The 57,671-nt window shown below is 38.3% G+C and carries 56 protein-coding genes (1 of these 56 running past the window's edge); 22 read left to right on the top strand and 34 right to left on the bottom strand.

Going from position 1 to position 57,671, the window contains the following annotated elements; genetic code table 11:
• The 3 genes from EXE09_RS14670 to EXE09_RS14660 all read left to right on the top strand — a co-directional run.
• A protein-coding gene (locus EXE09_RS14670; RefSeq protein WP_130117768.1) for an RrF2 family transcriptional regulator crosses the window boundary here: on the top strand, nt 1–382 show its 3' portion. It extends 62 nt beyond the left edge of the window; only the last 382 of its 444 coding nucleotides appear in the window; its start codon lies off the left edge, out of view; the stop codon is at nt 380–382.
• A gap of 98 nt (nt 383–480) precedes the next feature.
• Nucleotides 481–1,335 carry a ribosome biogenesis GTP-binding protein YihA/YsxC gene (gene yihA / locus EXE09_RS14665; RefSeq protein WP_130117767.1) on the top strand — a complete coding sequence of 285 codons (855 nt, stop codon included), beginning with the start codon at nt 481–483 and terminating at the stop codon, nt 1,333–1,335.
• Between the two features lie 137 nt (nt 1,336–1,472).
• Nucleotides 1,473–2,420, top strand: a complete 948-nt coding sequence (locus tag EXE09_RS14660; protein ID WP_130117766.1) for a metal-dependent hydrolase — start codon at nt 1,473–1,475, stop codon at nt 2,418–2,420.
• A 138-nt stretch (nt 2,421–2,558) separates the two neighbouring features.
• Here EXE09_RS14660 and EXE09_RS14655 read toward each other — a convergent pair whose 3' ends face one another.
• Both EXE09_RS14655 and EXE09_RS14650 read right to left on the bottom strand, forming a co-directional pair.
• Complete coding sequence (locus EXE09_RS14655) at nt 2,559–3,797, bottom strand: dicarboxylate/amino acid:cation symporter (protein WP_068973636.1); 1,239 nt, start codon at nt 3,795–3,797, stop codon at nt 2,559–2,561.
• A 380-nt stretch (nt 3,798–4,177) separates the two neighbouring features.
• Complete coding sequence (locus EXE09_RS14650; RefSeq protein WP_068973635.1) at nt 4,178–5,053, bottom strand: acyl-CoA thioesterase; 876 nt, start codon at nt 5,051–5,053, stop codon at nt 4,178–4,180.
• Between the two features lie 288 nt (nt 5,054–5,341).
• Here EXE09_RS14650 and plsB point away from each other — a divergent pair, with 288 nt between their 5' ends.
• Complete coding sequence (plsB, locus tag EXE09_RS14645; protein ID WP_130117765.1) at nt 5,342–7,924, top strand: glycerol-3-phosphate 1-O-acyltransferase PlsB; 2,583 nt, start codon at nt 5,342–5,344, stop codon at nt 7,922–7,924.
• 32 nt (nt 7,925–7,956) lie between these two features.
• Here plsB and EXE09_RS14640 read toward each other — a convergent pair whose 3' ends face one another.
• Both EXE09_RS14640 and EXE09_RS14635 read right to left on the bottom strand, forming a co-directional pair.
• Entirely contained in the window at nt 7,957–8,955 is a 999-nt protein-coding gene (locus EXE09_RS14640) for a DUF4238 domain-containing protein (RefSeq protein WP_130117764.1), read from the bottom strand.
• A 117-nt stretch (nt 8,956–9,072) separates the two neighbouring features.
• Nucleotides 9,073–9,825: an NAD(P)H-binding protein gene (locus EXE09_RS14635; RefSeq protein ID WP_130117763.1), complete on the bottom strand. Its 753-nt coding sequence runs from the start codon at nt 9,823–9,825 to the stop codon at nt 9,073–9,075.
• 357 nt (nt 9,826–10,182) lie between these two features.
• Here EXE09_RS14635 and recG point away from each other — a divergent pair, with 357 nt between their 5' ends.
• Complete coding sequence (gene recG / locus EXE09_RS14630; RefSeq protein ID WP_130117762.1) at nt 10,183–12,228, top strand: ATP-dependent DNA helicase RecG; 2,046 nt, start codon at nt 10,183–10,185, stop codon at nt 12,226–12,228.
• Between the two features lie 299 nt (nt 12,229–12,527).
• Nucleotides 12,528–13,211 (top strand): ComF family protein, encoded by a 684-nt coding sequence (locus EXE09_RS14625; protein WP_130117761.1) that lies wholly within the window; start codon nt 12,528–12,530, stop codon nt 13,209–13,211.
• Here EXE09_RS14625 and EXE09_RS14620 read toward each other — a convergent pair.
• Both EXE09_RS14620 and EXE09_RS14615 read right to left on the bottom strand, forming a co-directional pair.
• Entirely contained in the window at nt 13,208–13,600 is a 393-nt protein-coding gene (locus EXE09_RS14620) for an NUDIX hydrolase (RefSeq protein ID WP_130117760.1), read from the bottom strand. The two genes, EXE09_RS14625 and EXE09_RS14620, sit on opposite strands and share 4 nt — an antisense overlap.
• Nucleotides 13,601–13,692: 92 nt before the next feature.
• Nucleotides 13,693–14,289 carry a TIGR00730 family Rossman fold protein gene (locus tag EXE09_RS14615; protein ID WP_130117759.1) on the bottom strand — a complete coding sequence of 199 codons (597 nt, stop codon included), beginning with the start codon at nt 14,287–14,289 and terminating at the stop codon, nt 13,693–13,695.
• A 158-nt stretch (nt 14,290–14,447) separates the two neighbouring features.
• On the opposite strand from EXE09_RS14615, the gene EXE09_RS14610 reads away from it, so the two are divergent.
• Nucleotides 14,448–15,461: a magnesium and cobalt transport protein CorA gene (locus EXE09_RS14610; RefSeq protein ID WP_068975216.1), complete on the top strand. Its 1,014-nt coding sequence runs from the start codon at nt 14,448–14,450 to the stop codon at nt 15,459–15,461.
• Between the two features lie 99 nt (nt 15,462–15,560).
• Here EXE09_RS14610 and EXE09_RS14605 read toward each other — a convergent pair whose 3' ends face one another.
• The 9 genes from EXE09_RS14605 to dxs all read right to left on the bottom strand — a co-directional run bounded on the left by EXE09_RS14605 (nt 15,561) and on the right by dxs (nt 25,162).
• Entirely contained in the window at nt 15,561–15,848 is a 288-nt protein-coding gene (locus EXE09_RS14605) for a toluene tolerance protein (protein WP_130114061.1), read from the bottom strand.
• 27 nt (nt 15,849–15,875) lie between these two features.
• Nucleotides 15,876–16,499, bottom strand: a complete 624-nt coding sequence (locus tag EXE09_RS14600) for an MlaC/ttg2D family ABC transporter substrate-binding protein (protein ID WP_087553101.1) — start codon at nt 16,497–16,499, stop codon at nt 15,876–15,878.
• A gap of 21 nt (nt 16,500–16,520) precedes the next feature.
• Nucleotides 16,521–17,201: an outer membrane lipid asymmetry maintenance protein MlaD gene (locus tag EXE09_RS14595; protein ID WP_068975213.1), complete on the bottom strand. Its 681-nt coding sequence runs from the start codon at nt 17,199–17,201 to the stop codon at nt 16,521–16,523.
• Entirely contained in the window at nt 17,201–17,980 is a 780-nt protein-coding gene (gene mlaE / locus EXE09_RS14590) for a lipid asymmetry maintenance ABC transporter permease subunit MlaE (protein WP_068975212.1), read from the bottom strand. Before mlaE ends, EXE09_RS14595 begins: the two co-directional genes overlap by 1 nt.
• Nucleotides 17,977–18,795, bottom strand: a complete 819-nt coding sequence (locus EXE09_RS14585; RefSeq protein ID WP_068975211.1) for an ABC transporter ATP-binding protein — start codon at nt 18,793–18,795, stop codon at nt 17,977–17,979. Before EXE09_RS14585 ends, mlaE begins: the two co-directional genes overlap by 4 nt.
• Before the next feature lie 422 nt (nt 18,796–19,217).
• Nucleotides 19,218–21,050: a DEAD/DEAH box helicase gene (locus EXE09_RS14580; RefSeq protein ID WP_130117758.1), complete on the bottom strand. Its 1,833-nt coding sequence runs from the start codon at nt 21,048–21,050 to the stop codon at nt 19,218–19,220.
• A gap of 336 nt (nt 21,051–21,386) precedes the next feature.
• A complete protein-coding gene (locus tag EXE09_RS19185; RefSeq protein WP_323052798.1) occupies nt 21,387–22,025 on the bottom strand; it encodes a hypothetical protein in 639 nt (212 codons plus the stop codon).
• 247 nt (nt 22,026–22,272) lie between these two features.
• On the bottom strand, nt 22,273–23,103 hold the full coding sequence (locus EXE09_RS14570; RefSeq protein WP_065994065.1) for an inositol monophosphatase family protein: 831 nt from the start codon (nt 23,101–23,103) through the stop codon (nt 22,273–22,275).
• Nucleotides 23,104–23,257: 154 nt separating this feature from the next.
• Entirely contained in the window at nt 23,258–25,162 is a 1,905-nt protein-coding gene (gene dxs, locus EXE09_RS14565; protein ID WP_130117757.1) for a 1-deoxy-D-xylulose-5-phosphate synthase, read from the bottom strand.
• Between the two features lie 317 nt (nt 25,163–25,479).
• Here dxs and ribA point away from each other — a divergent pair, with 317 nt between their 5' ends.
• Nucleotides 25,480–26,082 (top strand): GTP cyclohydrolase II, encoded by a 603-nt coding sequence (gene ribA / locus EXE09_RS14560; protein ID WP_087553156.1) that lies wholly within the window; start codon nt 25,480–25,482, stop codon nt 26,080–26,082.
• Nucleotides 26,083–26,366: 284 nt separating this feature from the next.
• On the opposite strand, the gene hemN is transcribed toward ribA, so the two are convergent.
• Complete coding sequence (hemN, locus tag EXE09_RS14555; RefSeq protein ID WP_130117756.1) at nt 26,367–27,731, bottom strand: oxygen-independent coproporphyrinogen III oxidase; 1,365 nt, start codon at nt 27,729–27,731, stop codon at nt 26,367–26,369.
• Nucleotides 27,732–27,912: 181 nt separating this feature from the next.
• Here hemN and hemF point away from each other — a divergent pair, with 181 nt between their 5' ends.
• The 3 genes from hemF to aroE all read left to right on the top strand — a co-directional run bounded on the left by hemF (nt 27,913) and on the right by aroE (nt 30,254).
• On the top strand, nt 27,913–28,851 hold the full coding sequence (gene hemF, locus EXE09_RS14550; RefSeq protein WP_130117755.1) for an oxygen-dependent coproporphyrinogen oxidase: 939 nt from the start codon (nt 27,913–27,915) through the stop codon (nt 28,849–28,851).
• 274 nt (nt 28,852–29,125) lie between these two features.
• On the top strand, nt 29,126–29,332 hold the full coding sequence (locus EXE09_RS14545; protein WP_068975205.1) for a hypothetical protein: 207 nt from the start codon (nt 29,126–29,128) through the stop codon (nt 29,330–29,332).
• A 133-nt stretch (nt 29,333–29,465) separates the two neighbouring features.
• Entirely contained in the window at nt 29,466–30,254 is a 789-nt protein-coding gene (aroE, locus tag EXE09_RS14540; RefSeq protein ID WP_130117754.1) for a shikimate dehydrogenase, read from the top strand.
• Nucleotides 30,255–30,323: 69 nt separating this feature from the next.
• On the opposite strand, the gene EXE09_RS14535 is transcribed toward aroE, so the two are convergent.
• Complete coding sequence (locus tag EXE09_RS14535; protein WP_130117753.1) at nt 30,324–32,624, bottom strand: hypothetical protein; 2,301 nt, start codon at nt 32,622–32,624, stop codon at nt 30,324–30,326.
• A 235-nt stretch (nt 32,625–32,859) separates the two neighbouring features.
• Between EXE09_RS14535 and EXE09_RS14530 the strand changes: the two genes are divergently transcribed.
• Both EXE09_RS14530 and EXE09_RS14525 read left to right on the top strand, forming a co-directional pair.
• A complete protein-coding gene (locus EXE09_RS14530) occupies nt 32,860–34,683 on the top strand; it encodes an acyl-CoA dehydrogenase C-terminal domain-containing protein (protein ID WP_130117752.1) in 1,824 nt (607 codons plus the stop codon).
• A 229-nt stretch (nt 34,684–34,912) separates the two neighbouring features.
• The gene (locus EXE09_RS14525; RefSeq protein WP_130117751.1) at nt 34,913–35,341 is read left to right on the top strand and encodes a hypothetical protein; all 429 of its coding nucleotides are present in this window, start codon (nt 34,913–34,915) and stop codon (nt 35,339–35,341) included.
• A 213-nt stretch (nt 35,342–35,554) separates the two neighbouring features.
• On the opposite strand, the gene EXE09_RS14520 is transcribed toward EXE09_RS14525, so the two are convergent.
• Entirely contained in the window at nt 35,555–36,040 is a 486-nt protein-coding gene (locus EXE09_RS14520) for a hypothetical protein (RefSeq protein WP_130117750.1), read from the bottom strand.
• Between the two features lie 64 nt (nt 36,041–36,104).
• On the bottom strand, nt 36,105–37,259 hold the full coding sequence (hemW, locus tag EXE09_RS14515; RefSeq protein ID WP_130117749.1) for a radical SAM family heme chaperone HemW: 1,155 nt from the start codon (nt 37,257–37,259) through the stop codon (nt 36,105–36,107).
• Between the two features lie 120 nt (nt 37,260–37,379).
• On the opposite strand from hemW, the gene EXE09_RS14510 reads away from it, so the two are divergent.
• On the top strand, nt 37,380–37,841 hold the full coding sequence (locus EXE09_RS14510; protein ID WP_130117748.1) for a DMT family transporter: 462 nt from the start codon (nt 37,380–37,382) through the stop codon (nt 37,839–37,841).
• Nucleotides 37,842–37,880: 39 nt separating this feature from the next.
• The gene (locus EXE09_RS14505) at nt 37,881–39,239 is read left to right on the top strand and encodes an MATE family efflux transporter (protein ID WP_130117747.1); all 1,359 of its coding nucleotides are present in this window, start codon (nt 37,881–37,883) and stop codon (nt 39,237–39,239) included.
• 81 nt (nt 39,240–39,320) lie between these two features.
• Here the strand turns inward: EXE09_RS14505 and EXE09_RS14500 are convergent, their stop codons facing one another.
• The gene (locus EXE09_RS14500; protein WP_130117746.1) at nt 39,321–39,530 is read right to left on the bottom strand and encodes a DUF1737 domain-containing protein; all 210 of its coding nucleotides are present in this window, start codon (nt 39,528–39,530) and stop codon (nt 39,321–39,323) included.
• 207 nt (nt 39,531–39,737) lie between these two features.
• On the opposite strand from EXE09_RS14500, the gene EXE09_RS14495 reads away from it, so the two are divergent.
• Nucleotides 39,738–41,036 (top strand): ABC1 kinase family protein, encoded by a 1,299-nt coding sequence (locus EXE09_RS14495; protein ID WP_130117745.1) that lies wholly within the window; start codon nt 39,738–39,740, stop codon nt 41,034–41,036.
• A gap of 550 nt (nt 41,037–41,586) precedes the next feature.
• A complete protein-coding gene (locus tag EXE09_RS14490; RefSeq protein WP_130117744.1) occupies nt 41,587–41,835 on the top strand; it encodes a type B 50S ribosomal protein L31 in 249 nt (82 codons plus the stop codon).
• A gap of 68 nt (nt 41,836–41,903) precedes the next feature.
• On the opposite strand, the gene crcB is transcribed toward EXE09_RS14490, so the two are convergent.
• Together crcB and EXE09_RS14480 are read right to left on the bottom strand one after the other, a co-directional pair.
• On the bottom strand, nt 41,904–42,284 hold the full coding sequence (gene crcB, locus EXE09_RS14485) for a fluoride efflux transporter CrcB (RefSeq protein ID WP_068975283.1): 381 nt from the start codon (nt 42,282–42,284) through the stop codon (nt 41,904–41,906).
• Nucleotides 42,285–42,392: 108 nt separating this feature from the next.
• Nucleotides 42,393–43,241, bottom strand: a complete 849-nt coding sequence (locus tag EXE09_RS14480) for a DUF2071 domain-containing protein (protein WP_130117743.1) — start codon at nt 43,239–43,241, stop codon at nt 42,393–42,395.
• A gap of 152 nt (nt 43,242–43,393) precedes the next feature.
• Here EXE09_RS14480 and EXE09_RS14475 point away from each other — a divergent pair, with 152 nt between their 5' ends.
• Entirely contained in the window at nt 43,394–43,726 is a 333-nt protein-coding gene (locus tag EXE09_RS14475; protein ID WP_130117742.1) for a HopJ type III effector protein, read from the top strand.
• 77 nt (nt 43,727–43,803) lie between these two features.
• On the opposite strand, the gene EXE09_RS14470 is transcribed toward EXE09_RS14475, so the two are convergent.
• From EXE09_RS14470 to EXE09_RS14455, 4 genes are all read right to left on the bottom strand, one after another.
• Nucleotides 43,804–44,406, bottom strand: a complete 603-nt coding sequence (locus tag EXE09_RS14470) for a flavin reductase family protein (RefSeq protein ID WP_130117741.1) — start codon at nt 44,404–44,406, stop codon at nt 43,804–43,806.
• Nucleotides 44,407–44,425: 19 nt separating this feature from the next.
• A complete protein-coding gene (locus EXE09_RS14465; RefSeq protein WP_130117740.1) occupies nt 44,426–44,836 on the bottom strand; it encodes a GFA family protein in 411 nt (136 codons plus the stop codon).
• Nucleotides 44,837–44,924: 88 nt separating this feature from the next.
• Nucleotides 44,925–46,127 carry a TIGR03862 family flavoprotein gene (locus EXE09_RS14460; protein ID WP_130117739.1) on the bottom strand — a complete coding sequence of 401 codons (1,203 nt, stop codon included), beginning with the start codon at nt 46,125–46,127 and terminating at the stop codon, nt 44,925–44,927.
• Nucleotides 46,117–46,776: an SAM-dependent methyltransferase gene (locus tag EXE09_RS14455; protein WP_171478636.1), complete on the bottom strand. Its 660-nt coding sequence runs from the start codon at nt 46,774–46,776 to the stop codon at nt 46,117–46,119. The genes EXE09_RS14460 and EXE09_RS14455 overlap by 11 nt, the downstream gene beginning before the upstream one ends.
• Nucleotides 46,777–46,861: 85 nt before the next feature.
• Here EXE09_RS14455 and EXE09_RS14450 point away from each other — a divergent pair, with 85 nt between their 5' ends.
• The 3 genes from EXE09_RS14450 (at nt 46,862) to EXE09_RS14440 (ending at nt 47,723) form a co-directional block, all read left to right on the top strand.
• On the top strand, nt 46,862–47,029 hold the full coding sequence (locus tag EXE09_RS14450) for a DNA gyrase inhibitor YacG (RefSeq protein WP_068975276.1): 168 nt from the start codon (nt 46,862–46,864) through the stop codon (nt 47,027–47,029).
• A gap of 220 nt (nt 47,030–47,249) precedes the next feature.
• Nucleotides 47,250–47,432, top strand: coding sequence for a hypothetical protein (locus EXE09_RS14445; RefSeq protein ID WP_068975489.1), 183 nt, complete (start codon nt 47,250–47,252; stop codon nt 47,430–47,432).
• 108 nt (nt 47,433–47,540) lie between these two features.
• Nucleotides 47,541–47,723, top strand: coding sequence for a hypothetical protein (locus EXE09_RS14440; protein WP_068975490.1), 183 nt, complete (start codon nt 47,541–47,543; stop codon nt 47,721–47,723).
• Nucleotides 47,724–47,825: 102 nt separating this feature from the next.
• Here the strand turns inward: EXE09_RS14440 and EXE09_RS14435 are convergent, their stop codons facing one another.
• The 5 genes from EXE09_RS14435 to EXE09_RS14415 all read right to left on the bottom strand — a co-directional run bounded on the left by EXE09_RS14435 (nt 47,826) and on the right by EXE09_RS14415 (nt 52,282).
• Nucleotides 47,826–48,470: an MBL fold metallo-hydrolase gene (locus EXE09_RS14435; protein ID WP_068975491.1), complete on the bottom strand. Its 645-nt coding sequence runs from the start codon at nt 48,468–48,470 to the stop codon at nt 47,826–47,828.
• 40 nt (nt 48,471–48,510) lie between these two features.
• Complete coding sequence (hemH, locus tag EXE09_RS14430; protein WP_130117737.1) at nt 48,511–49,521, bottom strand: ferrochelatase; 1,011 nt, start codon at nt 49,519–49,521, stop codon at nt 48,511–48,513.
• A 97-nt stretch (nt 49,522–49,618) separates the two neighbouring features.
• Nucleotides 49,619–50,635 carry a DUF4062 domain-containing protein gene (locus EXE09_RS14425; protein ID WP_130117736.1) on the bottom strand — a complete coding sequence of 339 codons (1,017 nt, stop codon included), beginning with the start codon at nt 50,633–50,635 and terminating at the stop codon, nt 49,619–49,621.
• Nucleotides 50,636–50,743: 108 nt separating this feature from the next.
• Nucleotides 50,744–51,622 (bottom strand): glutamate racemase, encoded by an 879-nt coding sequence (gene murI, locus EXE09_RS14420; RefSeq protein ID WP_130117735.1) that lies wholly within the window; start codon nt 51,620–51,622, stop codon nt 50,744–50,746.
• A 48-nt stretch (nt 51,623–51,670) separates the two neighbouring features.
• Complete coding sequence (locus tag EXE09_RS14415; RefSeq protein ID WP_130117734.1) at nt 51,671–52,282, bottom strand: DUF1285 domain-containing protein; 612 nt, start codon at nt 52,280–52,282, stop codon at nt 51,671–51,673.
• Between the two features lie 215 nt (nt 52,283–52,497).
• Between EXE09_RS14415 and EXE09_RS14410 the strand changes: the two genes are divergently transcribed.
• Nucleotides 52,498–54,210: an electron transfer flavoprotein-ubiquinone oxidoreductase gene (locus EXE09_RS14410; protein WP_130117733.1), complete on the top strand. Its 1,713-nt coding sequence runs from the start codon at nt 52,498–52,500 to the stop codon at nt 54,208–54,210.
• Between the two features lie 136 nt (nt 54,211–54,346).
• Here EXE09_RS14410 and EXE09_RS14405 read toward each other — a convergent pair whose 3' ends face one another.
• From EXE09_RS14405 to EXE09_RS14395, 3 genes are read right to left on the bottom strand one after another with little or no spacing between them, the layout of a single operon-like run.
• On the bottom strand, nt 54,347–55,243 hold the full coding sequence (locus EXE09_RS14405; RefSeq protein ID WP_130117732.1) for a hypothetical protein: 897 nt from the start codon (nt 55,241–55,243) through the stop codon (nt 54,347–54,349).
• 13 nt (nt 55,244–55,256) lie between these two features.
• Complete coding sequence (locus EXE09_RS14400; RefSeq protein ID WP_130117731.1) at nt 55,257–56,456, bottom strand: DUF2515 family protein; 1,200 nt, start codon at nt 56,454–56,456, stop codon at nt 55,257–55,259.
• Nucleotides 56,453–57,658: a DUF2345 domain-containing protein gene (locus tag EXE09_RS14395; RefSeq protein WP_228257219.1), complete on the bottom strand. Its 1,206-nt coding sequence runs from the start codon at nt 57,656–57,658 to the stop codon at nt 56,453–56,455. The genes EXE09_RS14400 and EXE09_RS14395 overlap by 4 nt, the downstream gene beginning before the upstream one ends.
• Between the last annotated feature and the right edge of the window lie 13 nt (nt 57,659–57,671).

Below are 57,671 nucleotides of genomic sequence, written 5' to 3'. Positions count from 1 at the left end.
AGATATACCTTATACCATTGCTGAAATTGCAGAGGATTTAAAAGTTTCACAAAACCATTTAGTGAAAATTGTGCATTTCATGGGTAAACAAGGTTGGCTGATCACCACACGCGGTAAAGGTGGTGGATTAAAATTAAATCCTGAAATTTTAGAATTTCGCTTAGGCTATGTTGTGCGTATTTTACAAGGCGATCAACACATCGTTGAATGCAATACACCACCATGTGTGTTACGTCCGCGTTGTGGTCTGAAAGGCATTCTGGATCATGCTGTTGAAGATTTTTATAAAAGCTTAGATAAATACACAATTACTGAAGTTTTAGCGACTCCACCGCGACAGCAAAAACAAGTCAGCTCGCCGATTCCAAATTTAAACTTATAAATTTCCGAAGTTTCCTCAATAAAACATTGCAAAATTCGCTTGAATCTTCGACTTCCTTTATAATGCACTTTGTTCATCCGTTTAATTGAAGTTGAAGTATGCATCGCAGCAGTGGAAAGTCTAAAAACAGTAAGACCTCAAATGCCCCTAAACAAAAGATCAGCTATGAAAAAAAGGCTGATCCTGCGATTTCAGAATACTCAACTTCATCTTTGAACTGGTTGCGTAAAGCTGAATTCCTTATGAGTGCGCCAAAGCTCAACCTTTGTGTAGAAGACACAGGTTATGAGATTGCTTTTGCAGGTCGTTCAAATGCAGGGAAATCAAGCGCGATTAATGCCCTGACCAATCAAAAGCAATTGGCTCGTGCATCAAAGCGTCCTGGTCGTACCCAAATGATTAACTTTTTCAGTTTGGGCAATCCCGATCAACGCCTAGTCGACTTACCTGGTTATGGCTACGCTGCCGTACCTGAAGCCATGAAAATCGTGTGGCAAAAAGAACTTGAGAATTACTTAATTCATCGTAAGAGCTTACAAGGTTTGGTATTGCTCATGGATATCCGCCATCCATTACAACACTTCGATGTGATGATGTTGGAATGGGCGCATTCTCGTCATTTATTTGTTCATGTCCTTTTAACCAAAGCTGATAAACTCAATCGTGGTCCCGCTTCTGCTGCATTACAAGAAGTGAAAGCCGCATTGAAGAAAATGAAATTGAGCTTCTCAATTCAATTGTTCTCATCACTCAATAAGCAAGGTTTAGAAGAACTGGCTTCTGTGATGGCAGGTCGTTTGAACTATACCTTAGACAAAACCATCGGTTTTGATCTTGATTCTATTCCAGAAGCCAGTGCAGATGATGTTGAAGAAGACGCTTTTGAGCAAGACTATGTGCTTGATGAAGCATCACACTCAGAACAAATCGTGGATGAAAATGCAAACAAATAAATAAAATGTGCATTGTCTAACAAAATTCATCACATATTGATACTCGAATGTCCTAAATTGCTAATAACTATTTAGGACATTTTTTTATACTTAAAACATAGAGTGTGAAATCAAGATAGAAAAATTAGGACACTGTGATGAAATTATTATCGAAATTAAAAAACAGTAAGATTGGATCGTCTATTCAATATCATATCAAACCACGTAAAGTGAAGTTTGAATGGCAAGATACCCCAATTGATTGGATTCCAAATCAGCCATTTACCAGTTATTTCATTAATGAAATTAACAACATTCTACCTGCGGGTGAGTTTTGGTTCTGCCGTTTATACAACCGTGTATTGCCTAAAGTGACTGATGAAAAATTGGCTGAGGATGTTCGTGCATTCATTCGCCAAGAAGCGATGCATGCTCAAGCCCATGTTTCTGCAAATAAAGAATACCTCACTGTACGTAACATCGATATTCAACGTAACTTAGATGTGATGGATTTCCTTTTTGGTAAATTACTTGCAGATAAGCCATTTGGTCTTAATGTTCCAAAAGTTCTTGATCATCAATGGGATTTATTCCGTGTCGGTATTGTGGCAACCGTAGAACATATGACCTGTGTACTCGGCAAATATGCTCTTTATAATACCGAATGGGAAAAGTTAGGTGCAGATCCGAATATGCTTGATTTGATCAAATGGCATGGTGCAGAAGAAATTGAACACCGCACAGTTGCATTTGATTTATATCGTCACTTAGGTGGTGGTTATATTTCGCGTTATTATCAAAGTGTCATCGCAATCATTGCTATTTTGGGCTTATGGGTTGATGGTGCTGCACATATCATGGGGCAAGACCCTCGTTTTACGGACAAGAAACCTGCCTTTTATAAGCCGTGGATTTGGCGTGAATGGGCTGCAATCGCGCAGAAAGACAATCGCATCATGCCACACCCACTTTGGTTGGTATCACAGCAATTGGGTTATTTAATGCCGTGGTATGATCCTGTTCATGAAGCGAAGACAGAAGATGCAATTGCATATTTAGATCAGTCTCCTGCTGCTAAGCGTGCCTTACCAAAAGTTGCAGCATAAAACTCAAATACTTAGTAAATGCCTTAACTAAAAAAATTTAAGACAAATCAAAAAAGCAGGATTCAATCTTGCTTTTTTTATGGCGATTCTGCCATTCTTCCTATCCAATAAAAATTAACAACTTAGTTTCTGAACCATTTAAGACGGCTCTCCCATATCTCGCGTATTCCGATCTACTACTACACTGATCATCATATCGCCTTGGACATTCACCACGGTTCGTACAGTATCTAAAATACGGTCAATCGGTAAGAGAATCGCAATCGCTTCAGCAGGCAAACCGACAGACTGTAGCACCATGATCATGGTCACCATCCCTGCACTTGGAATCCCAGGTGCACCTAACGATGCTATCATTGCGGTTAAACAGACAATAATTTGTTGGGTAATGGATAATTCAAGCCCCATTAAATTGGCAATAAATAGAGCAGCCGCCGCTTCATAGAGTGCCGTGCCATCCATATTCAACTGTGAACCAAAAGGAATCACAAAACCTGCGATTTGCGGACGTACACCTAAATTTTCTTGGGTACATTTCAAACTTAAAGGCATGGTTGCCGAACTTGAACTGGTCGCAAATGCGGTAATCAACGCAGCACGTGTGCCTTTAAAAAAGGTGATCGGATTCATTTTGCCAAAAATCCACAGCAATAATGGCAATACCACCACGCCATGAAAAATCGTCGTACCTGTCACCACAACGGCAAATTCAGCCAAACGACTGAGAATCGAAATATCTTCAGTGGCGATTAATTTTGCCATTAATGCAAAAATACCAATCGGGGCAACTTTCATTACCCAACCGACGAGCATCATCATGATGTCGAAAAATTGACGTGCTAACTGTTTAATACCATTGAAGCGCTCACCACCCTGCACCAAAGCCAAACCAAGCAACAATGCAAATAAAACCACCGCAAGGACATTCCCCTCACTAAATGCTTTAAATGGATTGATCAATGTATTTTGAATAAAGTTAGTTAAAAAGGAACTCGGTGTCAGTGTATCTGGGCTTTTATGGTTATTCATTGCTTCTTGGAATAATGCAATATCAACACCTTGTCCAACGTTGAATAGATGTGTCGATGCTAAACCTAGAATCAATGCCAAAGTGGTTGTGGTCACACAACACGCCAAAGTAATTTTCCAAACTCGGCTCAGTTGATGCCCTGCTTCCAAGTTAGAAACACCAACTAGGATTGAACTGAAAATCAGTGGTACTAACAGCATTTTCAATAAGCCAATGAAAATACTACTGGCAATGCTTAAACCATAAATACTATTCTCTAAAAATTGTGTATTTGGAAATTGATTAAGTAAAAATCCAAAGGCAACACCAAGAATGGCGGCAACGAAAATTTGGGTGTTTAGGCTAATCTTCACGGACAATAACTATATTTATTTTCAGTTTTTAAACTATGCCATTGAAGTTATTTAGAATCGAGCATTTTTTTGTCACAAGCTCTGCTTTAAAATAGAAAAGCCATCTCGAAAGGTTAATGCCAGTCAATTAAGGCTTTTTTAAATCCTCCCCTTGCGGAACATGTTCCTCACCTTTTTCAAAGGAGGGATGAGTAGCTCAGCTACGCAAGATTACTAAAAATCATTTTAGTTCCAAGAAGTTCCCCCTCTTTTTCAAAGATGAGTAGCTAGGCTACGCAAGAGGGGAGATTTTAGGAATTTTTCAAATAATTTTGCTTAACTGATCAGCATTAATCTCGAAAGATGGCTTAGTGCTAGTGAAATAGAATCACAACTTATCTTGGTTCAATTTCACGGGTACGCATCAAGCCTTCTTGAACTGTACTACACACCAACTCACCACCTTGCCACATACGACCATGGCTCAAACCACGAGAACTTGCTGTCACCGTGGCTTCCATGTCGTACAACATCCATTCATCGGCTTTAACAGGTTTATGGAAATAAATTGCGTGGTCAATACTGGCGATTTGTAAACTTGGGGTTAAATAGCTCACGCCATGCGGACGCAAAGCGGTGGTCATAAATGAATAATCTGAATAGAACGCAATGATCGCTTGATTCAATGCCACATCATTCGCCAACTCTGGAGGAAGCTTGTCATAAGCTTTCATATAATAAGCATTGGACGGCGCTTCAGGCTGTGGCTGAAAAGGATTGCCAATATTGATTGGGCGAATATCGACTTGGCGTGGACGCATAAATGCAGTACGCACATTTTCAGGAATAAAACTAATTAAATTCTCTTTCAGCTCTTGCTCAGATTTTAATTCTTCTGGTGCAGGATATTCAGGTTCAGCAATTTGATAATCCAAACCTTCTTCTGGTGTTGCAAATGACACCATTGCTGAAAAAATAGTACGACCGTGTTGAATGGCACGCACTTGACGACTTAAAAAGCTTTTACCATCACGTAAACGATCCACTTCATAAATGATCGGTGCATTGATATCACCGCCATATAAGAAATAAGCATGCAAAGAATGCACTGGACGGTCAGCGGTATAAGATGCCGCACGTAATGCTTGACCTAAAACTTGCCCACCAAAAACGCGCTTACCGACAAGGTTACGACTTTGTCCACGGAAGATATGTTCTTCAAGTTTTTCAAGGGTTAACAGTTCTACAAGCTCTTGGGTTAAAGCATTCATAAATGACCTTTCAGTATGCTGACGATGTTCAAGCGAGTCGAACAAGGTTTTCATATTCTAGAGAATGACTCTATTTTGCCATAAATTCTGAGCAATACACTAAAGTTTCATAGACGCTCATGTCACTTCTCATGCACAGTCAGATTGTTTAAAATAAGTTTTTAAAAGATAAAATCTACCCAGAGATAGTCAATTTGTCTGAAAATGACATGCTGTTCTGTGGTTAAATTATAGAAAATATCACCTTATGCGCTTTATCGCGTTATTCACCATTGGCTAGGAGTATTTATGTCCAAGAGTGGCTTTGGTCAAATGTATCGTCGACTTTCGAGTAAAATACTTGACCTCGTGGTAACACCACATGTTCTTGGAGAGGTTCCTACAGAAACTCAACCTCTAGACAACGCATCTGAAAATACTGAAGCGACTACAAGTAAGCAAAAAATTGTTTGCTATGTACTACAAAATCATTCTCGTAGTAATGCTTTGGTGGTCGATGGTGAAACACGTCGTTTAAAACTACCGCCTGCGTTAGATTCTTTTATGATTGGCAACAATCGTGAAAAGGCAGCGGTGATTTTCCTACAGCATCAAGATGAAAATAATTATTTCAACCCACCGACACATAGTTTTCCACCACGCTTATTGCGCTTAGTTGAAGCATTAGATCAAAACCCAGATTTAGACATCGAATTGGTTCCTGTAACGATGTTGTGGGGACGTTCGCCAGATAAAGAGGATTCTCTATTTAAGCTTTTATTTACCGATACGTGGGCAACACCAAGCAAAGTTAAGCAGTTGGTGAATATAGGCGTTCATGGTCGTCAATCTTTTATTGAATTTCATGAGGCAAAATCACTCCGTGAGTTGGTTGGTGATGCGCAAGAAAAGCATCCAAATGTTTCACCTGTCACTTGTATTGTCAATCAACTAAATGATTTTCTTGATCGTCAACGTGAAGTGATTCTAGGTCCTGATTTGTCTGACCGTCGCAATGTCATGCAGTCTTTGATCAAAGCACCTGATGTACAAGACGCGATTCGTAAGGAAAGCGTCCGTTCAAAAATCAGCATGATTGATGCAGAGCGTAAAGCGATTGGCTTTGTCAATGAAATTGCTTCTGATTATTCTGCATCGACTGTCCGTTTTGCTGAACGTGCGCTGACACGTTTATGGACGCAACTCTATGACGGTGTAGAAGTACATAACTTCAATACAGTTCGTGAGTTGGTTAAAGACTATGAAGTGATTTACACGCCATGTCACCGTAGCCATATCGACTATTTATTATTGTCTTATGTGATTTATAAACGTGGCTTGATGGTGCCGTATATCGCTGCGGGTGATAACTTAAATATGCCATTTGTAGGGCAAATTTTACGTGGTGGTGGCGCATTCTTTATTCGTCGTTCATTCCGTGGCAATGCGCTTTATACTTCGGTATTTAAAGAATATTTATTTAATATTTTGTCACGTAACACACCTCTTGAATATTTCATCGAAGGTGGCCGTTCCCGTACAGGTCGTTTGCTTCCACCGAAGACAGGTATGCTTGCCATGACCGTACATGGTCATCTACGTGAAAAAGCCAAGCCGATTGTGTTTATTCCAACCTACGTGGGTTATGAGCGTTTGATGGAAGGTGCAACCTATGTCGGTGAGATGAATGGTAAAGCCAAAGAATCTGAATCGATTTGGGGTATTGTTCAGACTTTGAAAAAGATTGAGCGTATCTTTGGTCGTGTTCATGTCAATTTCGGTGAACCTGTTTTCTTAGATGACTTGCTCAAACAACACGGCGCAGATCAAATCAAAATTGAACATAATGATGATCCGATTCCGCAAGAAATTTCGGATGCAGTCAATAGTTCTGCCAATGCGATCTTGGAAAATATCAACCGTGCGGTAGTCATCAATCCTGTTTCATTATTGTCTTTGATTTTATTGGCAACACCGAAGCATACGCTTGATGAAGATATTTGCGTGAAACAGCTGGATACTTATCGTAATTTATTGACTGCGATTCCATATGATGGTCGTACGCAAGTCACACCACTTTCAGGTAAAGAAATCATTGCCTATGGTTTAAAACTTAAATTGATCAAGCGTGTGCAACACGTATTGGGCGACATTATTGCGATTGAAGATAATCAAGCGGTATTGCTGACTTATTTCCGCAATAACATTTTGCATGCCTTTGTTTTACCATCGCTCATTGCTGCTTTGGTTGAACATAACGGTAAGATCAGCAAGGCTGATTTGTTGAATGTAATTCGTACTTTATATCCATTTTTAAAAGCTGAATTGTTCTTAAAATGGAAAGACAGTGAAATCAATGCTCAAGTTTCTGAATATATTGATGCTTTGGCGCAAGCAAATTTAATTTTTGTCGATGATGAAGATTTGATTTTCTGCCCTGCACCAAATTCGGAAGATCATAATCAGTTGAAAGTATTGGCTGCACCTGTGCGTCAAAGTCTTGAGCGTTATTACATGACTTTGGCGTTAATCACGCAACGTGGTTCAGGCAATATTTCTATTCGCCAAGTTGAAGAATTGAGTCATTTGGTCGGTCAGCGTTTGTCTGTGTTGTATGAGTTCAACTCGCCTGAATTCTTTGATAAAGCCTTATTCCAAAGCTTTGTGAAGGTGTTAACTGAGCAAGGTTATATCAAGACCAATGAAGATCATGCGATTGTGTTTGATGCCCAGTTCCGCAATGTGGCGCAGTATGCCAATTTGGTGTTGGATGATGTGACTTTGCAAATGTTGCAACATATCACCTCGTTTACTGATGATGAGTTAAAAGAAGCTTTGGATGCTTTAGCTGCGCAACAAGCGAAGAAACGTTTGAAACGGAAGAAGAAGTAGGTTTAGGTATCCCCTCTCCTTTTAGGAGAGGGCTAGGTAGAGGTGTTTTTTAAATTTTTTATGATATTTAGTCTTTTACCAACAAATTTTTTATAATTTTGCAATTGAGCTTCATTAGTACCAATAATATATTGATCAGCATAGATAGCTAATTTTTTATTAATTTCTTGAACAAAATCTATACTTATATAATTTATGCCATTTTTAAAACGGTCAGACTTATTAATCATATATCCCAATCTTGGAGAAATTGCATAAAAAAAGTCTGCTTCATCACTATTTGGAACAGCTAAATCATTTTCATTTATTGCTTCATGGACGTTAATAATCGGATGATCTGAAGTTATAAAATCCTCATCTGTTTCATTAATTAATAAACAATGTTTATCAATATTTCGCGTTTCGAAAAAGCTTTTTCCTATATTCGTACCAAAAATATAACCAATAAACCACCAAGATTCTTTATATAATTTCTGTAATTCTTGATCTGTTTGAGCTGCTATAATTTTATCCCGAAATGGTTTCGTTCTAGCAATTTGATGCCCCCAATAGCACATAAAGTTACACATATTTTGGGTGCTGTCTAAAATTGTTAGATCAAATCTTTGTAAGCTTTTTAGGATAAGATCAACATTTTTCTCATGTGCCGTATGAAGATTTTCTATTGTATTGCTTTTAAACGCCTCAATATAAGCAAATAGCTTCTCATCTCTTATTCCTGACTGTCTACACAGAGATTCTACGGTTTGTAATTGTAAGTATGGGTCTAAGTAAGATTTATGCAGTGCTTGTAATTCTTCTGGTGATAGTTTTGATAAAGATAAAATTAAATCTAAATGCTTCCTTGAAATATAATGATATTTGTAAAAATCTTTCTCTTTGGCAATTGCTTTAACGCTATCACAGGCTATTTTTAGTTTTTTTGTCGTATACCATACATCTGAATTGTTTAAAGACCAATTTTTTAAATAATTAGCCCACACATAGTGATTTTCTCTTTTTAGCTCTAAATCTTTAGGTTTAAATTCCATTTAATTTTCACTTCCATTTGCGAGTTATTTAAAAAATATAATAATATTTAATAATTTAATATACTTACAGTGATTTAGAACCCATCTTATTCAATAATTTATTTATTTTTCAATTCCTTACTCAATCCTCCCCATAAAAATCCTCTTCCCACTTTCCCTCTCACTCTCCAAAAACAGTTCAGGCAAACCCAACTCACGTTGAATTTTTAAAATCATTTCATGCAAAGGCTGAGGATTGTTATTGGTACAAATATAAGACTTTTCAGGATGTTCCACGTGAAGTAAATGCGCTAAGAAACTCGCAAGATCATCAATATGAATCCGATTTGACCAATGAATATTGGGATAACTTTTTGTAGTTTCAGCAAGCTTCACCATTCTCGCTGTAGACGTACCATAAATCCCTGTCGGACGTACAATCACACATTGCTCAGGATAAGCCTGTTGCCACAATTGTTCCATTTTCAAAAGCAATTTCCCCTGCCCATCACTCGGAACTATTGGCGAATCATCATTAATCATTTCACCATGATTCTCACCATAAATACGAGTCGATGACACCACAATGATTCGCTTTACAGGATGATTTTTTAAAGCACGGACAATGGGCTGAACTGAATCAACATAGGTCTGTTGATAGGCTTCTACAGAACTTAAAGTGCTATTTCGAGATGGGGCAAGAAGTACATAAACGGCATCGACAGGTTTGATCAGTGATAGATCAAGTTGCTGAATATCCTGAATCAAATGCTCAGCAAAATCATTCTCTTTCGGACTACGACTCACTGTGGTAATTTGGTGATCCTGTTGAAATAATTGTTCAGCAACACGCTGCGATGTTTTACCATAACCGATAAATAGAATATGCATCAAACGACCTATTTAAATCTATACATTTAAGCTGTTAGTTAATTTTATACAAAATACCTATAGCATACTTGGCTCATAGATCAAATGTGGATACGCGATAACGTCATCCGCAACTGTTTGAGGCAGGACTTCTTTTAATAGATAATGTTTTTGCGAATTACTTGTTTTAGTGATGGTAGTTAACGAGTTTTGCGGATGACAATGGTTTTGGGTACTTTTGCCAAAACAAAAGTACCTCGAGCCGAAGGCTAATCCCTTAATCAAAACCTTAGTTGTAAGACTCCATCGAAAAGAATTGATTAGCACATAAATGATTATTCAATATTAATATTCGTTACGAACCTAAGTTGAGGGGACATGGCTGCCGTCCATCAATTGCAAGGGGTTGGCAATGCCGCCGCTGCTTTACTTGAAAAACTGAATATATTCACCACAGACGACCTATTGTTTCATCTGCCCCGTGACTATGAAGATCGTAGCACGATCATTGCCATGAACCAATTACAGGTTGGTCGAAGCTATCTCATGGAAGGCGTGGTCAAATCCATTGACATGCCACCTGGAAAACGCAAGTCGATGGCGATTCTATTGCAAGATGATTACGGCAAAGTCACCTTACGTTTTTATCATATTTATAAAGCATTGATGGATCGTGCCAAAGCAGGCAACCGTTTAAGAATCTTTGGTGAAGTCCGTGTCGGCGCACGTGGTTTAGAGCTATATCACCCTGAAATACAGCTCATTACCGAACATACGCCTTTACCGCAAACTGAATTGACCGCGATTTACCCTGCAACCGATGGTTTAACTCAGCCAAAACTACGTGAATACGTCAAACAGGCACTGAATCATCATGCTGATGACCTGCCTGAATTTTTACCTGAAAAATTCACCAATGGTTATGTACTCAAACAGGCACTTGAATATATTCATCATCCGCCAGTGGATGCCAATATGTTGCAACTATCGCAAGGTTCGCATCCTGCACAGCAACGCTTAATTTTTGAAGAATTGGTGGCGCACCAGATCAGTTTATTGACTCGTCGAGCTTATATTCAGCAAATCGCAGCACCGTCATTTTCCTACAGTAAAAGCTTTGCCAAACAACTTCTGGCAAGTCTACCTTTTGAAATGACAAATGCACAAAAACGTGTATCAAATGAAATTGCCAAAGACTTAAAACAGAACAAACCCATGTTACGCCTTGTACAAGGTGATGTGGGTGCAGGGAAAACTTTGGTTGCAGGTGTTGCTGCCTGTCATGCTTTGGAAGAAGGTTGGCAAGTCGCACTGATGGCACCAACTGAGATTTTAGCGGAACAGCATTATCTGAACTTTAAAAAATGGTTTGAACCTTTGGGTTTAAATGTGTCTTGGCTTTCAGGTAAGCAAAAAGGTAAAGCTCGAACCGCAGCAGAACAAACAATTAAAGATGGCACTGCGAATGTCATCGTGGGAACCCATGCGCTTTTTCAGGACAATGTCGAATTTGCCAAACTCGGTTTAGTGATCATTGATGAGCAACATCGTTTTGGGGTAGATCAGCGTTTAGCATTGCGTAATAAAGGTGTGGACAATACCACTCCACATCAACTGGTCATGACAGCAACACCCATTCCACGTACTTTAGCCATGTCTGCTTATGGTGACCTAGATACTTCGGTGATTGATGAACTACCGCCTGGACGTACACCGATTCAAACCGTGACCATTCCCTTAGATCGCCGTGAAGAAGTTTTACAGCGCATTGCCAAAAACTGTGCTGAGGGTAAACAAGCCTATTGGGTCTGCACCCTCGTTGAGCAATCAGAAACATTAGATGCACAAGCAGCCGAAGCCACTTATGCAGAAATTAAAGATCGCTTTCCTGAACTGAATATTGGACTTGTGCATGGCAAAATGAAAGCTGATGAAAAACAGTCGGTCATGCAACAGTTTAAAGACAATGAATTACAACTATTGATTGCAACCACCGTGATTGAGGTTGGTGTCGATGTACCGAATGCCTCTATTATGGTGATTGAAAATGCGGAGCGTTTAGGACTTTCACAACTGCATCAATTACGTGGACGTGTTGGACGTGGTGCAACAGCAAGTTTCTGCGCCCTACTTTATAAAAATCCGCTATCGCAAAATGGTCAGGAACGTTTACGCATCATGCGTGAAACCAACGATGGTTTTATCATTGCCGAAAAAGATCTGGAAATACGTGGTCCTGGTGAATTGCTCGGAACGAAGCAAACGGGAGATATGGGTTTTCGTGTCGCGAAACTGGAACGGGATGATCACCTACTCAACCAAGCACACCATGTCGCACAGCAAGTTTTAAAAGACTATCCTGAAAATGCTGAAGCACTACTGAAACGATGGTTACCTGAAGCACCGAGATATGCGTATGTGTGATTTAACAAACAGAACTTAATATTAGAAACCTCGAGTAATTTTGCTATCACGTAAGGCGACATGGATGTCGCCGTTGAGCAAGGGTGACAGGAGTCCCCTTTGCTCAACAAAGGATTTTTGTAACTTTTGATCCTTCAAAAGTTAGGCATCGCCTACACAAATACATTGCAACTTTTATCTAAAATATGTGGCTGTGCTAATTCATTATGAATCAACACACCTCCAATTCAAAAATAGATTTATAAGTCAAGTATGGTTATTATTAGAATGATCAAATCATAAAAAAATCAGAATAAAAAATGCTCTCATTCATCAATCAACTACTCCACAAAAGCGTACAGAGCATCTCCCCTTGCCTACTCTGTGGCATCGACCGCCAACAACAACATTTCCTTTGCAATGACTGTTGGGAACAACTCCCTTGGTACAAACAACACATCGCACGCCATGAACACAGCATACTTTGCGCACATCACTACGATTTTCCGATTGATCGAATTATCCAAACCTACAAATACGAACAACAACTACAATACCAAAACCTACTCGCACACAGCTTACTCAATTTAAGAACTCCCAAAGTTCACGCCATTGTCCCCATGCCCATTTCCACAGAGCGACTCAAAGAACGTGGCTATAACCAAATGCTGATCATTGCCAACCTCATAGCAAGAGAACTGAAAATCCCTGTATGGCAACCCGTGATTCGAGCAGCACAGCATTCACAAAAAGGCTTAAGCCGAATCGAGCGACTGGAAAATATCGAAGATCAATTTCAGATCATAACTACAGAAAAGCGTAAGTATAAAAAAATACTGATCATTGATGATGTAGTCACAACAGGAAGTTCGATTCATGCGCTGAGCCAAGCTTTAGAGAAACTCGGCTGTCAGCAGATTTATAGTGCATGCATTGCAGCAGGAGGAATTAAACAATCATCTCAACTTGAAGAATCAGAAATCGATGCACAAGAAAATAATTAAGCTAGATTTGCCTTACACCATGGAATCACAACTTCTTTGGTTAATGGTGCAAGTAAAGTCTGCTGATCATCCAAATCAATCCATTTCATCTCAGCAATTTCTGCATCAATTTTGGGTGCTTGATCGAGATTGACCTGATAAACATAGCTAATCAACTGATGCCCTGCTTCATTGGCAGCCCTTGTTTCAAAACGTCCAACAAATTGCTCAATTTCAGCCTGTGCACTAATCTCTTCCGCAATTTCACGAATCATGGTCTGCTCAGGTGCTTCATTTGGCTCAAGCTTTCCACCGACTTGCATAAAGAACTGCGTATTCTTCTTACGTACGAGTAGTAATTGATTGTGTTGATTGAGAATAATGGCAGCAGCAACAGTAATGACATTCATAAGATGTATAAAAAATTAAAACACAATATATTGTGATATTAATTCAAAAAATATTCAATATATTGTGTTTAAGCATTATTTATATTTTTTCATTAAGCCAATTTATCCAGAATTTCACGCTCTTGTGCACCCCATTTAGGCTCAGGCGCTACAAAACGTTCTAACTGTTCTAAAATAACCTCGATTGAATCAGATTGAATTAAAGTATTGGTAAAGCGACTTTTGGTGAATCCTTTATCTGTACTTAGCTGGATAAATTTAAATAGGTCATCATAAAAACCCTCTACATTTAAAAATGCGCAAGGCTTTAAGTGAATGCCCAATTGCGCCCAAGTCCATTGTTCAAAAATCTCTTCCCAAGTTCCAGGACCACCAGGCAAAGCGATAAAACCATCTGCCAGCTCAGACATTTTGGTTTTACGTTCATGCATATCTTTCACTGTATACAGCTCAGTGAGGTGAGGATGGGCCAATTCAGCATCCACCAAGTTTTGTGGAATAATACCGATGACCTTACCACCTTTTGCCAACGCACTGTCAGCAACCAGTCCCATTAGCCCAGAACGACCACCACCATAAACCAATGTTTTCCCTTGCTTGGCGATAGTTTCACCAGTCAGTTTCGCTATATCAGCAAAGATCTGATCAGTACCTAATGATGAACCACAAAAAATAGCAATAGAATTCATAAATTTAACCTAAGTTTAATTTAACCATGTTACAAATAAAGACAAGCGATCAAGATTTTTTTTACAAAAGAGCGATGTAATCAGTGTTTTTCCTAAAATCCTTGTCTAAAATACACACATCAAATTGACACTACACTGCGCAAGGGAGAAAAGACACTATGCTTGAAGCCTTTTACGCCACTGAGCGCGGTAGCTTAGAAGATGCAACCATTAACGGAGGATTTGATCTACACCCTGAATTGGTGTGGGTTGACCTTATTGCGCCTTCATCAGAAGAACAAGAATGGGTTTTAGAAGCCTATGAGCAAAACTTACCGACGCTAAAATCCTTAGAAGACATTTCTTCATCAGCTCGATTCTACCGTGATGATGACGGTATTCTACACATCAGTACCTATTTTTTAACAAAAAATAAAAATTACCAAGTTGAAGGTGATCCTGAAGACACCTCAAATATGCTTGCCAATGTGCAAACAGTAGCGTTCATTCTTCATAAAGATCGGTTATTTACCCTACGTGGGGAAAAGCTCGTTGCATTTCGTGCGTTCCGTGCACGCGCACGTCGCAATGATTATGAAATCGATTATAAAGACCCTACGTGGATCCTTTTGGGCTTACTTGAAGCAAAGTTAGATGAGCTTGCGGATATCTTGGAAGATATCCACAGAGACTTAGAGTCTTACTCAACTGAAGTCCTCAACGTACGTCATCGTGAACAAATCTTAGATTTGGATGACATGATTACCCGTTTAGCACAGAAAGAAGACATGCTCGGTAAAGCACAACTGTGTTTGATCGATTTACGCCGTGTACTGACCTTTTTATCACGTCCACGTGCTTTAGGTAGTCACATCTATGACGCGGATATCCGAGAGCTCAGTGAAGACGTACGATCACTGGTAGAACATGATGCATTCTTATTCCAAAAAGTGCGATTCTTACTCGATACCACTTCTGGATTCATTAACACTGAACAGAACGATACGATTCGTCGATTCTCCATACTTCCAAGTATGCTTGCGCCACCGATGCTCATTGCCAGTATTTATGGGATGAACACGGAGGTTTTACCTTTTGCACATGGCACGACCAGTTTTTATGTCGTCATTACAATTCTAGTTGCATTCTTCGTTGGACCACTGATTTACTTCAGATGGAAAAAATGGATTTGAGCAAGCTTTGAAGCACAGCGCAAGAAACGCACCTTATTTATTAAACATCAATTTAAATCCAATAAAAAAGCACCTTTCGGTGCTTTTTTATTTTTACAGTCAGATTAAATTTAAATCATCTTGTAAATGACAGGCTTGAATGATCTTCATCATTTTTTCAGGCACTGCTTTAAACTGTAAGCCTTGCAAATTAGGAGTCTGTCTCAACCATTGGACAAATACCGACAATGCCAAAGTGCTTCCATGTTCAAGCTGAGATAAGTTTACTGTAAGCGGAAAATTCTTTTCACTTTGAATTATCTTCAAACCACTCAAATAATAGTTCTCAGCATTTTCGTAAGCAATTTTACCACTGACATATAGTTCTTGATTTTTAAACTCAATCACTCGCGTATACCTATCTCAATTATGGGCTTATTTTTTTACAGCTGCATCTGCATCTGGCTCAAACGTTGCAATCGCTTTATCAAGGTTACCGCCATTACGTTTTACGTTCGCAGCAAACTGATTACGGAATTGTAAACCAAGATCAATACCAGACACATTCAAATTACGAACTTTCCACTGGCTACCCGCATCAGACAATTGGAATGACACAGGGATTTTTTCACCTTTGTTATTAAAATCAATTGTCACGACAGGAAATTTGCTCGTAGTCGCTTTATAAGGGCGCATGGTATAGCTTTGGTTTGAATACTTCGCAAATGCACTACCATAATTTTCAATTAAAGTATTACGGAAGTTTTGTTCAAACTGAGCACGTTGCGCAGGTGTACTACTGTTTGCATAAGTACCCATCACAATACGCGTGAATGCTTGACCATCAACATAAGGATCAAGGTTTTGACGTACAATGGATTTCACTAATGCTGGATTGCTTTGTAATTTTGTATGATCTGCTTTCAAACGCGTAATTAAGCCATCAGCAACACGTTTAACAAAAGCTGGCGGAGCTTCAGCAGGTGCAGCTTGAGCAGCAGTTGCAACCATAGTAGCCAAAATACTAGCTGTAAAAGTTTGTTTTAAAAGCATATTCATTTCAAATAACTCCTCTAATGCTTATTCAACGAATGACGTTTGCGCATCAGTTGTTTCAGTAGATGCAGAATGATCTTGTTCAGATGTATCTGCTTTATCCGATGATTTCCCTGCACCACCCGTGATAAATTTGCTAATCAGATCTTCCAGATCCATAGTACCCTGCGTATTGGCAACACTTTCACCACGTTTGATGTAAGTCAATCCACCACCTGGTACAACTTTGAGGTATTTCTCACCCAACAAACCATTTGTCGCAACCATAATATAAGCATCTTCATCAATATTGGTGATGGAGCTCATGTTACTTAACAGTTGCTTTTCCATTTCTTTTTGTTTCTCAGGTGTTGCCGCTTGATAGTCTGCGCTATAACGCAAATCGCCAATAAGATTTTCTTTCACTTTCTCAAGCTGTTTCGCATTAAAAGAAGTCAACGAGCCATCCAATGAGAAATTCACAGTCGCTTGACGTGTTACTGGGTCAAGTGTGATCGAGTCAACCTGTCCTATCTTCACACCGCTCATGGTCACTTTTGCACGAGGCTTCAAACCATTGACATTGTCAAATGTTGCGGACATTTCATAACTGTCTTTTAAATTTGTACCAACTAAACCACTGACTTTCATAGCCAAGAAAAATAGCGCAATACCGAAGATGATGACAAAAACACCTACGGCCAACTCACTTGTACGTGATTTCATTAAACACCTCCGAACATGACCGCAGTCAACACGAAATCAAAACCTAAAACACATAAAGACGAATACACAACAGTACGTGTCGTAGATGTTGCAATACCCTCAGACGTTGGCTCACAGGCATAGCCTTGATACACCGCAATCCAAGTACAAATTAAAGCGAATACCAAACTTTTGATGATGGTACCGTTGAATACATCTTTCATAAATTGGGTACTACTGAGAATACCACTCCAGTAAGACCCTTCATCTGCACCGAGAAAATCGACACCGACCATTTTACCGCCCATGATACCAATCGCAGCAAAGATCACAGACAACATCGGTAAGCTTACAATGCCTGCCCATAAACGTGGCGAAATCACACGTTTTAAAGGATCCACACCGATCATTTCCATACTAGACAATTGCTCAGTGGCTTTCATTAAGCCAATTTCTGCAGTTAATGCAGAACCTGCACGACCTGCAAACAGTAAGCCCGCAACAACTGGAGCAAGCTCACGTAATAAGGTTAACGATACCGCCGCACCCAACATTGCCTCGCTGCCTAAAGTGACGAGAATGTTATACATCTGCAAGCCGAGTACCGCACCAATGAACAAGCCCGATACGGCAATGATCAAGAACGACAGTACGCCGACTCGATACATTTGATAAATAAAAAGTTTTACACCTAACCATGTGGGCATTGAAAATAAAATGCGCAACAACATCAGTGTTGCAACACCAATACCCTCTACACGTTCTAGAACGCGTCGACCTAATAAGGCAATTGCATTCATGAACCGACCTCATTACTTAAATAGGCTTGATGACTAAATTGATAATCCACAGGCCCTTCAATTGAACCCGTTAAAAACTGTTGTACAAACGGAGAAGCATGTTGTTTTAATTCTTCTGGTGTGCCCTCACCTTGTACTTTGCCTTCTGCAACGACATAAATATAATCAGCAATTGATAATGTTTCATCAACATCATGCGACACAATAATCGTCGTTAAATCTAGGGCTTCACGTAATGAGCGAATCAACCGCGTTAAAACCCCCATCACAATCGGGTCTTGCCCTGCAAAAGGTTCGTCATACATGATCAAATCTGGATCAAGTGCAATCGCACGGGCCAAAGCCACGCGACGATTCATCCCACCTGAAAGTTCAGCAGGCATCAGTTTTTCAGCACCACGTAAACCTACTGATTCCAACTTCAGCGCCACTAATTCTGCAATTAAATTTTCTGGCAGTTTAGTATGTGCTCGAATTGGGAAAGCCACATTTTCATAGACTGTCATGTCTGTAAATAATGCACCACTTTGAAATAACATACCCATACGCGCACGCGCGGCAAAAAGCTCACCACGTGACATTGACGCAATATTCTTTCCATCAAGGAGCACTTCACCCGAATCTGGCGTCAATTGACCGCCAATCAAGCGCAGTAAAGTGGTTTTACCTGTACCCGATGGCCCCATGATTGCGGTAATTTGTCCACGACGAATCTGTAAACTGACATTATCGTAGATAACGCGTTCACCTCGGTTAAAGCTCAGATTTTTGACTTCTATTAAAGCTTCAGCTTCGGCATAACTTTGCTTATTCATAGCCGAACATTTTCCTGCATTTATCAGCACACATACTATACTCTGAAATGGCTATTATTTTGTAATTAAAAGATAATGGGAGGGATCAAATCTACTTATTCTGATCTATTTTTAGGTCATTTAGCGTGTTTTTCTTTTTATTTAGATTATAAAAAATAAGTTAGATAGGAAATCAAAAAATCTCTCAAGCTAAAATAAGGCTATAAATAAGATAGCAAAGATTCGATACCAATAAAGTAGAAAAAATATATAGCATCACGATTCCAAAAATATTGTTAGTGCTTGCCAAATTCAACATGCTATAAACCACATTTAACGATTATTTAAAAAAAATTGAACTAATTCACAATTATTCTAGCAAATATTTTCTATGTTGCAATAAAAAACCAGCCCTAAGGCTGGTTTTTTTAAACTTTATCCGATTAGTCGTTAAATTTACGACGTGGACGATCTGAACCAAACTCACGTTTTGGACGATCATCACCAAAAGTACGTTTTGGACGATCTTCGCTAAATTCACGACGTGGACGATCGTTGTTGAATTCGCGACGTGGACGGTCTGAATTAAACTCGCGACGTGGACGATCTTCACCACCGAATGAACGTTTCGGACGATCGTTGAAGTTACCTTCGCGACGTGGTTTATAGTCTACGCTGTTACCACGGTTGTCATCATTTGAGTTAAAACGCGGCTTATCATTAAAACCACCTTCACGACGTGGGCGATCAGAGTTGAACTCACGACGTGGACGATCTTCGAAACCACCTTCACGGCGTGGGCGATCATTGTTGAACTCACGGCGTGGACGATCTTCAAAACCACCTTCACGACGTGGACGGTCATTATTAAATTCGCGACGTGGACGATCTTCACCAAACGTACGTTTTGGACGATCATCGCCATAAGATGGGCGATCACCACGTGGTTTATCATCGAAGCTACGACGTGGACGATCATCACCGCCTTCACGACGTTTGAAGTTTGATTCACCTTCAAAACGACGACCACCACCGAAACCGCCACGACCCCCATCACGACGACCACCACCGTTACGACCACGACCATCACGGCTACCGCGTGCAGGAGGTGGAGATGGCTCTAAACCTTCGATTTCAGAAACACTTAAGCGCGCTTCTAAGTAATCTTCTAAAGCACGGATTTTACCGCGTTCACGGTAAGTTGCTAAAGTGATTGCTTTACCAGTACGACCCGCACGACCTGTACGACCAATACGGTGTACATAATCTTCATTCTTCATTGGAAGACCGAAGTTGATCACGTGAGAAATTGTTGGTACGTCAAGACCACGAGCCGCTACATCTGTAGCAACTAGGATTTTTGCACGACCTTCACGAATACTGCGTAAACGACGGTTACGTACAGTTTGTGGCATTGCACCGTGAAGTGCTACAACTGAAAGACCTGCTTCAGAAAGTTCTTCTGCAAGCATATCTGTGTCTTCTTGAGTTGAAGCGAAAACAACTGCTTGATCAACATCTTCTTCATTTAACCAATGGGTAAGCAATTTTTTCTTATGCTCAAAGCCATCAGTCCAATGTAAAGTTTGGGTGATGTCAGTATTGGTAGAGTGACCTGTTTCAATTGCAATACGTTCTGGATCATTCATCATGCGTTCAGCAAGGTTAATGATACGTGGTGCAAATGTTGCAGAGAACATCAATGTTTGTTTACGGTTTAACGCTAAATCGCTGATAGCTTCTAAGTCTTCAGAGAAACCTAGATCAAGCATACGGTCAGCTTCATCAACAATTAAAGCATCAACTTTATCAAGTTTGATTTGACGACGGTTTACAAGATCAAGTAAACGACCTGGAGTCGCAACAACGACTTGCGCGCCTTTTAATTGTTGGATTTGTTTACCGAAAGGCATACCACCCATAATTGCAGCAACACGTACACCTTTCATGTGACGTACAAATGCAATCGCGTCTTGACACACTTGTTGTGCAAGTTCACGAGTAGGTGAAATTACCAAGATATTTGGTTGTGTAACTGCTTTCATACGTTCTTTAAACGGTACAAAAGTTTCTTGACCAGCTAAAGCGTTTAACGTAGGAAGTAAGAATGCAGCAGTTTTCCCTGAACCAGTTTGGCTTGATACTAAAAGGTCTTTACCTTCTAAAGCCGCAGGGATAGATTGTTCTTGAACAGGAGTAGGCGTAGTAAAGCCAAGAGATTCAAGTGCTTTCTGTAAAGACTCGTCTAAAGAAAAATCAGCAAAAGTTTTGCTCATAGAGATATTCACCCGAATGTGGGTGCTCCATTAAATATATATGGTCTGATGGACATCGGCAAAAAGCGGCACAGCAATAATCGCTGAAAATATAGAATCAGCGGCGATCCGAGAACGACGATGCGTATAACGCACATTTGATTACAGCCGCAACCTGAAGGAATCGCTTTAGCGATTGGGTGGGGCGCGATATAATGTCCTCTCTTGGGACCGGACGCGCATACACAATATAGAAGGAATGTTCAGGTAATGAACGAAATTTAGTGCGTGCGCGGAGTATAGCAGAATTTAAAATAATGTCACGAAGTTTTATTGTTTTTTCCTGTGAGTGAGAGTTTAGTCATCATTAAGGATTAAATGAAAAATAGAATCAAGTAAACTTTCTTTAATAATATCCTCTACAGCTAAAGCCAAGCTCTCAACAGTAAAGTCTTTCAAAATAATTGCATTGGTTTGCCAATGATATGAGCCAAACGCACTTTCTCCAGTCTGCTTATCCTTTTCCATTAAATATTGAATATTTTCAGTAGTTGTCGCACTTCCCAAATATGTCTTTCCATCAGTTTTAATCCAAAAATCTATGTTTTGATGGGTAATATCTTCATTGGGTATTTGATGATGTGTTACTAGGCTAAATTTTTCGTTTTTATAAATTGCTTTCAATACATTTCCTTCTACTAATATTTTGATCTCAACTAAGTTCCACCATTGATACGATAAACTCTGTATTTTGCTTGTTCTGCCAATATATCTATTTCTGAATGAGTAAGTTCTTGTATCAATTGGATAGCTTCTGAAGTTCCTATAGCCTGTAAAGCCCAAAGGCATTTTTTTATAATAACCGCCATAATCATCATAGGATAAATATTCCAATTGTGGCTTGAGTTCAATTGCGCTTTTCAAATAAGGAATTGTAAAAGGATCAGCCCTTTCCTGCAGAGTTCTAATTATATCTTCATGCTCAATATGATCCAACTGTAATAACTTCTCACAACTCTTGAGTAGATACAACTTTTTCAACTTTCTCAGGATAATGACCTCGATAATTTTTCAAATTAGTCATTGAAATCTCATGCTGTGTAGGCAAATGAAATGCTTCCCTTATTCGTTTCAACCAATTCATTAAAATCTGCCTTTTCTTTTTATGATTACCAATATCGCATAAAAAAGCCCTCATAACATGAAGGCTTTTCAAAACTCAATCTACACAAATAATTAAAAATTATTTCGCAGCTTCACCCCAAGCAGGAACAACTTGTTGCATCAATGGTTTTAACATTTTCATAGAACATGCGATCACTTGACCATTTTCCATAGAATCTGAACCACCACGTGCATCAACGACAGTACCGCCCGCTTCTTTCACGATCAACTCGCCTGCTGCGATATCCCAAGGTTTCAAACCAAGTTCAAAATAACCATCTAAACGACCTGCAGCAACATAAGCCAAATCCAATGCAGCAGAACCTGCACGGCGATATTGCGCACCCGCTTCAGTAACATTCAATAATGAATCAAAATGGTTTTTCGCATAAGAAACCACTTCACCATTACGGATTTTACGGAATGCATGACCAACACCCATGAAAGTATTTTCAAGGCTGTCTTTAACATTTACACGGATACGGCGTTGGTTCAACATTGCACCACGACCACGGCTCGCAGAGAACAACTCATCTTTCACAGGGTCATAAATAACACCGTGTTGAGTAATGCCTTTGTGTTGAACAGCGATAGATACGCAGAAATGAGGGAAACCGTTAATGAAGTTTAAAGTACCATCTAAAGGATCAATCACCCAACACCAATCAGCGTCGTGACCTTTACCTTCTTGCAGACCAAACTCTTCACCAAGGAAGCTGTGATTTTTATAACTTTTACGAAGCGTATCAATAGTTAACTGCTCAATGTAGCGATCTACACGTGTTACAGGACCATCAATACCTTTTTCTTCGACTTGTAGATCGAGTTTATGACGATTTTGATGCGCTTTTAAAAGCTCTTGACCAACTAATTGAGCCGCACGCGCAGCCATCACCACCATAGGTTCCATTGAACACCCACTACAAATTTGAAGATACTGATAAAGAATAATGCATAAAAGCCCCGACATTTTAGCAAATATCGAGGCTTTTAGGGGAAATTTGTTGCTAAATTTTAGTGCGACTCATTTTTAATGAATATTTACATCAATTTAGCACATAGATTTAAATATGCTGAACCAACTTTGTCCAAGCTTGTTCAATTGAATTTTGAATGCCTTTTACATCCAAACCACAATCTTGCAACATTTCAGTATGACTGGCTTGTGGTAAGAATTCATCAGGCAAACCAAGATTTAACATTGGCTTGAGAATTTGCGCTTGTGCCATAAATTCATTCACAGCACTGCCCGCACCCGCCATCACTGCATGTTCTTCTACTGTCACGAATAAACTGGTTTTGTCTGCCAAATCGCGAATGATTTGCTCATCCAATGGCTTCACAAAACGCATATTGACCACACGTACAGCAAGATCAAGTTTACTCGCAAGTTGTTTTGCCGCTTCAACAGCAACGCTGACACGACTACCAAATGCAAGAATGCTAATACATTCATCATGCTCAAGATTAAACTCAGCAACGATTTCAGCTTTACCCATTTCAAGAGTGGTCAACTGTTGTTGAATTTCTACGCCTAAACCATTACCACGTGGATAACGCACCGCCGTTGGACCTTGATGCAAATAAGCAGTGTGCAACATTTGACGACATTCACTTTCGTCTTTTGGTGCCATGATCACCATATTCGGTACAGTACGCATAAATGCATAATCGTATGCACCTGCATGGGTTGGACCATCTTCACCAACCAAACCCGCACGATCAATTGCAAAGGTCACATCAAGGTTTTGCAAAGCAACATCATGAATTAGTTGATCATAGCCACGTTGTAAGAAAGTCGAATAGATCGCAACGACAGGTTTTAAACCTTCACATGCCATGCCTGCGGCAAGTGTTACTGCGTGCTGTTCTGCAATCGCTACATCGAAGTAACGTTCAGGGAATTGTTGTGCAAACTTAACCATTCCCGAGCCTTCACACATCGCTGGGGTAATGGCGAGTAATTTATCATCTTGCGCAGCTTCATCACATAACCATTGCCCAAACACGTCAGAATACTTTGGTGCTGGATTTTTTGAAGATGTTGCGTTTAATTTGCTGATCGCATGATATTTAATTTGATCTGCTTCCGCAGGCGCAAAACCTTTACCTTTCACCGTATAAATGTGAATCAGGCGTGGACCTTTACGTTTTTTTAAGGCATTGAATACTTGTGCCAATTGCTCGACATCATGCCCATCAAATGGACCGAAATAATCAAAACCAATCGCTTTAAATAGATTATCGGCAGCATCAGTTGCAGATTCATGCAAACGAGAGGTGTAATCCCATTCAGGACAATCTTGCACAAAAGCTTGACCTTGCGCATCAATATTAACGAACTGCCCTTGCTCCCAAATTGAAGCCAGATGCTTGGCAAAGCCACCTGTGCTTTGCGAAATTGACATATCATTGTCATTCAATACAACCATCATGTCCGCATTGTGAGCAACCGCGTCATTCATCGCTTCAAATGCCATACCTGCGGTCATCGCCCCATCACCAACGATGGCAACCACTTCACGCGGAGATTTTTGATAACGACTGGCTAAAGCCATGCCCAAGCCTGCTGAAATTGCAGTCGATGAATGCCCCACACCAAAGGTATCAAATACAGATTCTTCACGTGCAGGAAAAGCCGCCAAACCATTTTTAGCACGAATCGTCCGAAGCTGTTCACGGCGACCTGTTAAAGCTTTGTGTGGATAAGCCTGATGACCAACATCCCAAACCAAACGGTCTTCTGGCGTATTAAAACAATAATGCAATGCAACAGTGAGTTCGATAACGCCAAGATTAGCGCCAAAATGCCCACCACTTTGTCCGGCAGCATACAAAATAAATTGACGCAATTCGTCTGCGACCTGTGGCAATTGGCTTTGCTCAAGTTGACGTAATTGTTGAGGATGATCAATCGCATCCAACAAAGGCGTTACAGGACGTTGACTAGGTATTTCGGTATACAACATATGTGGCAAAGCCTTCTAAAGCCTGGCAAATCTAAGCTAGGTACACGGGTTAGCATGATCGTGAGACTGAATCATATCACATTCGATCAGCCACATTTATAATGATGCGTCATTGGATGGTTTCCAAATTCGCAAGCGTGTTCGTAGCGTCAATTATCCTGAATAATCTATCTATATATCAACTATTATTGCGTGCTTTGCACAAAAAAGAAATTTTTTATCCCAGACTTCACAATAAAATCACAATACACGATTCTACTAAAGTCCAAGCATTGCGTTATACTTTAACCAATTGCTCAACAAAAATGGAATATTCTGTGCCAATAGCGTTTGTTGCCACTTCTAAATTACCAACTGCTTATGGTGATTTTAAAATTTCTGTATTTCAAGATCCTAAAACTGGCGAAGAGCATGTTGCGCTTTCTAAAGGTTTGGACACTGCGCCCACTGAGCCTGTTCTTGTTCGTATTCATTCAGAATGTTTAACTGGCGATGCTTTTGGTTCTTTAAAATGTGACTGTGGTCCACAGCTACACAACACCATGAAAATGATGAATGATGCAGGGCAAGGTGTAATTTTATATTTGCGTCAGGAAGGTCGTGGTATTGGTTTGACCAATAAAATCCGTGCTTATGCATTGCAAGATCAAGGGCATGATACGGTTGATGCGAATTTGTTATTGAATCTGCCTGCTGATGCACGTACGTATGATATGTGTAGCATCATGCTGGATCATTTACAGGTCAAACAAGTTAAGTTAATTACCAATAATCCTTTGAAGTTAAAGGCTTTGACCGATTTAGGGATTGATGTGGTTGAACGTGTCGGCTTAACCGTGGGTTTAAATAAATTCAATGAAGATTATTTAAAAACCAAACATGATCGCATGTCACACATGTATGAAAAAGATGATTTTTAAATTTTATTGAAAAATTAAAAATTAAAACTGTCTAGTAATTATTGCTATCGCGATTGGCGACATGGATGTCGCCGTTGGGTCGGGGTTCAGGACGAACCCCTGACCCAACAAAGGATTTTTGTCACTTTTGATCCTTCAAAAGTGAGGTATCGCCTACACAAATTAATTTAAATTTTGCAAGATAACTGGGGCTATGCAAACTTATAAATAATATTTTTATACAACAATTTAAGCACTTTTAAATTTATTAAGTTTTATTTGGATAACCAGCTTCAGCTAATAAATCAAATCGTCATCGAGAAAATTTGTGTTTCAGGCTTACGACGCTTCAAAAGCAAATCAAACGCCATACAAATATTTCGTACAAAAGGCTTACCCTGCTCAGTAATCACAATCCGATCCTGTTCAATCTGCAACAAACCATCATGTTGCATTTCTGCAAGCTGAACAATCACCTGTTCACGCTCAGGAAAATCCATGGTTGAATCCACCCAAGACGTTTCAAACGTACACATCAGATTCAAAATGTGCTGACGGATTTTTAAATCCTCAATGCTTAACACATGCCCTTTCACCACAGGAATTTCATTGCGCTCAAGACATTCATAATACACATCAATATTCTTTTCATTCTGCGCAAAGCTGTACCAACTGTCACTGATCGAAGATACGCCCAAACCAATCATCACTTGCGTTTTAGACGAGGTATAACCCATAAAATTACGATGTAATGTTCCTGCTTGGAAAGACTGATACATACCATCATTTGCCAAAGCAAAATGATCCATACCAATTTCATGATAACCATGCGCTAAAAGCTTCTTTTTACCTTCTTCATATAAAGTGCGTTTAACATCATCTTTGGGCACATCATGATCTTTAAAACCACGCTGACCATTACCCTTAATCCAAGGCACATGTGCATAACTATAAAATGCCAAACGATCGGGTGTTAAACCGTTGGTTAAATCAATCGTATTCAGCACATCTTCCAAATTTTGAAATGGCAAACCAAAAACCAAATCATGCGAAATAGATTCATAGCCAATTTCACGTGCCCATTGCGTTACCCGCTCAACATTTTCATAAGGTTGAATACGGTGAATGGCTTTTTGCACATTTTCGTTATAATCCTGAACCCCGTAACTGACACGGCGAAAACCCAAGTCATACAAAGCTTGTAAATGCTCTTTTGTCGTATTATTCGGATGCCCTTCAAAGCTAAACTCATGCCCTTCTGCAATTGTCGCCCTGGCTAGAATCCCTTGAATCAATTGTTGTAAATGTTCAACTGAAAAGAAAGTTGGCGTTCCACCACCCAAATGAATTTCTTTAATATTGGGTTTATCGCCTAATAATTGACAATACAATTCCCATTCTTTTAAAACGGCTTGAATATACGGCTGTTCTACTTCATGACGTTTAGTAACTTTTTTATGGCAACCACAAAAAGTACATAAGCTTTCACAAAATGGTAGATGAATATATAAGCTAATACCTTCTATTGTATTCGATTCATCAAATGAGCGTTTAAGTGTTTGCTTCCATGCCTCAAGTGAAAATGTTGTTTCATCCCAATACGGCACAGTGGGATAACTGGTATAACGTGGACCTGCAACATTATATTTTTGAATCAGAGAACAACTCATATTCACGCTCAATTAACCATTCAAGAAATTACGAAGCTTCATGCGCATTGTGCGGAGCTTGTAAATAGATTTCAACCTAGTAGAAAAGTCGGAATTACACTTGAATACTCAGATATTTTCCTTTTAAACCATTTTATGTTTTGATGTAGCTAGCCCTTTCATTTTTCCTTTTGAGGATGTCATGCAGAATCCGACTTCAAATGATATACAACGTGTCCGCGACTATCTCACTGACTTACAAACACGGATCTGTTCAGCCTTAGAACAACAAGAAAAATTTGGTGGCGGCACAGCGACATTTGAAATTGATGATTGGCAACGTCCTGAAGGTGGCGGTGGTCGCTCACGAGTTTTACAAAATGGCACAGTGATTGAAAAAGGTGGTGTGATGTTCTCACACATCAATATTTCCAAGCTGCCTGCTTCTGCTACAGAGCGTCACCCACAAATTGCAGGCGCTAAAGCCCACGCCATGGGCGTTTCATTGGTCATTCATCCGAACAATCCAAATGTACCCACTTCACATGCCAATGTCCGTTTATTCGTTGCTGAAAAAGAAGGACAAGAACCGATTTGGTGGTTTGGTGGTGGTTTTGACCTCACCCCATTTTATCCCAATGATGAAGATGTATTGTCATGGCATCAAACAGCACATGATCTTTGTGCACCCTTTGGTGAAGATGTTTATACCAAACACAAACAATGGTGCGATGATTATTTCTATTTAAAACATCGTGATGAACAACGTGGTATTGGTGGATTATTCTTTGATGACCTGAACCAATGGGATTTTGAAAAATGCTTTGAATATATTCAAGCAGTGGGTAATGGCTACTTAGAAGCCATCCTACCGATTTTCCAACGCAATCAAAATAAATCTTATACCGAAGCGCAACGTGACTTCCAACTCTACCGTCGTGGTCGCTATGTAGAATACAATTTGGTCTATGACCGTGGTACTTTATTCGGTCTACAAACAGGTGGTCGAATTGAATCAATCTTAGTCAGTATGCCACCACTTGCAGGATGGTCATATCGTCCTGAATGGGATGAAAATAGTGCTGAAAAACGCTTAACTGACTATTATCTCAAACCTAAAGATTGGTTAAATATTCTGTAAAAATGACAGAATAATCGCTTAAACATGAGCCCTAAATTATACTTAGGGCTTTTGTTCTTGCTCTTTACTCAAATAACAAATCTTTACCTTCATTTAAAATTTATTCACCAACCTAAAAAATTCAGAAAGTCAATGTACATAGCTTGTGACATTTAAATTTAAATTAACTATCCCTTTCCAAATGAATTCACGTAAACTGATTGTAGTAATCAGCATTAGAGATTTTAATTCCACTATTGATCCAATGCCATTCTCAACATCAAGGAAGTTATTCATGCTCTATAAAAAAACAAATCCCACCATGATTATGTTTGGGACATTACTGATTGCCTTGTGTTCAGCAATTAGCACCACGATCTTTTCTGAAAGTGCATTCAATGATCATTTTGGTTTTGGCTTAATGGCAGTAGCAATCATTGGACTTTGCATCAACATCTCATATATGTTTATTAATATGATCTTTAGGATTTGTAACCCTTAACTATCAGTACCGACAATAATTAAACCCATAATAATTAAAATAATCATTCTAGCGCTATGCTTTAGTCCAAATCTTTTTTGTCGTATATTGTTGCCACATTTAAAATTGACAACTCAATACTTGGACATTTGACATGAGTAAACAATTCGCAGTCATTGGCAACCCAATCGAACACTCTCGTTCACCTGAATTACACCATGCATTTGCAGAGAAAACAGGTATTGATTTGCATTATTCAAAACGCCTTGCACCTTTGGACGGTTTTGAAGCCAGTGTAAATGTTTTTTTTACGCAAAATGGTGTTGGTATGAATGTCACTGTTCCGTTTAAAGAGCAAGCTTTTGCGCTCTGCGGACAACTCACCGAACGTGCCAAAATTGCTAAAGCTGTGAATACTTTATGGATGGAAAATGGCGTATTGCATGGTGACAACACCGATGGTCAAGGTTTAGTCGATGCGATCAAAGCCCTCGATTGGAATATTAAAAATAGCCAAATTTTGATTATTGGCGCTGGTGGTGCGACCCGTGGCGTGGTTTATCCGCTGGTCAAGGCAGGTGCAAAAAAGATTGTTATTGCCAATCGTACCCTTGCACGTGCAGAACAATTGATTGCTGATTTAAAAGATGCAGTACCTGAAGCAGAACTTTCTGCGTTTGGTTTAAATGCGTTAAATGGTCAATTTGATATTGTGATCAATGCAACATCTGCAAGTCTGAGTGGTGATGCGTTGATTCTTCCTGAAAATTTAAGCTTTGATCATGCTTATGAAATGGCTTATGGCAAACCGTCTAGCTTTTTAGATCAAGCCAAAGCACGTGGTGTACCGACGTCAGAAGGTTTTGGCATGCTAGTCGGTCAAGCGATTGAAGCTTTTGCAATTTGGAATGGTGTCCGTCCGAATTTAAAAGACTTTTTATAAGTTTTGAATGAATAAAAAGAACCTCAGATGAGGTTCTTTTCTTTTGAAAATACGGAATCACTCAACCTATTATTTCAACTTTGCATCGCTCACAACTTGATAGGTTTTTTTATACAAATCATAATCAATAAATTCTGCTGCGTTTTCATCCAAACCAGCAACCACAGTATTATTAAATTGATTGTTTTTAAACGCTGTATAAGACTTTGCTAAAATCTGTGCAGTTTTATTCAACTTAGTTCGCTGATCTTTTTCGACTGTATTTTCAAGTCCAAACTGCTGCATATAATATTGTGCGAACACAGCTTCCGCTGTTTTATACTTTTTCGCTAAATTCAGAATTTCCGCAGTACTTTTTTGGCTAGTCATCGCTTGGGTAATGATACCATCAATGGCATTGCCCAGCTCATCGTCATATTGTTCATCTTCTTCTAAATGATGTTTCGTCTTCAGCACTTCAATCTGTTTCAGCGCCTGACCTGATGGGTTATAGACCTCTTCATCTGAATAAGAATATGCATAAATTGCTGCTATTTCTTGTAAATCTTTTGCAGAATATTGTTTAATTAAAATAGGTTTTTCCGCAGTCAATTTAGCAATAAAGACTGCTTTATAGGCTTTTTCATAAGAATTGGTTTGCGTATACACTTGCGCGGCTAATTGTTGCAAATGCTCATCTAAACTCAGATTTTTTTGATCTGAATTTTTGTCTGAAGTAGATAAATCTCCTGCAAAACCACCGACTGCCTTTTCCATAAAGCTGCCTTTAAACACTTCTTTAAATGGCTTTGCTTCTTTTAAAGTCTGTTGATCAATAGCTGTTGCTTTTCCATAATTGGAAATTTGCATATCCATTTTGATCTTCAATTGTCGGTCATATTTACCAAAATCCATCTCCATATCATAATCGGCTTTCACAACGCGACCTTGAGCGTCTAGAGACAAGTCAACAATCATCGGATTTCGTTGATTTTTAGGTGGTAAACTAGCATCAATTTCGCTTTGATGCTGATCCCACAATTGCTTAAATTGTGCAGCATCAACCAGTTGATCCTGCGCTAAAGCTGTAAACTTCTGGGTCAATGCAGTACGATTTTGTTTTTGTTGAGTATTCTCTACCAACAACTCACCTTGATCTGCTGGATCACTTAATACATCAATTTCATGTTGAGCCTGACAATATTCAACATCGCCAAAACGTACATTCGATTTTGCTTTTGCCAAATCTTCACACTGCTGTTCTGTCAAAAGTTGCGTTGTATTTTCAGAATCATCCGTAGCTTCTGTTTCTTCATCAACAGTCTCACGCTCATTATCCGTGTGATTTTGCGTAACTAAATCGTCTTCGCCCTCTTCTTCAAGTTCACTATGCGCCGTGCGATTAATCGCTTCATATAACTGATACATGGCACTTGTTGCATCAATTTCAGTATGTTCTGTTGCTTCGCTCGTAGATTTTGAGTCTTCTGCCTCATCAACATTTTTCGCCAGATTCGATGAGTTAAAACCTAGTACCGAAGTCATAAAATATTGACGATTCACCGATGTATATAAGTTGCCTTGTAAAAATAATTCTTCAAGACTGGTCTTTAAGCGAATTTTTTCAACAATCCCAGATTGTTTCTCTACAGCATTCAGCGACATCGTTTCAAGTTGATCAGGTGAAGCCAATAGATACGTTGTTGCGCCAGATTGCTTTAAAAACTCAAGTAAAGCTTTAGCGTTTACTCTCTCAATATCATCTTTATATTTTGAAAAATCTAAATAAGCATATTTATCCTGATCTTGAGGATTTGCCAAATAAGGCATTAAAGAAAAAATATGCGTATAAAAACGCTGGTTATTCAGATCAATAATGGTTGGAATCCGCATTTCAACAGACAAATTTGGTTTCTTATATTTTGTATCCAAATTAAATGAGGCAATTTTCTGACGATAATTCACAGATCCATCATATTGAATTTGCAGATCATTTAAAATGCTCTGCATATAATCTGCACCTTTGCCAAAGAAATCTCGGAAGCTTGGATTATTTTGCGATACAATTGCATGATAAAGATCTTTTCTTTGTGCCTCGGTGATCATTATTTTTTGTTCTTTTAAATATTGATTGACCTTTTGTTCAACGACTTTATCTAACTTTTTCACCTCATTTTTTGAGGCTTTGTTCTCTTTTTGTTCAGATGCAAATTGAACTTTAACTTGCCCTCGATAATCAAAACTTGGATATTCATACAACGCATTAAAGCCTTGAATAGCACGTTGACTTGTACTTTTATTATCATTTAAATTATTGTTTTTTATCACATGACTTGAACAAGCTGATAAACTTAGTCCCATGAGACATAATGTAATTTTTTTTAAATGCATTTTAATCCACCCAATATAGTCGATATTTTTATATCAATAAAAGTATAAAAACATAATAAAAGACAATCCTTTCTAGGCTATCAAAAATTAAACAATTTCGCATGTGCAGAATCTCTCAAATTCGCATTTCTGACATTTTTTTTAGCCAGACTTATCAATGCAATTCTCATATGGTTATGAATAATGAAACTATAGATTTTAAATCCACAACTATTTCTAAATTAGGATTAAACACATGCCAGCATATAAAGCCCCACTCCGTGACATTCGCTTTTTAATGAATGAAGTATTTGATTACCCTGCTCACTATAAAACTCTCTCTATTGGCGAAAATGCCGATGCAGATACGGTTGATATGATTTTAGAAGGTGCTGCAGATTTTTGTGAAAATGTACTTTCTCCTTTGAACCAATCAGGTGATGAAGAAGGTTGTCATTTTAAAGATGGCGAAGTAACAACGCCTAAAGGTTTCAAAGAAGCTTATAACCAATTTATCCAAGGCGGTTGGCAAGGTTTGTCTTACCCTGAAGAGTTTGGTGGTCAAGGCTTACCAATGTCACTCAACCTTGTAAAATCAGAAATGATGGGTTCTGCAAACTGGTCATTTACCATGTACCCAGGTTTGAGCATGGGTTGTATGAACACGATTCTACAATTTGGTACAGAAGAACAAAAAAATCTGTATATGCCACCACTTACTGCGGGTACTTGGTCAGGTACGATGTGTTTAACTGAGCCTCAGTGTGGTACTGACTTAGGTCAAGTTAAAACCAAAGCAGAACCTAAAGCAGATGGTACTTATGCCATCACAGGTACAAAAATCTTCATCTCTGCGGGTGAACATGATTTAACTGAAAATATCGTACATATCGTACTTGCGCGTCTTCCAGATGCACCAGCAGGTACTAAAGGCATTTCACTGTTCATCGTACCTAAGTTCATTCCAAATGCAGATGGCAGCGTAGGTGAGCGTAACCCTGTGACTTGTGGTTCGATCGAACACAAAATGGGTATCCGTGCTTCTGCAACTGCTGTATTGAACTTTGATGAAGCGACTGGTTATTTGATCGGTGAAATCAACAAAGGTTTACATGCAATGTTTACCTTCATGAACACTGCTCGTATTGGTACTGCGGTACAAGGTCTTGCACATGCGGAGTTGTCATTCCAAGGTGCCTTACCTTATGCCAAAGATCGTATGTCGATGCGTGCACTTTCAGGTAAGAAAGATCCTGAACGTGTGGCAGATGCGATTATTCACCATGCTGACGTACGTCGTATGTTATTGACACAAAAAGCCTTTGCTGAAGGTGGTCGTTCGATGATTTATCATGCGGCTCAGCTTGCAGATAAAATGGCGGATGCACTTGCACAAGGCGACCAAGCGAAGTTTGATGAATATGATGACAAACTTGGTTTCTATACGCCGATTTTGAAAGGTTTCTTGACTGAAATGGGTCTTGAGTCTGCAAACTTAGGTATGCAAGTCTTTGGTGGTCATGGTTATATCAAAGAACACGGCATGGAACAGATTGCACGTGATGCACGTATCTCAACATTGTATGAAGGGACAACGGGTATTCAAGCACTCGACTTAATTGGTCGTAAAGTTCTTCTCTCTTCTAAAGGTAAAGTGGTTCGTGAATACACTGCTGAAATCTTAAAATTCTGTGGTCAACATGCACGTAATAAATACATGCGTCGTTTTGCATGGGACTTAACTAAAGTATGTGCACAGTGGAATGCTTTAACTGTTCGTATCATGCTTGCTGCACGTAAAGACCGTGACATCGTGTCTTCTGCATCTGTAGACTTCTTGATGTTCTCTGGTTATTCAATGATGGCGTTCTATTGGGCACAACAAGCAGCAGTAGCTTCTGAAAAATTGGCTTCAGGTACAGGTTCAGAAACCCCAGAATTCTATAAAGCCAAAATCAAAGTTGCTGATTTCTACTTTGACCAATTGTTGCCACGTGCACAAGGTCATGCAGAATCTATGGTGAATCCATCTAAAACCACGATGGCGCTTGAAGCAGAACATTTTAGCTTTGACTACTAAGTTTTTAATTTAAATATTTAAGCTTAGAAAATAAAAGACCGCTACGGCGGTCTTTTTGTTATGAAAGCTCAAAAAATTCTCAACACAAAATGTTAATCAAATTACATTTTTAAATAAAATATGATAAATATTTTGCATTTTAAATTATTATATATTACTTTATCACAAAATAGATTATTCATTTCCTTGAAAAAAAATCCAAAACGAAATGATCAACAGGAATTATTAAATGAAAACTCAACTATTATTAATCATTGCAGGTATTGCACTTTCGGCATGTGCCAATGTAGGAAACTTAGGGCATATTTCAAACCCATCAAAAACTGCACTCAATATTATTCCAGACCATAAACTTGATTTGATTGCAGATCGTGCAAATGGGCTGAAAACTTTAACGCCGATCAATGATGAAAAAGTGATAGTAAGCTATAAACAAAACCATAAAACTACAGCAGTTTGTCAGAAATTTTCTTTTGCTACTTCAGAAGCATCTACCGATCCAGCAGCAAGAACAACAACACTTACATTACTGAATGGTGAACGTGTTCTCTATCGTGATCTTTGCTTTGTTCAGAAGTCTAATCCAGACAATAGCAACTATTTAACAATGCCTATTCTGAACCAAGAGCCTTCACAAGAAAAAGCTCAAGCTCAGTAAAATCCTATTTTTTATATACTCACTAGCCATTAGAAATATTTTTTCGAGATATCCTCTAAAAATCGAGTTCATATTTGAACTCGATTTTTATGCTTGGACATTTACCAAGTCCACTATTATTGATTTAAGGCTATGATTTTTACATAAATTAAATGAAAGCCAAGTAAGGCATTTTACAAGCAACTATCCTACTATCTACTTTCAAATAGTGCTTCATTTTTTCATATTGGCTTTTACACTTTTGAGCAACTTAAATTTTTCATTTTCAAAAAGATAAAATCGTGTTATTAAACTTTCCACTTCCCAGTTTTCATTCATATTTTCTTCTTGCGTGACCAATAAACGGCTATTGGCACGCGAATCAATCACATCTTCCTGACTTTCTTCGCCACCAAAACCACCTGCCAATAATTTACCTGTACGTTTATTGATAAATGCATAACTACGGCAACTCGCACCACAACCCCACATGGTAATGACATATTCACCTGCAAAATTGGGTTGTTCTTTTAATGCATATCTCAAACGAGTGCGAAACATTCGGGCACTTTCATCCGTCATATCCAATTGTGCAGTTTTACCAATATAAGGTTTAACTGGATAATCCTTAAATTGAGGGACATTAGTTTTAGCATGCAGTACAGTCACACTGAACATTGAATATGCCATTAACATCAAGGTGAGTAATATTTTTTTCATTGTGATATCGCCTAAATTCTTCTTTTCACCATCATAGCAAAAATCAAATTTTAAGCAGATATCTTTACAAAAACTCTTCCAACACTGAGTTTAAAAATATATGTCCTTTGTCTGTACAATTGAGAATATTTTCATCATCGACCATCAACTGACGCTGACGAAGTGAGTTTAATAATTCATCCAAATGCGCCAAATCCAAACCTGTACGTTGTGCATAAGTTGCAGAAACCACACCCTCATTTAAACGCAAGGCATTCATCATAAATTCAAATGGCATCTCTTCATTTTCAATACGTTTAAATTGCAAATTCTCTGCGGGTACTTTGGCTAAATAGTCTTTTGGCAAGCGAGTTTTTTGAAAACGATACACACCATCAGGCTGAGTGACTTTGCCATGCGCTCCTGCACCGATCGCCAAATAATCCCCGAATTGCCAATAATTTAAATTATGTGCCGATGGCTTTTCTTTACGCCAAGCAGACACTTCATAATTGATAAAGCCTTGTGCTTTTAAATAAGCTTCGCCCTGTTCTTGAATATCTGCCAACACATCATCGACAGGTAAAATCGGTTGGGTACGGAAAAATACCGTATTCGGTTCAATGGTCAACTGATACCATGAAATATGCGTTGCACCACTTTCCACGGCGAGTTTCAAATCCAATAAAGCTTGTTCTATGCTTTGCTCAGGCAAACCATGCATCAAATCCACATTGACCCGTTCAAAACCTGCTTGTTTGGCATGTTGAATTGCTGAAATCGCATCATCGTTGGAATGAATACGTCCTAATTTTTGCAAATGTTCAGTATTAAAACTTTGTATACCAATGGATAAGCGATTAATTCCCGCAGCTAAATAATCTGCAAATGGATCGTGTTCCACCGTTCCGGGATTGGCTTCTAAAGTGATTTCACAGTCTTTTTCAAAGGGAATAAGTTCTTTCAGTTGTGTAAATAACCATTGATAACTTTGTGCTGAAATGAGTGATGGCGTTCCTCCACCGATAAATACACTATGAATTTCACGCCCCTGCGCAAAATCAACTTGGGTTTTAAAGTCCTCAACCAATGCCTGTAAATATTCTTGTTCCAATGCCAAAGATAATTTTCCATCAGGCACAGCATGCGAATTAAAGTCACAGTACGGACATTTACGCACACACCACGGCATGTGAATATAAAGGGACAATGGAATATTTTGGGGATTTAAATCAGCCAAGGAACAAGCTCAGAACAGTATGGAGAATGAGGATTTTAGCATGACTTCTCACTTTCGATTAGAACAAGTCATGAATTTCCATTAGACTAAAATTCAACCAAGAAGATGCATGATAATAAGATGATGAAACTTTCAAGCCAATTTATCCTCCTATTACCCCTAGCGATGGGCATAGGTATTGCCATGGTTTTTCAGACAGCGATTAATTCACAATTACGTGAATATCTTTATTCACCCTTACAAGCCGCCCTTTTGTCATTTTTAATTGGTACAATAGTCCTCGCTATTTTTGTGTTTTTTCAACCGACATCAAAACCCAGTCTACACGATTTAGGGCAAATTCCTTGGTACTTATGGCTTGGCGGATTTTTAGGTGTCTATGCGATCAGTATGAGCATTTATACTGCACCTAAACTTGGTTTTCTCACTTTGTCAGGTTTGATCATTTTTGGACAAATCATGTTGTCGATGTTCATGGATCATTTTGGATGGCTCGGTGTCGAAAAAACACAGCTCAACTGGCAACGTCTTTTAGGTGGCGTGGTGATTTTTATTGGTGTGCTTCTCACTCTACAACGCTAACCATTTTTATTCTAAGCACATTTAAAACGAGTAAATCCTGTGTCTGATGCTTTAAAAGCCACAACTACCCGCTTTGAATTAAAGCAATTGTTTCATTTAATGCTTCCAATTTTAGTCACGCAATTTGCTTATGCAGGTTTTGGACTGATTGATACCATTATGGCAGGACATATGTCTGCTGAAGATCTTGCAGCAATTGCAGTCGGTGTAGGCTTATGGATTCCTGTGATGCTATTGTTTAGTGGCATTATGATTGCAACTACACCTTTGGTTGCTGAAGCCAATGGTGCACGTACACCTGAAAAAATTCCATCCATTGTTCGCCAATCACTATGGGTTGCTTTAGTACTTGGCATCATTGCCATGCTCGTTTTACAGGCAATGCCTCTGCTATTGCCATTATTTGGTGTGCCTGAATCTTTACTTCCCAAAGCCAGTTTATTTTTACATGCAATTGCGTTTGGGATGCCTGCGGTGACCATGTATGCTGCATTACGTAATTATTCTGAAGCCTTAGGTTATCCACGTCCTGTTACTTTACTGAGTTTGGTTGCCCTAGTGGTGTTAATTCCACTGAATTTTATTTTTATGTATGGGCTTGGACCAATTCCTCACTTAGGCAGTGCAGGTTGTGGCTTTGCAACTGCAATTTTGCAATGGCTCATGTTTATTGTTTTAGCGATTTATGTGTTCAAAGCAAAGCGCTATCAAAAGACTCAACCATTGACCCATTTTGAAAAAATCAATCCTATCCTCATTAAACGAATCCTTAAACTTGGATTGCCGATTGGTCTCGCAATATTTTTTGAAGTGAGTATTTTCAGTACTGGCGCAATTGTCCTCAGTACTTTAGGTGAAGTCACCATTGCCGCGCATCAAATTGCAATTTCAGTCACATCACAATTGTTTATGATTCCAATGTCATTGGCACTCGCACTCACCATTCGAGTAGGAACCTATTATGGTGAAAAAAATTGGGTGGCAATGCGACAAGTCCAAAAAGTTGGGCTCATGACCGCCACACTTTTTGCTTTTATTACCATGTTACTGATGTGGTTATTGCGTCATCAAATTGTGGCTGTGTATACCTCAGATTATGAAGTCGCTCAGATTGCAGTATATTTAGTTTTATTCGCTATCGCTTATCAACTGATGGACGCATGGCAAGTCAGTGCGGCAGGTTGCTTACGTGGTATGCAGGACACCAAAGGTCCAATGTGGGTCACAATGCTTGCATATTGGGTGATTGCTTTCCCGATCGGGATCTATCTAGCACGCTATACAGATTTTGGGGCAGCTGGTGTTTGGATTGGTTTAATTATCGGCTTAAGTATTGCTTGTGTGTTATTACTTATGCGGTTGTTTATGAATAATAAACGTTTGAGCCTTAATATCTAAAAAGTTCAACAATTTAAAAATCATGACCCATCTCCTTAGATCACTTGATTTAAGGAGATCATCAAATAGCACACTATAAGGCTATTGTGATGCGATCGCATCCTTTAGCCCTTGTGGTACTTCACTTTCATCTGCAACCTCTTTCACAATCGCCTGCCCGACAATCACATCTGTTCCATTAAATGTCATGGTGGGTGAACCATACAGAGCATAGCCCTCATTTAAAGCTTTTGTGACCCTCACACAAAAATTCACATCATCTTTACCGGTTAAATAACGATAGACTTTCATACTGCTATAACACCTTAAATCTTACCTTTATTTTAATCCAAAATTCATGCAAAGGTGCTTATACTGTACTGAACGATGCAATATTCAAAATAATATAAAATAGCCAAGAAGAAACAAACGCTTAACAAATTACAGTAGGCAGCACCACAATTGTCGCCTATGATCAAAACAATCCAGCATTTAATCCACATAAAAGGATGATTACGAATGTCGAAAAATACCAGCACACCCGGTCGCCGCTTTATGAAACTTGCCAGTATGACGGCAAGTATCGCGACAAAAACGGTATCGAATTCTATTCGTAACTTTAATGCGGATGAAGAACAAAAGAATGAAGCACGCAGTAAATTATTTCAGGATATTGGCGTACAAATTGCAGACACCTTAGGGGAAATGAAAGGTGCTGTGATGAAAGTCGGGCAAATTGCCTCTCAATATAAAGACATTTTTCCGCCCGAAGTGGCTAGAGCCATTGCCAAATTACAACGCCAAGCCCCTGCAATGCCCTTTGCAGACATCAAAAAACAAGTCGAAAAAGAACTCGGAAAGCCTTTAGATCAAATCTTTCGGCACTTTGACGAACAACCTTTTGCTGCTGCTTCGATTGGACAAGTTCATAAAGCGACTTTACCCAATGGCAACGAAGTCGTCGTTAAAGTGCAATATCCAGGTGTGGATGAAGCGTGTGAAAGTGACTTAAAGCAAGTTCGTTTAGCCTTACGTTTGATGGGTGTGTTAAAGGTTGATAAAAAGCTGCAAGATCGCCTATTTAAAGAAATTCAAGACAGCTTGCATGAAGAGCTCAATTACGAAATTGAAGCGCAAAACCTACAGGTTTTTAAAACCTTTCATCAGGCTTTAGATACAAAAATCATTATTCCTAAAGTATTTACTGAATATTCAAGTCGCCGTATTTTGACCTTGAGCCTTGAAAAAGGTGAAAGTATTGAAACTGCAAGTACTTGGGACTTAAGTACACGTAATGAAATTGGTCGTCGCTTAATTTTGGCTTTAGGACAGCAAATTTTCTTTTTAAAACGTTTTCATTGTGACCCACATCCAGGCAACTTTGCCTTCCGTGAAGATGGTAGCGTGATTATTTATGATTTTGGGGGCGTAAAAACCCTTTCGAATGAAATCATTACTCATTTCAAATCGCTCGTTCGTGCAGGTCGTAAAGCCGATATTACTACCATTGAAAATGAATTGACCGCTTTGGATGCACTTGCAGAAAAAGGGAAATTTCCTGAAGAACTGTATAAGTCATGGTTAGAAGTCTTGCTTCGCCCACTCACCACTGAATATGATTTTGCTGAAAATTCTGCACACCATGATGGTGTGAAATTGGTGAAAAAATCATTGAAATATTGGGATGTATTCAAACCTTCACCCGATACGCTCATGGTCAATCGAACCATTTCAGGGCAATACTGGAACTTAATCCAATTAAAAGTTAAAGATAATCTTAACGATTTATTTGAAGAATTAGTGCCCCCTCAAGACTGATTGATCTTTAAATCGAACACTTAATTTTATTTTAAGCCTACAGATTTAAATTAAAACTGTGTTCAAGACATATTCAAAGTCGAAGCAACGATCCTCCTGCTTCGGCTTCTTTTTATTTCAAATTCTCTGCTCTTCAATGAAATACATAATTTCGTAAATTGACTTTATAACTGATGTTACTGCGTAACATCAAAAAAATTTGTTTATCAATAAAATTGGATACACGATAACGTCATCCGCAACGTGTTTGAGGCAGGACTACATCTGTAAGTTAATGTTTCTGCGATATATCAACCAAAAGATGGTCGTTGACGAGTTTTGCGGATGACAATGGTTTTGCCTACTTTTGCCGAAACAAAAGTAGGTCAAGCTGAAGGCTAACCCTGAAATTCAAACTTTTGATGTAAGACTCCGCCGAGCGTGTTCTAAAACAGTTTAAAAGATGCATTGTTTTTTAAAGTACGTAATTTCAGTTTATAACTAAAGTGACTTTACAAATTAATTGTTATGTTATAACATCTCTTCAAGTTAACAATTTTAGAGAATAATCATGCGCCCAAATATCCATCCTGAATACCGTGAAGTGTTATTTCATGACACCAATGCAAATGCTTATTTCGTCATTGGCAGTACCATTCAGACCAATAACACCAAGCAATATGAAGGTAAAGAATATCCTTACATTACTTTAGATATTTCAAGTGCCTCACATCCTTTTTACACAGGTGAGATTCGTCAAGCAAGTAATGAAGGACGTATTGCGAGCTTTAACAAGCGCTTTGGTCGTTACAAACGCTAAGTTAAAACTTACTGATGATTGTTGTATTTTCCAGCCTAAGTCTATCCTCCGACTTAGGCTTTTTTTATTTATTTTGAAGATAAAATCATTTGAAAAATATAAAAACCAATCGCTAAAAAAATCACGCCAACAATGACGCTCGAAACGGTATACGCCAAAGCTAAAGGTAATTGCCCTTGACGAATCAACTGGAACATTTCCAAGCCAAAACTCGAAAATGTGGTAAATCCACCTAAAATTCCGACCATTAAAAACAAGCGTGTTTCATTTTGCAATACTGGATAACGTTGGGTAAATGCAAAGAATACACCTGCTAAAAAACACCCGAGAATATTGATTGACCATGTTGCCCACGGAAAAAGGCTGTGCGGTTTGGAAATGATAAATCCCGCACCATAACGCAAGCTTGCACCTATTGCACCACCACATGCGACCAACAGCCAATTCATTATTGAGTCCTTAGATTTGCTAAAAAATACGTTTATTCATCACTTAAATCAGTGTGGAAGTTGTGTGTGAATAACATTAAAGTTATCCACAGAATAACACTTGAGTCATTAAGAATCTAATTTCAGCACTGATTCATTCCGTACATAAAAGTCCAATTCAGGCACAACAAAAGCAAATACCTCTTGTTCATTCACACCCCATTCTTTTAACAAAGGACAATGAATCTCGAGTACTTTTGTTGCTTGGATTTGAGTAAAATCAAACGGCATTTCAATATCACCTTGCGACATTTTTTCAGGCTGATCAACCCACTCTACCCACGCATGATCTTGATCGACCAAGTAGCGAATAGCATCATCCCATGATGAAAATAAAGGTTGCCATGTCTGTGGTAATTGTTGTTCTGTACTGATCTCTACAGTACTGGACAATTGATACCTTTCATCAACATGAAGTTGCGTATGAATCTGTAAATTATTTTTTTGATGAATAAATGGTTGTGCAAACTGTGCAGGCATCGCATCACTGGCAAGCCGTCCACTTAATACATAGAGCTTTTGATCAACCACAACTTGTTCAAAAATCACAGTCTTGTCTTGCTGATTCGGTTCGATATAAAAACGCCAATTACTTTGTTTTGGTGATGGCATCAATTTTCGAAACCAGTCCAAGAAAGCAAAGCCAAAATGCTCATGCTGATAGGTCAATATGGTAAAAATAGTTTTACCCTGTTTTTCCCATAACTGAACATGTTTTGGATAACGTGAGCGTACTTTTTCAATATCAACCAACCATGACAAATAGACAATATTTTTGACTCGGCTTTGTAATTTAAAGAATGGGAAAACTCGCATCAACGCACGGCGCAAATTTAAAAGCCATGAACTTTGCACCAAATAAGCAATGAATTTCATGATCCAATTTAAATCTTTATTTTTAATTTGATGTCGATTCATAACGCTCTTTGTTATTGCTTTGTTTTATTTATTCTAGCAAATCTATGCAAATAAACATCACAACTAGAGCAACAATAAAACATAAATAGGCATTACGTGATTTCAAATGAATCAGCTATGATAAGCGCACAATTAAATCAGGAATTCAAATCGTGGCTCAAGATTTATTAAAACAACTGCAAGCAGGTGAAGCTCAATTTGCCGATGTGATTACATTTATTGAAGCACGTTATACGCACACGCCAACTGCATTTCAAAATGGTCAACAACACAATGCAGCCACTGAAAACCAAGGCAGTGCCAAAGTCTTTTCTTTCGCGCAATTGAATGATTTAGATCAACAACAAACACTAAGTTTATTTGCCGAACACTATGCTTCAGTATTGGCAACACCCGAAGCCACTGATCATCAGAACATTCGCCAGTTTATGCAACATGGTTGGGATAGAATCAAATTTGAAGGTAACGCTTTAACAGCAAAATAATTGAAATTGAACAGACCTTCTGAATATGAAGCAGGTCTGTTCTATAGTTTCTCTGTAGTCTAAAGTTTTTCTATAGTCTAAGGTCTCGCCAATGCGGATAAATCAGTACTCAGACTATAAAAATCTCCGCCCATTTTTCCCACACTCTGTAGCTTTTCTTGATCAATCACACGACCGTCCCAAAGCTGGTCATCGACATAAATTGATTTCACATCTAGCAAGACAGCTGTACCACCTGATGGAAGTGAGCTTAGTTCAATTACTTCTCTTAGATGACATTCATAACGAACAGGTGCATGCTTCACAGCGAGCGCCAAAACTGTTTGACTCGGTTCAGTTTCAATCTGCGCAAAATCAAACTCACTTTGCTCCGCAGGAAGTGAAGCGCAAGATAAATTCATCTGCTCAAGCAAAGCTGTATTTACAATATGTACCACACATTGTTGCGTGTCGATGAGATTTCGCAGTGTATCTTTATTTTGCCCATCTCTTGGATTGACTTGTGAATACCATAAGATCGGTGGATTGCAACTGGCAACATTAAAAAACGAATATGGCGCAATATTAGCAACACCATCTACAGATAAAGTACTGATCCAAGCAATCGGTCGAGGCGTGACGCCACCTACAAGCAAACGATAAATTTCATTTGCTGCCAAGTCTGACGTATTAAAAATCATACGAGTAATTTCTCAATGTTTAAGGTCGTTCATCGTACTGTGGTAAACCATCACAAATCGTATCCCACTCTGCCTTATAAGCTGTAAAGGTATGCATGGTTGGCTTTTGCTCAAGCGGTGTATCCAAAGTTCCAATTCTTAAACGATAAGTATCAGGTGTTTCAGCTTTAATGCTGATAATCGGTGAAGCACATTCACCACAAAAACAACGCTGTGCAGTTTCGCTTGACTGATATTTTTTCAGTAAATGCTCACCTTGTACGATTTTAAAATCTGCTTTTTGAATGGGTGCATTGGCAGCAAAAGCACTGCCATTTGCCTTACGACAACGACGACAATGACACTCGATAATGTCACCAATTTCGCCATGAATTTCATAGCGAATCCCGCCACACAAACAACTTCCTGTATATAATTTTTCAGCAGACATGACTTAACTCTAAAATATAAAACCATTTAAAATTAGCACATCTTACAAGTGTTAATCCAAATTTAATCTTATGAAATTGTTGTTTCCGTTATTCACTTTTTAAATACTGATGCACACCTTGCCCTGCTGCACGACCTGTCGCAAAACACGCAGTCAGTAAATATCCGCCCGTTGGTGCATCCCAATCCAACATTTCCCCACAACAAAACACATGAGGATTGGATTTCAGTTGTAAATGCTTAGTGAATACGGATTGTTTCACACCACCTGCACAGCTAATCGCTTCCTCAATTGGACGAAAACCTGATAGCTCGATTTTTAAATGTTTAATTTCATTCGCCAACTTTTCAGCGTGATTCCACAGTGATTTATCGACCACTTCACGGACTAAATTGGCTTTAGCAATATCCAAGCCCGCTTTACGCCAAATATTCGCAGTCGATTGCTTTTTTGAAGGCTGTAATTTTTGCGCCAATTGTGCCACCGTCAAATCAGGCAACAAATCCAAATATAAGCACATAGATTGTTGCTGTTTCAGTTGCTGTCTTAACGCTCGACCTTGCTTATAAATCAGCCCACTTTCTAAACCATAATGGGTAATGACAATATCACCCTGTGTTTTAGATGCATGCTCTACCCACGCTTCAACACGTTTCAGTGGTTGCCCAAATACAGGTTGCATAAACCTAGACCATGCTTTTTCCACACCGGCATTACTGGCTTGAAATGGTTCAATTTCATCTGCATTGAGCCATTTTTGCCATGCACCATCACTGCCTAAACGTGACCATGACACTGCGCCGCAAGCAAGAATAATTGAATCAAACTCTTGCTCAAAAATCTGTTCTGATTTCAAATTTTGAATTTTTAAAGTTTGATGGTTTAAATCCAAAATTTGATGACGATAATGAAATGTGACCTTTTGCTTAGCCAAACGTTTCAACCAAGCTCTCAATAAGGGTGCAGCTTTCATTTCAATCGGGAAAATCCGTCCGGAAGTACCGACATAAGATTCAATACCTAAATCCTGCATCCACGCTTGAATCCAATTGGCATCCCATTGTTTGACCCACGGACTCAACCATTCCACCTGATCATAACGCTGTACAAATTGTTCAATCGGTTCAGCATGGGAAATATTTAACCCTGTTTTGCCTGCCATCAAAAATTTGCGTGCTGCCGATGGCTTCTGCTCAAAGACATGCACTTCATAATCATGCGCACTCAAGACTTCCGCAGCCATCAAACCCGCAGGACCTGCCCCGACAATCGCAATGCATTTATTCGGCATCTTTAGACTCAGTCATTTGCGTATTTTGACCTTGCAAAGGCTGAAAATCATCAAAGCGAGTAGTGTAATTTTCAGGTTTAGAAATGATCAACTGCTGACACAATTCACCACGTTCTAAATATTTCACTTCAAAATGAGTACGTGCCGAATCTGATGCAATCACCTGTTTTTCATAAGGTAAATGCCAAACCTGTTTTAATTGTTGCTCTGCTTCTTCAATATATTCAGGAATATTACTGGCCAATGTCACTGTGCCATTCACAGCCAAACGTGAGATGAGAAACTCAAAAAATGGCATATTCAACCAACGTTGAGCAGGATTATGTGGCTCAGGATTTGGGTAGAGTATAAAAAACTGTTGTACTTGTTGTGGGAATAAAGCATGCACCACCCACGGCAAAGCATCAGCATGCATTGGGGTTAAATTGGCTTGCCCTTCGAGCTGATGTTGCTTTTGCATTGCTAAAAATTTTTCACGTGTCCGCTCAATCGCAATCAATTTCAAATCAGGATGTTGCCCTGAAAATAACAAAGCATGTTTCCCCTTACCTGCGCCTATTTCTATACAAATAGGATGATTCTCAATGGCTTGGAAATCACGAGGAGCGTGCATGCGATGTGCTTGAAATTGACGAATTGGCATAAACAGATCAAACTAAGAAAAATCAGCGCAAGTTTAACAAGTCTGCGTTATTTTTGCTTCTTAGATTGTCTATTTAAATCAGGAATTCATCATGCCTAAATCATTTCCATGTCCACGTTGTGGTGAAGCGACCACTTGGGAAAATAATGAATTTCGTCCATTTTGTTCAGATCGTTGTAAATTGATTGATCTCGGCGCTTGGGCAAATGAAGATTATAAGCTTCCGACTGAAGACTCTCCTCCTGAAGAAGACTCATAAGTTTTCTTACAATTAAATACAGTGATATTTTCATTGAAAAACGTAAACTTACGTAATAATTCAAAAAAAATTAAAACAATATACACATATATTTCACAATAATCGTCTACTTTTTAACAATAAAAGTTATATTATAAAGATGTGTTCTATTTCACACTTTTAAATATAAAAAATTAAAAATCATGTCTCAAAATTACTGAGCATAGGTAGGAGTATTCATATGTTTATTGGTATTAAAATTTTTATTTCGATGTTGGCTGCTCTTTGCGTATTTTTTACTTTCGTAGGTGTATACGCATTAGATCCATCACTAATTACAATTGGTATTCTATTTGCTGTTTCCATAGTATTAGTTGTATTAGAAGCACAGAACCAACTCACAAACCCTTTTATGAAAGGTTAAGCACATTATATAGACGAACTTAACACAATTGTTTTAAAAAATTAAGTATGTATAATTCTACACTTTGATACAAAAAAACTAATTGATTATCAAAAAGTGGATATAAAAATGAAAATGTACATAATTTTAAAAACGATGCTAAGTTTCTTTATCGTCCTGTGTGTAATCTTTCTTGCACTTGGTTTTTATAGTTTAGATCGCGCATTAATTTCAATTGGATGCTTATTTGCAGTCGCAGGGTTTATTCTGCAACTCGAAATGAAGGATCATTTATTTGATCCTTTCGCTTAGTACTCAAAACAAATAAGAACGTTTCAATTCATTTCGAATTGAAACGTTTTTTATTTTATAACTTTCTTTTCTCATTTTTCCGTTAACTTACTTAAAAACATTCTACCCAGCTTTACTTGCAACAAATGGGTTGTATTGTTTTTCATAGCCAATTGTACTCATTGGCCCATGACCTGAAATAAATTGAGTTTCATCAGGCAAACTAAAACATTCTCGTTGAATTGAATCTAAAAGTTGCTGGTGATTGCCCTTAGGAAAATCGGTACGACCAATAGAACCTTTAAATAAAACATCACCAGTCCACAGCACGCCATATTTTGCATTATAGAACATCACATGCCCTGGGGTATGACCTGGTGCAAAACGAACTTCAAACTCTTCCTCGCCTAAAGTTAATGTCTCACCACCATTTAACCATTGATCCACATTCACTGGATCTGGAACAGGAAAGCCATAACGTGCAGATACTTCTTGAATCATATCTAACCAAAATGCATCTTCTTTATGTGGTCCAATCACAGGCACATTCCAATCTTTCACCAAGGCACCAACAGCACCAGCATGATCTAAATGCCCATGCGTTAACCACAATGCTTTAACAGTCAAACCTAATGCTTCAACTTCTTGTTTTAATTTTTCAGGATCACCACCTGCATCAATCAACACAGCCTCTTTGGTTTCGGAATCCCAGACAATCGAACAGTTTTGAGCAAATGCTGTTACGGGAACAATTTTGACTTGCAACATATTAATTTCCTTAAAACAAACCCAAGCTTAGGAATAAAAATTAAGCCTGTAATTGCGATTTCAAAGCATCGAGTTGAGCTTCTAATAAATGTGCCAATAGATCAATATGATCCGAACGACTATTTAATGCGGGAATATATGCATATTGCTGACCACCTGAATTTAAAAATAATTCAGCATTTTGAATTGCTAATTCTTCAAGCGTCTCCAAACAATCTGCTGAAAATGCAGGACTTAAAACTTGTACAGATTGAATGCCTTGTTCAGCCCATTCTTTTAAAATTTGATCCGTATAAGGTTTCACCCACTCTTGTTTACCAAATCGGGATTGGAAACTAATTGCCCATTGATCATCACTTAATCCTAACGCTTGAGCAACATTCGCAGCGGTGATACGACAACGATCTGCATAAGGGTCGCCTTTGTCCGCATAAGGTTGAGGAATACCATGGAAAGACATCAATAACTTTGTTGGCTGCCCATGTAACTGTTGATAATCACGTACACTATTTGCCAATGCTTGAATATAAAGAGGATGCTGATAATAGTCACGAATCAAACTTAAACCGGGAATATTTCTTTGTTTCAACAGCCATTTTGCAAGTGCATCAAATAGTGGTGCTGTTGAGGTTGCTGAATATTGGGGAAATAAAGGAAAAAGTATAATGTGATCAAATTGCTGAGTTTCAGCATCTTTCAAAATCGCGTCTATGCTTGGTTGCCCATAGGTCATCGCTGGAACAATGCTAAGATCAAAATTTGTATTTGAATGCTCAAGTGTTTGCTGAATCTGAGCCACTTGTTGCAACAAAATTTCACGCATCGGTGAATCATTTGACCACACCTGTGCATAAGCTTCAGCAACTCGTTTGGGTCGAAATGGTAAAACAAACAAATTTAGAATAATTGCCCATAAAAATTTAGGAATTTCAATGACACGCTGATCAGATAAAAACTGCTTTAAAAAGGCACGAACTGCGGGCGCAGTCGGTGCATCAGGTGTACCCAAATTGGCAACAATGATCAGTACTTTAGGTTTGGATAAAGACATTTTAACTCGATCTACTCAATATCGTGATCTCTTTGTATCAGCTTAACAGAGTCTTTATCTAAACAAAATTTTTATCTAGTATTGCAATGATGATCACTTAAAACATAGAAGAACGATTACTGATACGTTGAGAGTTCTCAAGTAATTTTAGACATTTATCTGTCATCTGCCATAACATACGCTGACGATCATCCCGACCAACAGGAATCATCCATTCGTTTTGTCGCATTTGCTGTTTAATCGTATGCAATGAACGTACATTAATCTGCGCACGTGACACCGCATGTGCTCTTGGCATCACCACTTGAGCATCGGTTAAACCTGTATTATTTAGATATTCATTCAATACTTTTGAAAAGAAATCTTCTGGCGTCGGTTGACGAAATTCTACAGATAAAATTTTCAACAACTCCGCCCATGTCATTTCTCTGATCAGAGACAATTCCTTAAAATTACCATCTTGATAAGCATGCATTCGATAATCAAAATTAAATACTTCATGCAAAGACACTTTCGGCAAAGTTAAAAAAGGATCTGCTTCTTTTTTGCCTTGCTCAATCGAAACTTGTGCTAATTTTGCTTTTAATCTGTCAATTTCATCTTGTAAAACTTGGATATTTTGTGGTCTCACCCAACCCACAACAGGATAACGTTCTAACATTTGTGGCATATAAGAACGTACAGCAAGTTCTAAATCTCGCAATGTTCGGTAGGTCACCACTTGCTCGACTTCTTTTTGTAATTGATGTCTAAACTCGTTGAATTTTTCAATCAAAATGGTTTTTTCTTCTTTTAAATGTGCTTCACGTGACTCAGGATTTTCATGCATAAACACAATAATCGGTTTCTGCTTGGTCACAGCATAAATATACTCAAGATGTAAATAACTCACACCCGAAACAGACTGCTCACCGTATTGGCTACCCAGCAATAATAAAACATAATCACAATCATCAATTTGACGACGTGCAAATGCCGTACTTAAAGGTGTACGCTGTTCTAAACCCCAAGAAAAAAAACCCATTCCAATGAGCGTTTGTGTAATAACCATGCGCTCTGGCTGCATTTCTTTGCCAGATGTTGTAATAAAAACTTGATACCGTTTGTCGAGCATAGGTAAACCCATTCTTGTCACATCACACTTAAGATCAACCCTAAATCACTATAAGCTTAATGTGCCCTACACTTATAAAAACATTAAATATACCTGATATTGAACGAATTAGCCCAGTTTTTCAGCAATATTTTCGATAGACCATGTAATTTTTTCTTGTATTAAATGATTTAAGACCATTTTTAACGCATTTGCATTTCCTCCACTCACATAACATTGTAAACGGACACCGTCATTTTGCGGAGAACTTGAAGCCAGTCCATTTTTTATCAAAATTCGTGCCGTTTGCCGTGCAACGGCTAAACCAGAATCAATGAGATTTAATTGATCACCATAAAGTTCCTGAATGCTTTGTTTTAAATAAGGATAATGCGTACATCCCAAAACCAAATAGTCTGAACCTTTTTCTACAATTGGATCTAAAACTTTCTGTAAGCTTTGCTTACACTCCAAAGTGTTGTATCGACCAGATTCAACAAATGGCACCAATTCAAGATTAGTCACTGTAATGACTTCAACATTGGCAGGCTCAGCAAAACGTGTCATGACATCTTTAATTAATTGACCGCGAAAAGTCGCAGGCGTTGCTAAAACTGACACTACTTTCGACTTACTTTGTAATACAGCAGGCTTCAATGCAGGAACAAGCCCAATGATCGGGAAGTTTTCACCATAATGCTCACGTAAATAATCCAAACTAAAAGCTGATGCAGTATTACATGCAACCACGGCAACTTTACATCCCTGACGATAAAGCCATTCGATTGCATGAGCTGTTAATTCACGAATATCCTGATCTGTGCGAGAACCATAAGGAACATGTGCCGTATCTGCATAATAAACAATACGTTCATTGGGCAAATACAACGCAATCTCCTGAGCAACTGATAATCCGCCTATACCCGAATCAAAAATACCGATTGGGGCATCTGCAGATGCTTTAGGCATAGGATTTTCTAAAGGATATAAAGGAAGAATGGCGCTCATTTGATCCACTATATGTATGAGTCAAAAACAATGAACAAAGCTTAAACCTCAAGTGCCTAATTGCAAGTGAAAATCACCACTTTGTAACGATAAAATAGCATCGCCCTGCCCATTTTCAAGCAAAGAGCCGTACTCGATCAGATGAAAAAAAGCATTGCGTTGAATTAAAGCATTGATGCCGAATCGGATATGTACATACGGTCGAAGTTCACCCTGATATTCACGCATGAAAATTGGATGCTCAGCATCGACCAATACAATGTCTTGATTGGTTGTTGTCACTTGAAGATAAGCTTGACCATCAAGTTCAATTTGATCGACTTGATTAACCAATAAAGGCTCATCTTCTACATCTATTTCAATCTGCTCAACGGGCGTTTTTAAGTAAAATTTATTATCTTCTTTCCAGAGCACTTTGGTGAAGAGGTCTAAGAGGGCTTGTCGCTTGATCAATTGACCTTCGTGCCACCATTCTCCATTGGCTTTTACCTTCAAATCCATTTTGCCACAATGCTTTGGGTTCCACTGTGCCAAAGGGGGTATTGACCTTTTGTGACCCGAGTGTACATCTTTTAAGTATTGTGTAATGCTGATTAAGTTTTTATTATCAGAAACAGGCTGATTTTCAGTCGCTGATGTTGAATTATTTTGATTTACCATGGTTTATGCCTTGCTGACTAAAAAATAATACGACTCAGCCAATTGGCTAGATCAAGGTTTATAACTATACTAGCGCAAAATATATTATCGATACGAGCGTTAATTCGTATCACGGAATTTTTAGAACACTCACGGCAGCACCGACTGATTTTTGTTCAAATTAATGTTCAATAAATGCACACGGTTGCCACCCTATGAAATATGAGGAGTCCTACATGGAACACATCGAACGTGAATCGATGGAGTTTGACGTAGTGATCGTAGGCGCAGGTCCTGCGGGTCTTTCTGCTGCGATTAAAATTCGTCAATTGGCTATTGAAAACAATCTTCCAGACCTTAGCGTCTGTGTGGTTGAAAAAGGCTCTGAAGTTGGTGCGCATATCCTTTCTGGTGCTGTACTTGAACCTCGTGCAATCAATGAACTTTTCCCAAATTGGAAAGAAGAAGGCGCGCCTTTAAATGTGCCTGTGACTGAAGATAAAACTTTCTTCTTAATGTCTGCGGAAAAATCACAAGAAGCGCCACATTGGATGGTGCCAAAAACCATGCACAATGATGGTAACTATGTGATCTCACTAGGTAACGTGGTTCGTTGGTTAGGTACTAAAGCTGAAGAGTTAGAAGTTTCTATTTTCCCAGGCTTTGCTGCTTCTGAAATCCTTTATCATGAAGATGGTTCTGTAAAAGGGATTCAAACGGGTGATATGGGTATTGGTAAAGATGGTGAGCCGACTCACAACTTTACTCCTGGTTACGAACTTCATGCAAAATATACAATTTTTGCAGAAGGTTGTCGTGGTCACCTCGGTAAACGCCTACTTGCTAAATTTAACTTAGACAAAGATGCTGATCCACAACACTATGGTATCGGTATTAAAGAGCTTTGGGAAATTGATCCTGCAAAACATAAACCTGGTTTAGTGATGCATGGTTCGGGCTGGCCTTTGGCTGAAACTGGTTCTTCTGGTGGTTGGTGGTTATACCACGCTGAAAACAACCAAGTGACTTTGGGTATGATCGTAGATTTATCTTATGAAAATCCTAACATGTACCCATTTGCTGAAATGCAACGTTGGAAAACACATCCTCTGATCAAGCAATATCTTGAAGGTGGTAAACGTATTTCTTACGGCGCGCGTGCAGTTGTGAAAGGTGGTTTAAACTCACTGCCTAAATTGACATTCCCAGGCGGTTGTTTGATCGGTGATGACGCAGGTTTCTTAAACTTTGCAAAAATCAAAGGCTCTCATACTGCTATGAAATCTGGCATGTTATGTGGTGAAGCTGTATTTGAAGCAATCAAAGCTGGTCATGAGAAAGGCGGTGATTTAGCTGTTGCTCGTGTAACTGAAGGTGAAGATTTCTTTGCAAAAGAATTAACAGCTTACACTGACAAGTTCAATAACAGTTGGTTAAAAGAAGAATTACATCGTTCTCGTAACTTCGGTCCAGCGATGCATAAATTCGGTCTTTGGATGGGTGGTGCGTTTAACTTTATTGATCAAAACATCTTTAAAGTGCCATTCACTTTACATGACTTAGTGCCTGACTTTAGTGCGTTAAAAACTGTAGATACATCTACGTTTAAACCGAACTATCCAAAACCAGATGGCAAGTTAACATTTGACCGCTTATCTTCTGTATTTGTATCCAATACTGTACATGAAGAAAATCAGCCTGCTCACTTAAAGTTAACTGATGCATCTATTCCTGTAAACGTAAACTTACCAAAATGGGATGAGCCTGCTCAACGTTATTGCCCTGCTGGTGTTTATGAAATCATGGAAAATGATGATGGTTCTAAGCGTTTCCAAATCAACGCAGCGAACTGTGTTCACTGTAAGACTTGTGATATTAAAGACCCATCTCAAAACATCACTTGGGTAACACCTGAGGGTGGCGGTGGTCCTAACTACCCAAATATGTAATTTCTAACGAGATAAAAATAAACCCGCTTAGGCGGGTTTTTAATTTAATCTCGTTAGAGCGATGTCAAAGCTAATTTTTTTAAGTTTGATTACATAGATGTAGATTATTAAAACGATGATTTATGTCTATGTCTTTCTATTTTAAAAAATCCCAAACATTTGGGTTGTAATATTCTTTTTTAATTTCATAACCTAGTTTTTCCATTTTAACTTCTGCCCTTTGTCTCTCACTTTCCCACTTATTTAAATCTTTACCCAATAACACTTTCCAATCCTTATCTCTAATTTTCTCATCATATTGATAAAAATAGTGAGAAAAAAAAGTAATAAAATCCAAGTGAATTTTTACTTCATCAATAGATTCGCGAAAATTTATCGTTAATATGACATTATTTTTATAAAATCTAAGAGGTTGGCGTTTTAACGCACTCGAATACTTCTCCCATTTTTCCTCACTATCCAAATAAAACCCATCCAAACTCCCCTGATAGTTAGATATTTTATTATTGGCTTCAAATGATTGTTTTCCAAACACTCTCGGTTCAGACTCGAAATAAAAGACTTTCCAACCATTTTTATTTAATTGCTTTACAATTTCCTCATAAGAAAAAAAATTATTTTTTTCATTAATTTTTTTAGATTTTATATTACTAATATCAAAACCTATATCTGTAACACCTTGGTTTGGATAGTTAGTATCTGAGACAAAAACCAAATTTTCCAAATTATCAAAAACTAAAACTGTGTGGTCATATCCATCTTTTAAATTTAATTTTAGTTTACTTTCTTCGTTTACATTTAAGTTTGGTCTTATAAATCCAACACTTGCACCTGAACTATATTGTGAAAAAAACTTAGCATTACCATTAATTAAATTTTCACTAGTGTCGCCTGCCACAACGCTAATAATATAATCAGATTCATTCATTTTTTTTTCTTCCTGCTTATTCATAGTCTCAGATGATGAATTACAAGCTGCTAAACTCGATATTAGTGTGATTACCAAAATTTTAAAAAATTTTTTTAAATTCATTCTGATTCTCAACTTAAATTATTGGCATTTTTTCGGTTATATCACCTTCAACTAACCTAGCTAAACAATTTTCCATATAACCAGGATATTTTTTCATAACATAATGAAAATCTTCAGCAATACGTGTAATAAACTTCATTCTTTCTTTAATTATATATAGCCTTTCATTTTTTAGCATATCTTCAAAAAACCTATCTTTATCAGATAAACTGTTTAATCCTATTGGCAAACTACATGAATTTGTAAACACTGCCTGTCTATTTTGAACGTCTGCAATTAAAGCTCCAAATTGTGTATAATATGGATGATTACTTTCAAGTTTAGACTGTTTATCAAAAATATCTTTTAATCTTTGGTCAGGCTGCCCATTCGGAGAATAGAAACTTTTTTCTAAAACGACATGTTGCTCATGAACAGCAATTGTCATTAAATTATTAAACTGAGCATCTTGTTTTTTTTGGATTGTTTTGGCAATTTCAAAATCTTTTACATATTGAAAAGCTTCTTTCAAGTTATTTAAAATATTATCTGAATATTTAAATTTTTCCAATTTATTATATGCTTCATTATATGGAATTTTATTCATATCATTTGCTACTTTAGCATCATAAGTAGCACCATCTCTTTTTGGCAAACACTCGTTAAATGTATTAGAAAATCTACAATAATATTCATGATAGGGATATATATCTAAATAAAGCCAAAGATTACCCTTTAACATACAATATTTCATATAGTCAAAATCTGATTTTGTGATCCCTCCAGTTGCGATAAAACGCCTATCACTTATATCAATTTTATCTAAAACTCTATTTGCTCCATCAAGAATAACACCACCGCCAACTTTTGAAACAAAATCATCTAATGCCAAAATCCCACAATAAACTTGTTTTGCTGCAATTGCCCCTAAAGCCATCCAATAAAAACGACCTTTATATTTAACGTTACTACTTTTAGTTTTTTCTAAATACATTTTTGCATATTGACTAGAAATTAATTTTACTCTTTTTTGATCATCACTTCCTTTATATAAAAACTCTCTCTTAGCATCTCCACCATGAACAGCTTTCTTTATAACTTCTAAGCTTTTATAACTAGTTAAAGCCATATATGATGAGTATTGAACTAATGACCACATATTTTTACAATCAACTTGAGTAATACAATTGCTATTACATATTTCATTTGTATCTGTTTCTTGCAATATCGTCATTTTTGCCCCTCTTCATCTTCTGTTTCATTAACTATTAAATCTTCGTAATTGAATTCAATCTTTAATTTTTGACTTGATGTTGTACCTAATCTTTTAGTGAAACCATTTCTATCACTTTTCCCTAAAAACCGCTCATTAGAAGCAGTATTAGTTATTATGTAATCTAAATCTGTAAGTTTTTTCCCTAATGGATCTAACAATTGAAATTTGTCATCAAAAATAGAACTTATTGGTAACTTATCAAAACCCATAGCGATTTCTTGTGGTCCCACAAACTTATGTTGCCCAGCCTTTACTTCGAACTTTGCAGGCGTCGTTGGTAAAACACCACCACTACTAATTTCAATCTGCGAACCACCTGCAATCAAAACAATCTTCTTATTGGCCTTAATTTCAATCTTATCCTCAGTTGAAATCACTTGGACACCCTTACGAGCAATCAAATCTGCACCGTCACCTTGCGCTTGAATCTCGACTTTACCTTTGCCTGCATAAAATCTTGCTCCCTCTTGTGCAGCAAAAAGACTAATCTTAGATTGAGCATGTGCAATTAAATTCTTCTGCGTGCTGTACTCAATACTCTCACCTGCAGTTTCATAAATCTGCTTATCCGCTGATATGTAAATATCTTCATTAGTTGTTACAGCAATACTATTTGGTGCAGCAAGAACCATCATCGCATCTTGGAAAATTTTAAATTCAGCTTGAGATTTTGCATCAGATTTGGACTTTTCACTTAAGTTATCCATAAAGCCACTCAAGCCTTTAAAACCTTCAAGCGGGTTCGATAAACCTTGTTTTGCAAAACCTACAATGGATTGGACTTGATTTGCCGTTTTCTGAATATCACTGAATAGACCTTTAGCATCTTTTAACGCTTTAAATGGATTCTCACTTAAACCACTTCTTAGTGACTGAAATTGATCCTTATAATTTTCTAATTGCTGTCCTGTATCTTTTACAAAGCCCTCAAATTCTTGAATGGTTTGCTTTACGTCTTTGAATGAATCATTAAATTGCTGAATGACACCTTTAACATCACCCTTGATTCCACCAACTTTTTCAACAAAACCACCTAAATTTCCAAGTGTTCCAAGCGGATTTAAAGTAAGTCCAGATTTAAAATCACCCACTAAATTCGTAATGGCAGCAACTTTTGAAACCTCAAGTCCTTTGAGCAATGCAGATAAATTATCAATCACCTCTAAAGGATCC

The organism is Acinetobacter sp. WCHAc060025 (assembly GCF_004209355.1).
GTDB classification, from domain to species: Bacteria; Pseudomonadota; Gammaproteobacteria; order Pseudomonadales; family Moraxellaceae; genus Acinetobacter; species Acinetobacter wuhouensis.
Note: the sequence above shows the minus strand (reverse complement) of the source record. Positions and strands in the feature narration are given on the sequence as shown.

What these genes read in the sequence shown, in the direction of transcription:
- plsB (WP_130117765.1), top strand. Translation starts at nt 5,342, where the DNA reads ATGTCCAAGAGTGGCTTTGGTCAAATGTATCGTCGACTTTCGAGTAAA.
- mlaE (WP_068975212.1), bottom strand. Translation starts at nt 17,980, where the DNA reads ATGAATGCAATTGCCTTATTAGGTCGACGCGTTCTAGAACGTGTAGAG.
- EXE09_RS14405 (WP_130117732.1), bottom strand. Translation starts at nt 55,243, where the DNA reads ATGAATTTAAAAAAATTTTTTAAAATTTTGGTAATCACACTAATATCG.
- EXE09_RS14425 (WP_130117736.1), bottom strand. Translation starts at nt 50,635, where the DNA reads ATGCTCGACAAACGGTATCAAGTTTTTATTACAACATCTGGCAAAGAA.
- yihA (WP_130117767.1), top strand. Translation starts at nt 481, where the DNA reads ATGCATCGCAGCAGTGGAAAGTCTAAAAACAGTAAGACCTCAAATGCC.
- EXE09_RS14600 (WP_087553101.1), bottom strand. Translation starts at nt 16,499, where the DNA reads ATGAATATGCTTTTAAAACAAACTTTTACAGCTAGTATTTTGGCTACT.
- EXE09_RS14460 (WP_130117739.1), bottom strand. Translation starts at nt 46,127, where the DNA reads ATGCCGAATAAATGCATTGCGATTGTCGGGGCAGGTCCTGCGGGTTTG.
- EXE09_RS14625 (WP_130117761.1), top strand. Translation starts at nt 12,528, where the DNA reads ATGCTCTCATTCATCAATCAACTACTCCACAAAAGCGTACAGAGCATC.
- EXE09_RS14470 (WP_130117741.1), bottom strand. Translation starts at nt 44,406, where the DNA reads ATGATTTTTAATACGTCAGACTTGGCAGCAAATGAAATTTATCGTTTG.
- EXE09_RS14530 (WP_130117752.1), top strand. Translation starts at nt 32,860, where the DNA reads ATGCCAGCATATAAAGCCCCACTCCGTGACATTCGCTTTTTAATGAAT.
- EXE09_RS14440 (WP_068975490.1), top strand. Translation starts at nt 47,541, where the DNA reads ATGAAAATGTACATAATTTTAAAAACGATGCTAAGTTTCTTTATCGTC.
- EXE09_RS14580 (WP_130117758.1), bottom strand. Translation starts at nt 21,050, where the DNA reads ATGAGCAAAACTTTTGCTGATTTTTCTTTAGACGAGTCTTTACAGAAA.
- EXE09_RS14520 (WP_130117750.1), bottom strand. Translation starts at nt 36,040, where the DNA reads ATGAAAAAAATATTACTCACCTTGATGTTAATGGCATATTCAATGTTC.
- EXE09_RS14570 (WP_065994065.1), bottom strand. Translation starts at nt 23,103, where the DNA reads ATGGAACCTATGGTGGTGATGGCTGCGCGTGCGGCTCAATTAGTTGGT.
- crcB (WP_068975283.1), bottom strand. Translation starts at nt 42,284, where the DNA reads ATGAATTGGCTGTTGGTCGCATGTGGTGGTGCAATAGGTGCAAGCTTG.
- EXE09_RS14510 (WP_130117748.1), top strand. Translation starts at nt 37,380, where the DNA reads ATGATGAAACTTTCAAGCCAATTTATCCTCCTATTACCCCTAGCGATG.
- EXE09_RS14435 (WP_068975491.1), bottom strand. Translation starts at nt 48,470, where the DNA reads ATGTTGCAAGTCAAAATTGTTCCCGTAACAGCATTTGCTCAAAACTGT.
- hemH (WP_130117737.1), bottom strand. Translation starts at nt 49,521, where the DNA reads ATGTCTTTATCCAAACCTAAAGTACTGATCATTGTTGCCAATTTGGGT.
- EXE09_RS14650 (WP_068973635.1), bottom strand. Translation starts at nt 5,053, where the DNA reads ATGAATGCTTTAACCCAAGAGCTTGTAGAACTGTTAACCCTTGAAAAA.
- EXE09_RS14500 (WP_130117746.1), bottom strand. Translation starts at nt 39,530, where the DNA reads ATGAAAGTCTATCGTTATTTAACCGGTAAAGATGATGTGAATTTTTGT.
- EXE09_RS14450 (WP_068975276.1), top strand. Translation starts at nt 46,862, where the DNA reads ATGCCTAAATCATTTCCATGTCCACGTTGTGGTGAAGCGACCACTTGG.
- EXE09_RS14410 (WP_130117733.1), top strand. Translation starts at nt 52,498, where the DNA reads ATGGAACACATCGAACGTGAATCGATGGAGTTTGACGTAGTGATCGTA.
- EXE09_RS14585 (WP_068975211.1), bottom strand. Translation starts at nt 18,795, where the DNA reads ATGAATAAGCAAAGTTATGCCGAAGCTGAAGCTTTAATAGAAGTCAAA.
- EXE09_RS14445 (WP_068975489.1), top strand. Translation starts at nt 47,250, where the DNA reads ATGTTTATTGGTATTAAAATTTTTATTTCGATGTTGGCTGCTCTTTGC.
- EXE09_RS14595 (WP_068975213.1), bottom strand. Translation starts at nt 17,201, where the DNA reads ATGAAATCACGTACAAGTGAGTTGGCCGTAGGTGTTTTTGTCATCATC.
- hemF (WP_130117755.1), top strand. Translation starts at nt 27,913, where the DNA reads ATGCAGAATCCGACTTCAAATGATATACAACGTGTCCGCGACTATCTC.
- EXE09_RS14495 (WP_130117745.1), top strand. Translation starts at nt 39,738, where the DNA reads ATGTCGAAAAATACCAGCACACCCGGTCGCCGCTTTATGAAACTTGCC.
- EXE09_RS14635 (WP_130117763.1), bottom strand. Translation starts at nt 9,825, where the DNA reads ATGCATATTCTATTTATCGGTTATGGTAAAACATCGCAGCGTGTTGCT.
- EXE09_RS14620 (WP_130117760.1), bottom strand. Translation starts at nt 13,600, where the DNA reads ATGAATGTCATTACTGTTGCTGCTGCCATTATTCTCAATCAACACAAT.
- hemN (WP_130117756.1), bottom strand. Translation starts at nt 27,731, where the DNA reads ATGAGTTGTTCTCTGATTCAAAAATATAATGTTGCAGGTCCACGTTAT.
- EXE09_RS14525 (WP_130117751.1), top strand. Translation starts at nt 34,913, where the DNA reads ATGAAAACTCAACTATTATTAATCATTGCAGGTATTGCACTTTCGGCA.
- aroE (WP_130117754.1), top strand. Translation starts at nt 29,466, where the DNA reads ATGAGTAAACAATTCGCAGTCATTGGCAACCCAATCGAACACTCTCGT.
- EXE09_RS14640 (WP_130117764.1), bottom strand. Translation starts at nt 8,955, where the DNA reads ATGGAATTTAAACCTAAAGATTTAGAGCTAAAAAGAGAAAATCACTAT.
- EXE09_RS14480 (WP_130117743.1), bottom strand. Translation starts at nt 43,241, where the DNA reads ATGAATCGACATCAAATTAAAAATAAAGATTTAAATTGGATCATGAAA.
- EXE09_RS14615 (WP_130117759.1), bottom strand. Translation starts at nt 14,289, where the DNA reads ATGAATTCTATTGCTATTTTTTGTGGTTCATCATTAGGTACTGATCAG.
- dxs (WP_130117757.1), bottom strand. Translation starts at nt 25,162, where the DNA reads ATGTTGTATACCGAAATACCTAGTCAACGTCCTGTAACGCCTTTGTTG.
- EXE09_RS14610 (WP_068975216.1), top strand. Translation starts at nt 14,448, where the DNA reads ATGCTTGAAGCCTTTTACGCCACTGAGCGCGGTAGCTTAGAAGATGCA.
- EXE09_RS14660 (WP_130117766.1), top strand. Translation starts at nt 1,473, where the DNA reads ATGAAATTATTATCGAAATTAAAAAACAGTAAGATTGGATCGTCTATT.
- recG (WP_130117762.1), top strand. Translation starts at nt 10,183, where the DNA reads ATGGCTGCCGTCCATCAATTGCAAGGGGTTGGCAATGCCGCCGCTGCT.
- EXE09_RS14535 (WP_130117753.1), bottom strand. Translation starts at nt 32,624, where the DNA reads ATGCATTTAAAAAAAATTACATTATGTCTCATGGGACTAAGTTTATCA.
- EXE09_RS14490 (WP_130117744.1), top strand. Translation starts at nt 41,587, where the DNA reads ATGCGCCCAAATATCCATCCTGAATACCGTGAAGTGTTATTTCATGAC.
- EXE09_RS14465 (WP_130117740.1), bottom strand. Translation starts at nt 44,836, where the DNA reads ATGTCTGCTGAAAAATTATATACAGGAAGTTGTTTGTGTGGCGGGATT.
- EXE09_RS14545 (WP_068975205.1), top strand. Translation starts at nt 29,126, where the DNA reads ATGCTCTATAAAAAAACAAATCCCACCATGATTATGTTTGGGACATTA.
- EXE09_RS14415 (WP_130117734.1), bottom strand. Translation starts at nt 52,282, where the DNA reads ATGGTAAATCAAAATAATTCAACATCAGCGACTGAAAATCAGCCTGTT.
- EXE09_RS14400 (WP_130117731.1), bottom strand. Translation starts at nt 56,456, where the DNA reads ATGACGATATTGCAAGAAACAGATACAAATGAAATATGTAATAGCAAT.
- murI (WP_130117735.1), bottom strand. Translation starts at nt 51,622, where the DNA reads ATGAGCGCCATTCTTCCTTTATATCCTTTAGAAAATCCTATGCCTAAA.